The sequence below is a fragment of the Arthrobacter sp. 05T420 genome (assembly GCF_056396305.1).
In genome coordinates this window covers 1-57,671 of the sequence record NZ_JBFTLG010000022.1, presented here as the reverse complement: position 1 = coordinate 57,671, position 57,671 = coordinate 1, and the positions used below count along the sequence as shown (strand labels likewise).

The 57,671-nt window shown below is 66.7% G+C and carries 43 protein-coding genes, 1 tRNA gene and 1 rRNA gene (1 of these 45 running past the window's edge); 21 read left to right on the top strand and 24 right to left on the bottom strand.

Features of this window, described 5'->3' with window-relative positions; genetic code table 11:
* Together AC1DEM_RS19260 and AC1DEM_RS19255 are read right to left on the bottom strand one after the other, a co-directional pair.
* Positions 1-497, bottom strand: the beginning of a protein-coding gene (locus AC1DEM_RS19260; RefSeq protein ID WP_476885891.1) for a glycosyltransferase family 4 protein. The gene continues 658 nt to the left of window position 1, outside the view; the window shows 497 of its 1,155 coding nt (coding positions 1-497); its start codon is at positions 495-497; its stop codon lies off the left edge, out of view.
* Positions 490-1,338: a glycosyltransferase family 2 protein gene (locus AC1DEM_RS19255; protein ID WP_476885890.1), complete on the bottom strand. Its 849-nt coding sequence runs from the start codon at positions 1,336-1,338 to the stop codon at positions 490-492. Before AC1DEM_RS19255 ends, AC1DEM_RS19260 begins: the two co-directional genes overlap by 8 nt.
* A gap of 41 nt (positions 1,339-1,379) precedes the next feature.
* Between AC1DEM_RS19255 and AC1DEM_RS19250 the strand changes: the two genes are divergently transcribed.
* Positions 1,380-2,162, top strand: coding sequence for an SGNH/GDSL hydrolase family protein (locus tag AC1DEM_RS19250; protein WP_476885889.1), 783 nt, complete (start codon positions 1,380-1,382; stop codon positions 2,160-2,162).
* A gap of 14 nt (positions 2,163-2,176) precedes the next feature.
* On the opposite strand, the gene AC1DEM_RS19245 is transcribed toward AC1DEM_RS19250, so the two are convergent.
* The 4 genes from AC1DEM_RS19245 to AC1DEM_RS19230 are packed head-to-tail and all read right to left on the bottom strand — an operon-like array spanning position 2,177 to position 6,676.
* Positions 2,177-2,779, bottom strand: coding sequence for an LbetaH domain-containing protein (locus AC1DEM_RS19245; RefSeq protein ID WP_476885888.1), 603 nt, complete (start codon positions 2,777-2,779; stop codon positions 2,177-2,179).
* A complete protein-coding gene (locus AC1DEM_RS19240) occupies positions 2,779-4,038 on the bottom strand; it encodes a glycosyltransferase family 4 protein (RefSeq protein WP_476885887.1) in 1,260 nt (419 codons plus the stop codon). Before AC1DEM_RS19240 ends, AC1DEM_RS19245 begins: the two co-directional genes overlap by 1 nt.
* A 6-nt stretch (positions 4,039-4,044) precedes the next feature.
* Entirely contained in the window at positions 4,045-5,010 is a 966-nt protein-coding gene (locus AC1DEM_RS19235) for an NAD-dependent epimerase/dehydratase family protein (protein ID WP_476885886.1), read from the bottom strand.
* Between the two features lie 43 nt (positions 5,011-5,053).
* Positions 5,054-6,676: a sugar transferase gene (locus AC1DEM_RS19230; protein ID WP_476885885.1), complete on the bottom strand. Its 1,623-nt coding sequence runs from the start codon at positions 6,674-6,676 to the stop codon at positions 5,054-5,056.
* A gap of 587 nt (positions 6,677-7,263) precedes the next feature.
* Here AC1DEM_RS19230 and AC1DEM_RS19225 point away from each other — a divergent pair.
* From AC1DEM_RS19225 to AC1DEM_RS19215, 3 genes are all read left to right on the top strand, one after another.
* Positions 7,264-7,337, top strand: a tRNA-Gly gene (locus tag AC1DEM_RS19225).
* Positions 7,338-7,440: 103 nt separating this feature from the next.
* Positions 7,441-7,590, top strand: coding sequence for a hypothetical protein (locus AC1DEM_RS19220; protein ID WP_167467922.1), 150 nt, complete (start codon positions 7,441-7,443; stop codon positions 7,588-7,590).
* Positions 7,587-8,747, top strand: a complete 1,161-nt coding sequence (locus tag AC1DEM_RS19215; RefSeq protein ID WP_476885884.1) for a N(5)-(carboxyethyl)ornithine synthase — start codon at positions 7,587-7,589, stop codon at positions 8,745-8,747. The genes AC1DEM_RS19220 and AC1DEM_RS19215 overlap by 4 nt, the downstream gene beginning before the upstream one ends.
* An 85-nt stretch (positions 8,748-8,832) precedes the next feature.
* Here the strand turns inward: AC1DEM_RS19215 and AC1DEM_RS19210 are convergent, their stop codons facing one another.
* The gene (locus AC1DEM_RS19210; protein WP_476885883.1) at positions 8,833-10,206 is read right to left on the bottom strand and encodes an MFS transporter; all 1,374 of its coding nucleotides are present in this window, start codon (positions 10,204-10,206) and stop codon (positions 8,833-8,835) included.
* 139 nt (positions 10,207-10,345) lie between these two features.
* On the opposite strand from AC1DEM_RS19210, the gene AC1DEM_RS19205 reads away from it, so the two are divergent.
* Together AC1DEM_RS19205 and AC1DEM_RS19200 are read left to right on the top strand one after the other, a co-directional pair.
* Positions 10,346-11,200, top strand: a complete 855-nt coding sequence (locus tag AC1DEM_RS19205) for a LysR substrate-binding domain-containing protein (RefSeq protein WP_476885882.1) — start codon at positions 10,346-10,348, stop codon at positions 11,198-11,200.
* A 322-nt stretch (positions 11,201-11,522) separates the two neighbouring features.
* The gene (locus AC1DEM_RS19200; protein ID WP_476885881.1) at positions 11,523-11,888 is read left to right on the top strand and encodes a hypothetical protein; all 366 of its coding nucleotides are present in this window, start codon (positions 11,523-11,525) and stop codon (positions 11,886-11,888) included.
* Positions 11,889-11,987: 99 nt separating this feature from the next.
* On the opposite strand, the gene AC1DEM_RS19195 is transcribed toward AC1DEM_RS19200, so the two are convergent.
* Both AC1DEM_RS19195 and AC1DEM_RS19190 read right to left on the bottom strand, forming a co-directional pair.
* On the bottom strand, positions 11,988-15,542 hold the full coding sequence (locus AC1DEM_RS19195; protein WP_476885880.1) for a proline dehydrogenase family protein: 3,555 nt from the start codon (positions 15,540-15,542) through the stop codon (positions 11,988-11,990).
* A gap of 240 nt (positions 15,543-15,782) precedes the next feature.
* The gene (locus tag AC1DEM_RS19190) at positions 15,783-17,246 is read right to left on the bottom strand and encodes an amino acid permease (protein ID WP_476885879.1); all 1,464 of its coding nucleotides are present in this window, start codon (positions 17,244-17,246) and stop codon (positions 15,783-15,785) included.
* A 142-nt stretch (positions 17,247-17,388) separates the two neighbouring features.
* On the opposite strand from AC1DEM_RS19190, the gene AC1DEM_RS19185 reads away from it, so the two are divergent.
* The 5 genes from AC1DEM_RS19185 (at position 17,389) to AC1DEM_RS19165 (ending at position 22,450) form a co-directional block, all read left to right on the top strand.
* Positions 17,389-18,339 carry a LysR family transcriptional regulator gene (locus tag AC1DEM_RS19185; protein WP_476885878.1) on the top strand — a complete coding sequence of 317 codons (951 nt, stop codon included), beginning with the start codon at positions 17,389-17,391 and terminating at the stop codon, positions 18,337-18,339.
* 94 nt (positions 18,340-18,433) lie between these two features.
* On the top strand, positions 18,434-18,862 hold the full coding sequence (gene panD / locus AC1DEM_RS19180; protein WP_476885877.1) for an aspartate 1-decarboxylase: 429 nt from the start codon (positions 18,434-18,436) through the stop codon (positions 18,860-18,862).
* Positions 18,863-19,024: 162 nt separating this feature from the next.
* Complete coding sequence (locus tag AC1DEM_RS19175) at positions 19,025-19,951, top strand: AEC family transporter (RefSeq protein ID WP_476885876.1); 927 nt, start codon at positions 19,025-19,027, stop codon at positions 19,949-19,951.
* Between the two features lie 56 nt (positions 19,952-20,007).
* Positions 20,008-21,138, top strand: a complete 1,131-nt coding sequence (locus AC1DEM_RS19170; RefSeq protein WP_476885875.1) for an FAD-dependent oxidoreductase — start codon at positions 20,008-20,010, stop codon at positions 21,136-21,138.
* A gap of 148 nt (positions 21,139-21,286) precedes the next feature.
* Positions 21,287-22,450: a GmrSD restriction endonuclease domain-containing protein gene (locus AC1DEM_RS19165; RefSeq protein ID WP_476885874.1), complete on the top strand. Its 1,164-nt coding sequence runs from the start codon at positions 21,287-21,289 to the stop codon at positions 22,448-22,450.
* Between the two features lie 41 nt (positions 22,451-22,491).
* Here AC1DEM_RS19165 and AC1DEM_RS19160 read toward each other — a convergent pair whose 3' ends face one another.
* The 9 genes from AC1DEM_RS19160 to AC1DEM_RS19120 form a co-directional block, all read right to left on the bottom strand.
* A complete protein-coding gene (locus AC1DEM_RS19160; RefSeq protein ID WP_476885873.1) occupies positions 22,492-25,119 on the bottom strand; it encodes a trehalase-like domain-containing protein in 2,628 nt (875 codons plus the stop codon).
* Positions 25,120-25,278: 159 nt separating this feature from the next.
* Positions 25,279-26,343 (bottom strand): glycoside hydrolase family 130 protein, encoded by a 1,065-nt coding sequence (locus tag AC1DEM_RS19155; RefSeq protein WP_476885872.1) that lies wholly within the window; start codon positions 26,341-26,343, stop codon positions 25,279-25,281.
* A gap of 78 nt (positions 26,344-26,421) precedes the next feature.
* A complete protein-coding gene (locus AC1DEM_RS19150) occupies positions 26,422-28,560 on the bottom strand; it encodes a hypothetical protein (RefSeq protein WP_476885871.1) in 2,139 nt (712 codons plus the stop codon).
* 59 nt (positions 28,561-28,619) lie between these two features.
* Positions 28,620-29,711, bottom strand: coding sequence for a glycoside hydrolase family 130 protein (locus AC1DEM_RS19145; protein WP_476885870.1), 1,092 nt, complete (start codon positions 29,709-29,711; stop codon positions 28,620-28,622).
* A 3-nt stretch (positions 29,712-29,714) separates the two neighbouring features.
* Complete coding sequence (locus AC1DEM_RS19140; protein ID WP_476885869.1) at positions 29,715-30,692, bottom strand: carbohydrate ABC transporter permease; 978 nt, start codon at positions 30,690-30,692, stop codon at positions 29,715-29,717.
* Position 30,693: 1 nt separating this feature from the next.
* A complete protein-coding gene (locus AC1DEM_RS19135) occupies positions 30,694-31,659 on the bottom strand; it encodes a carbohydrate ABC transporter permease (RefSeq protein WP_476885868.1) in 966 nt (321 codons plus the stop codon).
* Positions 31,660-31,672: 13 nt separating this feature from the next.
* Positions 31,673-32,974, bottom strand: a complete 1,302-nt coding sequence (locus AC1DEM_RS19130; protein ID WP_476885867.1) for an ABC transporter substrate-binding protein — start codon at positions 32,972-32,974, stop codon at positions 31,673-31,675.
* A 108-nt stretch (positions 32,975-33,082) separates the two neighbouring features.
* Entirely contained in the window at positions 33,083-34,099 is a 1,017-nt protein-coding gene (locus tag AC1DEM_RS19125; RefSeq protein WP_476885866.1) for a LacI family DNA-binding transcriptional regulator, read from the bottom strand.
* Positions 34,100-34,256: 157 nt separating this feature from the next.
* Positions 34,257-35,582: a hypothetical protein gene (locus tag AC1DEM_RS19120; RefSeq protein WP_476885865.1), complete on the bottom strand. Its 1,326-nt coding sequence runs from the start codon at positions 35,580-35,582 to the stop codon at positions 34,257-34,259.
* Between the two features lie 245 nt (positions 35,583-35,827).
* On the opposite strand from AC1DEM_RS19120, the gene AC1DEM_RS19115 reads away from it, so the two are divergent.
* The 8 genes from AC1DEM_RS19115 to galK all read left to right on the top strand — a co-directional run bounded on the left by AC1DEM_RS19115 (position 35,828) and on the right by galK (position 46,730).
* Complete coding sequence (locus tag AC1DEM_RS19115; RefSeq protein ID WP_476885864.1) at positions 35,828-37,144, top strand: ABC transporter substrate-binding protein; 1,317 nt, start codon at positions 35,828-35,830, stop codon at positions 37,142-37,144.
* Between the two features lie 27 nt (positions 37,145-37,171).
* On the top strand, positions 37,172-38,122 hold the full coding sequence (locus AC1DEM_RS19110) for a carbohydrate ABC transporter permease (protein ID WP_476885863.1): 951 nt from the start codon (positions 37,172-37,174) through the stop codon (positions 38,120-38,122).
* On the top strand, positions 38,119-39,087 hold the full coding sequence (locus AC1DEM_RS19105) for a carbohydrate ABC transporter permease (protein ID WP_476885862.1): 969 nt from the start codon (positions 38,119-38,121) through the stop codon (positions 39,085-39,087). Before AC1DEM_RS19110 ends, AC1DEM_RS19105 begins: the two co-directional genes overlap by 4 nt.
* Positions 39,088-39,089: 2 nt before the next feature.
* Positions 39,090-41,195, top strand: coding sequence for a beta-galactosidase (locus tag AC1DEM_RS19100; RefSeq protein WP_476885861.1), 2,106 nt, complete (start codon positions 39,090-39,092; stop codon positions 41,193-41,195).
* A gap of 9 nt (positions 41,196-41,204) precedes the next feature.
* Positions 41,205-42,014, top strand: coding sequence for a DeoR/GlpR family DNA-binding transcription regulator (locus AC1DEM_RS19095; RefSeq protein ID WP_476885860.1), 810 nt, complete (start codon positions 41,205-41,207; stop codon positions 42,012-42,014).
* Between the two features lie 116 nt (positions 42,015-42,130).
* The gene (locus AC1DEM_RS19090; RefSeq protein ID WP_476885920.1) at positions 42,131-44,374 is read left to right on the top strand and encodes an alpha-galactosidase; all 2,244 of its coding nucleotides are present in this window, start codon (positions 42,131-42,133) and stop codon (positions 44,372-44,374) included.
* 2 nt (positions 44,375-44,376) lie between these two features.
* A complete protein-coding gene (galT, locus tag AC1DEM_RS19085) occupies positions 44,377-45,567 on the top strand; it encodes a galactose-1-phosphate uridylyltransferase (protein ID WP_476885859.1) in 1,191 nt (396 codons plus the stop codon).
* Complete coding sequence (gene galK, locus AC1DEM_RS19080) at positions 45,564-46,730, top strand: galactokinase (RefSeq protein ID WP_476885858.1); 1,167 nt, start codon at positions 45,564-45,566, stop codon at positions 46,728-46,730. Before galT ends, galK begins: the two co-directional genes overlap by 4 nt.
* 28 nt (positions 46,731-46,758) lie before the next feature.
* On the opposite strand, the gene AC1DEM_RS19075 is transcribed toward galK, so the two are convergent.
* A complete protein-coding gene (locus AC1DEM_RS19075; protein WP_476885857.1) occupies positions 46,759-47,748 on the bottom strand; it encodes an LLM class flavin-dependent oxidoreductase in 990 nt (329 codons plus the stop codon).
* Positions 47,749-48,058: 310 nt separating this feature from the next.
* Positions 48,059-48,859, bottom strand: a complete 801-nt coding sequence (locus tag AC1DEM_RS19070) for a glycoside hydrolase family 25 domain-containing protein (RefSeq protein ID WP_476885856.1) — start codon at positions 48,857-48,859, stop codon at positions 48,059-48,061.
* A gap of 262 nt (positions 48,860-49,121) precedes the next feature.
* Here AC1DEM_RS19070 and AC1DEM_RS19065 point away from each other — a divergent pair, with 262 nt between their 5' ends.
* Positions 49,122-50,849 (top strand): helicase HerA-like domain-containing protein, encoded by a 1,728-nt coding sequence (locus AC1DEM_RS19065; protein WP_476885855.1) that lies wholly within the window; start codon positions 49,122-49,124, stop codon positions 50,847-50,849.
* Positions 50,850-50,984: 135 nt separating this feature from the next.
* Positions 50,985-51,977, top strand: a complete 993-nt coding sequence (locus AC1DEM_RS19060; protein ID WP_476885854.1) for a hypothetical protein — start codon at positions 50,985-50,987, stop codon at positions 51,975-51,977.
* Positions 51,978-52,229: 252 nt separating this feature from the next.
* Here the strand turns inward: AC1DEM_RS19060 and AC1DEM_RS19055 are convergent, their stop codons facing one another.
* The 4 genes from AC1DEM_RS19055 to rrf form a co-directional block, all read right to left on the bottom strand.
* Positions 52,230-54,188, bottom strand: a complete 1,959-nt coding sequence (locus AC1DEM_RS19055; protein ID WP_476885853.1) for an NHL domain-containing thioredoxin family protein — start codon at positions 54,186-54,188, stop codon at positions 52,230-52,232.
* On the bottom strand, positions 54,185-56,359 hold the full coding sequence (locus tag AC1DEM_RS19050; RefSeq protein ID WP_476885852.1) for a bifunctional copper resistance protein CopD/cytochrome c oxidase assembly protein: 2,175 nt from the start codon (positions 56,357-56,359) through the stop codon (positions 54,185-54,187). The genes AC1DEM_RS19055 and AC1DEM_RS19050 overlap by 4 nt, the downstream gene beginning before the upstream one ends.
* 188 nt (positions 56,360-56,547) lie before the next feature.
* Entirely contained in the window at positions 56,548-56,835 is a 288-nt protein-coding gene (locus tag AC1DEM_RS19045; protein WP_011776355.1) for an HU family DNA-binding protein, read from the bottom strand.
* A gap of 743 nt (positions 56,836-57,578) precedes the next feature.
* Positions 57,579-57,671 (bottom strand): 5S ribosomal RNA (gene rrf / locus AC1DEM_RS19040); the annotation flags it as partial.

The following is a 57,671-nucleotide window of genomic DNA, read 5'->3' as shown; positions in this document are numbered from 1 at the left end:
TCCGTCAAAGTCAGCCACAATTTCGGCGTCTGCATGGCGCGCCGGAAGATCAGTGAATCGAACAGACGCAGCCCGCGGGAGCTCGGAGCTGCGAGCATGCCGTGGGCCTGCGCGATGACCGGAATCGCAGCACTGCGAAGTATGAGGGCGCTGGAGGTCGTGATGAAGTCGCGGCAAAGGTGAAGCTGGACGACGTCTACCCGGCGGCTGCGGTCCCAGACGTGTTTGACAAGACCGACCCCTATCAGGCCCCTGAGGCGGGCGCCCCGAAAGGGCCGGCGGACAGGAAAGATTCTTTCGTGTGGTTCCGGTCGGGTAGCCGGCAGAGTCCCGAGCCAGCCCCCAACCAGTTCAACAGCGGCGCCGCGGCGCACCAACGCGGCACTCTGCATGCGCGCGACGGCCCAAACCCCGCCCGCGACGGCTCCCGGGCCGGCGAGGCCTCCGATCTGCAGGACTCGTAGGGGCGCCCTGACCGATGCGTGTTTTTCAGGCATGGTCTGCCAGCCGCCAGCCGTTTCGCCTAAGTTCGCGAGTCTTCAGGCCTATCTGCCAGTAGTACGTGGCCAGGGCGACGGAGTAGTCCAGGCCGGCTCGTCCGTCCAGGAAGCCGCGCCGGACGACGTAGCTGTAGACCCAGAAGGCGAGTGGCTTGAACGGCACGACGTCAAAACGCTGCCCTTGCAGGCTTTTCGACGAGCGCACCGTGCGCCTCATGGCCGGGTCAGCATGGATATAGGCTTCCCAGTCCGAGTATCTGTTGTGCCTGTCGAACCAGGTGCGCACCGGGTCAAGATCGTGGTGTGCCAGGAGCCCCTCTGTGCGGCCCACACCGCCCCTCGCCTCCGGCTGGTAGTGCACCTCCAGCTCGGTCATCACCGGGAGTTTCAACAAACCAGTGTCCTCGTAGTGGTTAAAGCCCCGCTTCAACAGCGAACGTTTGACCACCCGGTGCCCGTGTTTGAGGACCTTGCCGGCGAAGTGATACGAGATGGGTATATCGAAGGCCACCCGGCGTTCCAGCGGATCTGAGACGATCGCGGCGATTTCCTCGACCAGCTCCCGGCTCGGATATTCGTCTGCGTCAAGGAACAGGATCCACGGGTTACGGGTCGGCACATGCTCGAGCTGCCACTGCTTCTTCTGCGGATATTCCCCGTTCCAGGTGAAGTTGATGACGGTCGCGCCGCTTGCCGTGGCGAGTTCCGCGGTCCGATCGGTGCTGTTTGAATCGACCACGATGATTTCGTCAAAGTCTCCCAACGCCGCCACGCACTTCTGGATGCTCGCCTCTTCATTCTTCGTTTGAATCAGAATCGTGGCTGGTATTTTCTGCATTCACTTCCCCCTCAGGAGTGGTTTGCCGATAGTCTTTGCGAATGGATTTTCTGAAGCGAACGAGCCGGACCAGATCATCCTTCCCGTTCCGTCATGCGACGGAACTGGGGTTTGGCCTTCTTCTTGTGGTGGCGGTCCTCATTGCCGTCCTGGCGCTGACCACGCGTGAGAGTGGGATCGGACCGTCTCCGGGCCTTGCTGCCAGCACGCCGCAACCGAGCCGGGCAGCGGTTCCCAACGTCGACATCATCGGCGACTCCTACGTTGTTGGCTCCGACCAAGGCGGCTACGGGGCAGCCAATTGGACAAAGATTGTCGGGACGCGCTTTTACGACGAGTCTCATCCGATCGATATGAACGTGATCGGCCATCCGGGCGCCGGATACATCGTCAGGGGCACTGAGAAAGTCACGTTCGCCGAAGCCGCCACCGCTAGTTTGCGCTCGACGGCAGACCTGGTTCTCGTCTTCGGGAGCAGAAATGACGGTAAGCAGAACCCTGCCACCATGGCGGCAGCGGCCACGGATCTCTACACAAAGATCCACGAGCGGGCGCCCCGGGCAAAGGTGATCGTGGTCGGGCCGGCCTGGGTCGACGAAAAGGTGCCCGACTTCATCAGCAGCGACAGCAAGGCGATCGCCGGCGCAGCGTCCGCCGCCGGCATTCAGTTCGTCAACCCGTTGAGCGACCGCTGGTTTTTCGGCGCCGATGCCAAGCTCATAGGAGCCGACGGCGTCCACCCGACCGACGCCGGCCATCAGTACCTCGCAGGCAAGATGTATGGATTGATTTCTAAGACCCTGGCCACCATGGCTACCCCCTAGGCTGCATTGTGCCATCACGGGACATCGTTGTCCCGGAACCGCTCCCGGATCACTGCGGGGCCAGGCGACCGGCCAAAGACAGCGTTCGGCGGAATTTCCCCGCGGACTACGGTGAGCGGCTCCACCATAGCTGACCGGCCGATGTGAGCTCCGCCTAGCACCATGCACCGCGTCGTTACCCAGGCGCCGTCGTCTATATGGACCGGGCTGGTGATCAGACCCATGTCGCTGCGGGCCCGGTGGCTTCCCGTGGTGATGAAGCACTCCTGCGAAATCACCACGTTGGAGCCAACGTAGACATCGTCCTGGTTGTGAAACCAAACTCCTTCGCCAATCCAGCAGCCGGCCCCGATGTGGAGCTTCCACGGAAACTTGACGCGGGTCCGGGGCCGGAATGTGACACCCGGACCGATCTCGGCGCCAAAAGCCCGGAGCGCGGCGACCCTGAGCCGTGAACTTATCTGCCAGGGGTTGCTCACGAACAGCAGTTCGCATACCCCCCACAAGTAGACAGTCGTCCGGGGTTTGTCCCACGCTTCACCGGCGCCGGGCGCCATGGCCAGATCAATGACCGGTGTTTGCCGCTCTGTTCCGGAGCCAGGAGTTGGAGCAAGCATCAAAATACCGCCTCTGCCGTCTGCGCGGCCTCATGTGGTGCTGGAACTCCGCCGGCAACCGCCATGGCCAGCACTTCTTCGAATCGGGTAGCGATCGGACCGATCCCAAACCGCTCCACGGCGAGCTGACGGCTGCGCCCTCCGGCCAACACCAACGACGCCGGGGACTGTGCCATCTTGTGCAGCCATTCGGCGGCGCCCTTCACACCCTGTGCGTCCGGTTGGCCCACGTACCCTCCCACCGCTTGGATGTCCAGAGCGGCAGGATTGTCCCGTGGCATGAGTCCCAGGACGGGTCGGCCGGCTGCCAGGGACGAGAGCACTTTGCTGGGTATCGAAAACCTTGATGCCCCCGGTTCAAGGAGAGTAAGGAGCACATCTGCCGAGCCGAGCATGTCAGGCAGTTCAGCGGCAGGCTGGAACGGCAGCAGAGTGATTGGCAGTTCTGGTTGCCGCTCCGCGATCTCCCGCACGGCCTCAATCCCCTCTCCCTCCGAGGCGACCACGAGACGTGCCTCGATGCCCTTGTCGAGAGTGGCGCGCAGCAGGTCAATCAACAGCACCGGGTTGTGCTTCCGGCCAAGCGTTCCGGCATAAAGCAGACGTATCCCCCGGTCCTGCGGGAGGTGGGCGAGTGCCCACGCGTTTTCCCTTGGGCGGGGGACAATCTCGCCGATCGGCGCCCAATTCGGGATGACAGACACGTGGCGCACATCGATGCCCCAGCGCCGGTAGGCCCGGCGGAATTCTTCACCGATCGCGACGACCTGGCTGGCGCTGCGGACCAGTTTCTTCTCCATCCTCGTGACCCATCGCTGCGCCGACGGACCGACGGCTGCGGGCAACCGCTTGCTGATCTCTTCTCCGATCGCGCTGCTAAAGAGGTCTTGGTGCCACAACACCCACGGCTGCCCCGACTTCGCCATGGTCGAACTGAATTTGTTCAACACGAACAACGGAACGTTGCACGCCACGACGCAGTCGGGGCGTGCCTGTTCGAGGTGGCCGACCCACGCCTTGGCAAATGACCTCTCGAACCGCACCCGTCCCAACGGCGAGTACTTTTCGAAGGTCCTGGCCGCGGTGATTCCGCGAAAGGTCAATGAGTCAGGGTCACCGTCCAGACGCTCCAGCTTTCCCTTGCCACTCGCATACTGGGTCGCGTAGGCGTGCTCGACGTCGTGTCCCCGGGCCGCGAGTTCCCGGGACAACTCTGCCTGGAAAGGGTGTCCGGCAAAGTCGTGAATGTGGATGCGCACTCAGGTTCACCCCTGTGCCTTGATCTGGTCGAAAATCCACCCGTAGGTCTTTTCAAGTCCCTCCCGGAGCGTGATGGACGGCTCCCAGCCGTAGGTGGCGCGGTAGAGGGTGTTGTCGCTGTTCCGTCCGCGCACTCCCTGGGGTGCATCCAGCTTGTAACGCCTGGTTACCACGGTGCCGGAGATCTGCTCTAGGAGATCCACCATCTGGTTGATCGAGACCAATTCGGACGAGCCCAGGTTCACCGGCTCGGCCAAATCGCCGTGCAGGATATCTATGGTGCCCCGGACGCAGTCATCGATATACATGAAGCTGCGAGTCTGCTCCCCGTCGCCCCAGATCTCCAGGTTGGTGTCTCCCGTCAGCGTCGCCCGGGCGAACTTGCGCGCGAGGGCTGCCGGCGCCTTCTCGCGCCCGCCGTCCCACGTGCCGTGTGGGCCGTAGACGTTGTGATAGCGGGCGATCCTCGTCTGCAAACCGAAGTCCTCCCGGTAGTGCCGGGCCATGCGTTCGGTAAACAGCTTCTCCCAGCCGTAGCCGTCTTCCGGCTGCGCAGGGTAGGCATCTTCCTCGCGCAATGCGATGACGTTAGCGGAGGTCTGATGTCCCGCAGCGTAGACGCAGGCTGAGCTGCTGTAGAAGAACCGCTCAACACCAGCTTCCTGCGCCGCCATAAGCATGTGCGTGCTGGTAAGCACTGTCAGCATGCAGGCGGCCTTGTTGTTCTCAATAAACCCCATGCCGCCCATGTCAGCGGCCAGGTTGTACACGTGCTGCACCCCCCGGTTGACCTCACGGGCCGTCTCCAGCAGCGAGCAGTCGCCTTGCACGTTCTCCGCCGCCGAGTGAACCTGGTACCACTCTGCAAACGGCTTGCTATCTACTGCCCGGACAGATTGTCCGTCTTTGAGGAGTTGCGCCACCAAATGGCCGCCGATGAATCCACCAGCCCCCGAAACAAGTGTGGTCATAGCCTTGCCTTTCTAGTTTTGTAGATCAGAAACCTTGGGTTTGTCAGTAAGCCCCGACCGGTTTGATGAGCATCTTGGCTGTGCGCCACAGGATGATCAGGTCGCCGGCCAGTGACCAGTTTTCGACGTAGTACAAATCCAGGCGGACGCTGTCCTGCCAGTTCAGCTCCGACCTGCCGTTGATCTGCCACATGCCGGTCAGGCCCGGCTTGATGTACAGCCGCCTGAGAACCTTGTGCTGGTAGTTATCGACCTCGCGCTGCAGAGGGGGCCGTGGACCGACCAAGCTCATGTCACCCTTCAAGACGTTCCAGAACTGCGGCAACTCGTCCAGGGAGTGCTTTCGCATCCACCGCCCGACCTGCGTGACCCTGGGATCGTTCTGCATCTTGAAGAGCACTCCCGCGCCCTCGTTGTGTTCTAGAAGCCCGGCGAGGTCGTCCTCTGCGGTTTCGACCATCGACCGGAATTTCAACATGTTGAACTTGTCCCCGCCGCGGCCCACCCGCTCCTGCTTGAAGAGCACCGGACCCGGGCTGTCCCGTTTGATGAGTACGCCGAGGACAAGAAACACCGGCATGAGCGCCACCAAAGCGGCTGCGGCCAGCGTGATATCGAAGAACCTCTTCAAGGCGTGCTTGGCGCCGGAGTACTGGGGCAGCTCCACGTGCATGAGGGGAAGTCCCTCAACGGGACGGGAATGGATCCGGGGACCGGCCACATTGGTCAGTCCGGTGGTGAGGATCAGCTGGGTGGAGGACTGTTCCAGCTTCCATCCCAGCCTTTGTATGTAGCGGCTGCCGCCCTTCATGGGTCCGGCCACCACGACGGCATCGGCGTCCACGGAAGCCACTGCTTCCACGACGCTCCGCTCGTCTCCAACCACCGTAAAGATCTGGTTGCCCTGCGTGAAAGCGCCTGGGCCGTGGGACCCAGCAAGCGCAACGCCTACGACCTTGTACGCCGCTCCGGATTTCTTTGCTATTTGGCTGACGACGTATCGGACGTCGTTTGGCCGGCCCAGTACGATCACGCGCGAAAGGTAGTGGCCGTGAACCCGCTGCCTGGACAACCACTGACGCAGGCCCCAGCGCGCCATCAGGAGGCCTGCCAGCCCGGCGGGAAGGGCGAGTGCGAAGAATCCCCGGGCAACGTCGATATTCAGAACAAAGCAAACCAAGGCGATGAGGCCCAACAGCATTGCGCTTGCACTGACAACGCGCCTGTATTCGTCGATCCCGATTCCGACAATCCGCGTATCCCTGCTCTTGTACAGTCCCAGCGACAGCATCCAGGCGGCCGCGATGACCACGGAGATTTGAAGATAGTCAATGTGGAGTCCGCCCACGCCCACCGAGCTCGCGGCGCTCAAGCCGAATCGGGTGATGTGGGCGGCTGCGGTGACCGCGGCGATGACCAGGGCGTCCGCGGCAATCAGCAGCCGGCGGTAACGGTTTGCCCAGCGAATTCCCTCGCGCCGCGAGCTGCTCGCCAGGCGGAGTTTCGCGGACCTGAAGTCTGGGAATGCGATTGATGGCGGGGCCAGCGCTACCCCGCCGCCGCCGCCAACGGCGCCCGGTAAATCCTGCGGCCATGCGGGGACCCGCACATGATCCGGCGAACGAAACCCCGGGTGGACCGGGACGCGTTGTTTGAGCTCACTCATTCTCCCCTCCCGTTACGCCCAGGAGAAGACTCACTCGAAGCGCGCCAGGTGCCTGATGTTGCCCGATCCGTATCGCCGCACGGCGCCGATTTTCCTGGCACGCGAGGCTGGCTGAGCCCACCCGTTGGCAACAAAGGATGGACCACCATCAACATGTGGTCGTACATAGTGAGACCCTCTAGCGACTTGGTTGGTTGTGGTCTCCCCTAGTAAATTCGATGCCCTTCCCCCGCACACGAGTGGGCTCTACCCTTCTTGGATTTGGGAACCACTCGTGATGGTCGGGGCCGCGGCCTGACTACTCGCATCGACTACCCGGATCTGAGATAGGACTACCCATTCGACAGCGGCATCGGGCCGGTTCTTCGGCGCAAACTGACGGGCACCCCATGCCGTCTCGAGCAAAGGGGTCCTTGGGGCTGCCTTACAACTTGGAGATGGCGCCGAAGCCCAGAGTCTCAGCCGCAGCCCAGGCAGGTAAGTCTTCGTGGAATCCCGTGCCGCTGTTCAATGACGCCGCCAGACTGGGGTAATGTAAATCTCGTTGTTTCACCGGGGCAAAGTCCAGCACTCTGACTGGCCCCACTGCGGCTGTAGCTCAATGGTAGAGCGCTAGCTTCCCAAGCTTGATACGCGGGTTCGATTCCCGTCAGCCGCTCCAATTCCACTCCCGCGCTTCCGCGCCGCTCCCCGGGCCTGCCATTAGGTTGCTACCTGTATGGTCAGAAGTCAGGAACCTCTTCGGTTCCGCTACAGGAGCAATCATGGCTGACAAGTCCCCCCGTCAAGCAGCATCCAAAAAAGCCGGCAAATCCATCAAGGAAAAGCGCGCTGACAAGAGGGCCGCTTCTGCGCCGGCCAGCTCACTGGACAAGGTGACCGCCGCAAAGACGGCGAGCCCGAAAAAGAAGTGATCGGTTCCTCGAACCACCTCACCCTCGGTGTCCTCGCCAGCACCCGCAAACCGGACGAGCGACGCCTCCCCATCCACCCCCTGCACCTGGACCGCATCGCGCCGGAAATCCGGGAACGCCTGATCCTCGAGGAAGGCTACGGCGAGCGCTTCGGCCTCTCCGACGCCGAGCTCGCGCCCCTCGTGGGGCGGATCGCGCCGCGAAAGCAGCTGCTGGCCGACGCCGACGTCGTCCTCCTGCCCAAGCCGCAGCCCGAAGACCTGGCCGAACTCCGGGACGGGCAGGTCCTCTGGGGCTGGCCGCACTGCGTCCAGGACCGGGCCATCACCCAGCTGGCGATCGACAAGAAGCTCACGCTCATCGCCTTCGAGGCCATGAACCACTGGGCCAGCGACGGCGGCTTCGGCCTGCATGTCTTCCACAAGAACAACGAGCTCGCCGGCTACTGCTCCGTGCTGCATGCCCTGGCGCTGACCGGTTCCACCGGAGACTACGGCCGCCGGCTGAGCGCGGTCGTGATCGGTTTCGGGGCCACCGCCCGCGGCGCCGTCACGGCACTGAATGCCCACGGCGTCCATGACGTGCAGGTGCTGACCAACCGTGGGGTTGCCGCCGTAGGCTCGCCCATCCATTCGGTCCGGATCGCACAGTTCGACCACGACAACGAGGCACCGTTCCTGAGCGAGGTCATCACCGAGCGCGGGCGCGTGCCGCTGGCGCCGTTCCTCGCCGGCAGCGACATCGTGGTCAACTGCACGTTGCAGGACCCCAACGCGCCGCTGACCTACCTGCGCACCGAGGACCTCGACGCCTTCCGGCCCGGCAGCCTGATTGTGGACGTGTCCTGCGACGAGGGCATGGGCTTTAGCTGGGCGAAAACCACCACCTTCGCCGAGCCGATGTTCCAGGTGGGCCACCACATCGACTACTACGCCGTGGACCACAGCCCGTCCTATCTCTGGAACTCCTCCAGCTGGGAAATCAGCGAGGCGCTGCTGCCGTTCCTCGAGACGGTGGTCTCAGGTCCCGGAGCCTGGGCGGGGAACGAGACCATCCGCCGCGCGATAGAAATCCGCGACGGCGTGGTCCTCAACCCGGATGTGCTGCAGTTCCAGCAGCGGGAGCCGGAGTTCCCGCACCGCCCCCTGGCGCCCTAGCAGCGCCCGTCTCCGGGTTTCGACGACGAAATGGGCAGCCGCTGCGTGGATCCACGCAGCGGCTGCCCTATTTTCGGCAGGAAAGCTAAGGTGTGGCGGCCGCCTTCCGCCCGCCCTGGTTCCGGACGATCCGCAGCAGCCGGCGCCGGTCCTTCAGGTCCACCTTGAGCATGAGCTGCCCGCGCCGGGCAAGGACAACGCCGACAGTCGCGGCGGCCAGCATCGGCACACTCCCGGAAACCAGGACAGCGGTGTGCGGGTTGGTGTGCTCGGCCAGCCAGCCCATGATCGGCCCGCCGATGGCCTGGCCGCCGATCAGCACCATGATGTACAGGCTCATGACCCGTCCGCGGATGGCCAGGTTGGAGCTGACCTGGACCCGCTGGTTGGCGGCGGTCAGGAACATCAGGCACCAGAAACCGGCCAGCACCATGGCCGCGCCGAACCACTCCATCGACGGCGCCAGGGAAGCCAGGCACAGCATGAGCCCGTACATCCCGGCGCCCAGGACCACCGAGCGAAGCCGCAATGCGCGACGCCGGGCCGAGGTGATGGCTCCAGCCAGCGCGCCCAGGGCCACGAGGGTGTTGAGCAGCCCGTAGCCGCCGGCACCGGCGTCGTACACGTGGTCGGCGAACGCCGCCAGCAGCACAGGCAGGCTCATCGCGAATACCGCGACGAAACCGGCCATCAGCCAAGGCCAGTAGATGGTGGGTTTGCTGAGCGCATAGTCCAGCCCTTCCCGGAGCATGCCCCGGCGCTTGGGGACCGGCGTGCTGACATGCAGCTGGTCTTTGCGCAGGCTCAGGAGCATGGCCACGGTGAAGCAGCAGGCCACCGCGTTGCCGGCAAAGGCCCAGCCGGCGCCCACGGCGGTCAGCAGGATCCCGGCGATCGCCGGACCGATCAGGCCGCCGAGCTGGAAGATCGTGGAGTTCACGCTGATTGCGTTCCGCAGGTAGCGGGGGCCCACGAGCTCGTTGACGAACACCTGACGTGCCGGCTGGTCCAGCACGGTCACGAAGCCCAGGACCAGCGCGATCGCGTAGACGTGCCCCACCTCGATCCGCTGGCTGAGCGCCAGGACGGCAAGGAGCGCGGCCAGTGCAGCGGCCACCGATTGGCACAGCATGAGGATCTTCCGCTTCGGGAAGCGGTCCGCCATCATGCCGGCCCACGGGCCAAGGAACAGGGACGGCAGGAACTGCAAGGCCACGGTGACGCCGACGGCGGTGACGGAGCCGGAGAGCTGGAGCACCAGCCAATCCTGGGCGATCCGCTGCATCCAGAGCGCGATCACGGCGATGAAGTGCCCGATCGCGAAGATACGGAAGTTGCGGACCTTCAGCGAAATGAAGGTGTGGCGCCAGGGCAGGCGCTCGTTGACGACGGCGAGTGGTTGGGTGATGGTGTCCGGCAGGGAAGCGGTGTTCGCGTCTAGCGGCGGAGGCGGTGCCACGGAAAAGTCCTCAAAAGAGCGGGTGAGCGGGATGGACTTAACGCTAGGCTGGCCCCAAGAGATTATGGAAGCCTATTCCACGCATAACTCGCATTACAAAACGCAATGCTGCGGTTGCGGCAACTGATCCGGGGGCCCCATGTTCGAACCCGCCCAGCTCCGCTCGTTCCTTGCCGTGGCCGAAACCCTGAGTTTCACCAAGGCCGCCGAACGCCTCGGCGTGGCCCAGCCCACCGTCAGCCAGCACGTCCGCAAGCTGGAGTCCGCCGCCAAGCGGGTGCTGATTGCCCGGGACACCCGGGATGTGCGGTTGACCGACAACGGCGATGCCATGGCCGGGTTCGCCCGGAGCATCCTCGCCGCGCACGATTCCGCCGCCCGGTATTTCTCCGGATCCGCCATGCGCGGGCGCCTGCGCTTCGGCACGGCCGACGACCTTGCCATCACCGGCCTGCCCCGTATCCTCCGGGAGTTCCGGCAGATCTATCCGCAGATCAACCTCGAGCTGACGGTGGGCCAGAGCGACCAGCTCTACAAGCGCCTCAACGCCGGTCAGCTGGACCTTGTTTTTGTGAAATGGGTGGCGGGGGCCAAAGACGGGACCGTGGTCCAGCAGGACGCCTTCGCCTGGGTCGGCCTGGAGCAGACCGTGCTGGATCCGGCCGATCATGTCCCGCTGATCGCCTACCCCTCCCCCAGCCTGAGCCGGAAGCTGGCGATCGATGCGCTCGAGGCCACGGGCCGCACTTGGCGGATCACCTGTACCACGCGGCAGATCAGCGGCGTGCTGGCCGCCGTCCGGGCCGGCATTGGGGTGGCGGTCATGCCATCCTCCCTGGTGCCGGTGGACCTGAAAATTATCACCCGCCGGTTCGATCTGCCACCCGTGGGCGACGTCGACTTCACGCTCATCCGCAACCCGCTGGCCAATACCGAGGTGATCGATGCCCTCACGCAGGCGATCGTGGGCCGGACCCTGAAGCGCCCGGCGTGACTCCGGCCTGACGCCGCACTGATACCCCGGCTGATACCCGGGGGCCCAGCCTGAGGCCGCGGCCGGACCCCGGCCGGGCGCGGATCCGTCCGCGGTACTTACGCGGCGCGCTACCCGGACGCGTGCAGTACTTACTTGACCATTGAACGGTGCAGGTACTTCATCTATCCTGACACTACTCAAGCTATACCGTTCGAGGTCAAGCAGTGGCCCGCGACAATGATTCGAAATAACGAGCGCTGTCCGTCGCTGATGCCGTATGGCTGACGCCGGAGCGTTCGGGATAGGCCCGCCAATGATGCCAGCCGTTAACCACCCCCGATTGTCCACCCCCCACGCGCCCAAGGCCGCCCGTCCGGCAACCGCGCCGGCGCACCCTGCAGCGGCCATGCACCACCAGGGCGCAACGATGCAGCACCCCAGCGCCGCCCAGCACGCAACCACCGCGGGCCACCGGGGCATTCGTCCTGCCACCCTCGCGGAGTCCGAGTATGTGGCCAGCCCGTACTGCGAACGCTGCGGCACGGACGAGTTCATTTACCTTGAGACCTTCGTCCCTGCGACGCACCGGCGGGACGGCTCGGTCAGCAAGCTCGGCGAGGTCACGTACTTCTGCTCGGGCTGCGACGACTTTTCGGCCCACGCGGTCCCCGCCTCCTGGGTGCCGCCGGGCTGGTACTTCGGCTAAGAGTCCCGGGGCTTAACGCCGTCGCCGCCGTGCCGCACCTTTCGGTGCCCGCACGGCGGCGACGGCGTTTTAGCACGCCTGGGTTAGGGTCTGAGCAGCCTAGATCAGGGCGTCGGAGATGTGGTTGGGCGTGCCGAAACGGTGCGCCGTGATGCTGATGGCCTGCTCGTGCAGGAACGGCAGCAGCTCCACGCGTCCCGCTTCCGTGACGGGGTGGACGTACACCGCCAGGTCGGGGCGGCCGCCCGTCGCCTCGAACAGTGACTTGGCGTCCCCGCCGATCAGCCGGATCCGGGCGCCGGAGAGCTTGCCCGCCGCGGAGAGCTTGCCGGCTGAAGCGAGCCATTCGGCGTCGTTCTCAACAGTGGCGGCGATGCCGAGCCCGGAGAGGACGGCGCGCAGCTGGGCGGGCAGTTCGACGCCGGTGGAAACCGTCAGGTCGGACCCGGCCAGGACGCCGGCGGCAACGGTCCGCACCAGGGCGGCCAGCGGCTCGCCTTCGGCGAGGCGGACGGTGACGGGCAGCGCACGGTAGCGGAACACGTTGCGCTCCGCGCTCAGGCCCGAGACGTCCTTCGCGGCGCCGAACTCTTCGGCCCAGGCGCGGGCGTCGGAGGCGAGGGCGCGCTGCAGCGGTGCGAGTTCGTCGGCCGTCAGGAAGCCCTTGGCCGCGTCCTCGATCCGGCGGACGCCGGGGTGGGCGGGAGCTGCGCCCGGCGTGCCCGCGGCGGTGCTGGGCTTGCTGACCCATTCGCCGAGGCCGACGAGGTAGTTCGGCCCGCCGGCCTTGGTGCCGGCGCCGACGGCGGATTTCTTCCAGCCACCGAACGGCTGGCGCTGGACGATCGCGCCGGTGATGCCGCGGTTGATGTAGAGGTTGCCGGCCTGGATGGTGTCCAGCCAGGTCCCCAGCTCTTCGCTGTTCAGCGAGTGCAGGCCCGCGGTGAGGCCGTATTCGATCTGGTTCTGGATCGCGATGGCCTCCTCGAGGGTCTCCGCGGTCATCACGCCGAGGACGGGGCCGAAGAACTCGGTGAGGTGGAAGTAGGATCCGCGGCGGACGCCTGAACGTACGCCCGGGCTCCAGAGCTTGCCCGTGTCATCGAGCTTCCGCGGTTCCACGGCCCAGGTCTCGCCCTCGCCGAGGGTGGTGAGGGCGTTCAGGAGCTTGCCCTTGGCGGGCTCGATGATCGGGCCCATCTGGCTCGCCGGGTCCTCCGGGTAGCCCACCTTCAGCGAGGTGACGGCGTCGATCAGCTGGTTGTGGAAGCGCTTCGATTTCGCAACGGAGCCGACGAGGATCACCAGGGAGGCGGCGGAGCACTTCTGGCCGGCGTGGCCGAAGGCGGAGTACGCGACGTCCTTGGCCGCGAGGTCCAGATCCGCGCTCGGGGTGACGATGATGGCGTTCTTGCCGCTGGTCTCGGCCAGCAGGGGCAGGTCCTTACGGAACGAGCGGAAGAGCTCGGCGGTCTCGTAACCGCCGGTCAGGATGACGCGGTCCACGGCCGGGTGGGAAATCAGCTGCTGGCCCAGTTCCCGCTCGCCCAGCTGGACCATGGTGAGGACGTCGCGGGGAACGCCGGCCTCCCAGAGGGCCTCGATCATGACCGCGCCGCTGCGGCGGGCCTGCTTGGCGGGCTTGATCACGACGGCGGAGCCGGCGGCGAGGGCCGCGAGGGTGGAGCCAGCCGGGATGGCGACCGGGAAGTTCCACGGCGGCGTCACGACGGTGAGCTTGGCCGGGACGAACGTGGCGCCGTCGACGTCGTCGAGCTTGCGGGCGGATTCGGCGTAGTAGTGCGCGAAGTCCACGGCCTCGCTGACCTCGGGATCGCCCTGGTCGATCGTCTTGCCGGTCTCGCTGGCCATGACCTCGAGGAGATCGGCGCGGCGGGCCTCGAGGACGTCGCCGGCGCGGTGCAGGATTTCGGCGCGCTCGGCGCCGGAGAGTGCACCCCAGGCCTTGCCCTTCTCGACTGCGGTGTCGATGACCGTGTTCAGGGTCGCGGCATCGTTGATCGTGGCGGCCTCGACGGCGGCGTTGCCCAGTGTCGACGTCGCCACACGGCCCAGGATGGCCCGGCCCCAGTCGCGGTTGGCGGGCAGCGACGGATCGGTGTCCGGGGTGTTCTCGAACGAGTCGTGCGGCAGCGGCGCCGCCGGGAGGGCGCGGTTCTGCCGGCGGTTCGGGGCCGGGACCTCGTCGTCGAGCTTGGCGAGCGAGGCGAGGAAGCGCTGCTTCTCACGCCCGAAGAGGGATTCGTTCTCGCTGAGTTCGAAGACGGCGGACATGAAGTTGTCCTGGCTGGCGCCCTCTTCGAGGCGGCGGATCAGGTAGGCGATCGCGACGTCGAACTCGGCGGGGTGGACCACCGGGGTGTAGAGCAGGAGGGAGCCGACGTCTTTCTTGACGGCTTCGGCCTGGCCCTGGGCCATGCCGAGCAGCATCTCGAATTCGATGCTCTCCTCTGCGGTATCCGCGATGCCACGCTGCTTGGCCAGGAGCCAGGCGAAGGCGATGTCGAAGAGGTTGTGCCCGGCCACGCCGATCCGGATGTTGCGGATCCGGTCCGGGTGCAGCGAGTAGTTGATGACGCGCTTGTAGTTGGTGTCCGAGTCCTGCTTGGTGCCCCAAGTGGCGAGCGGCCAGTCATGCAGGGAGGCTTCGACCTGCTCCATGGGCAGGTTGGCGCCCTTGACCACACGGACCTTGATGGCGGCGCCACCGTCGGCGCGGCGGGCGGCGGCCCAGTCCTGCAGGCGGATCATCGCGGACAGGGCATCCGGGAGGTAGGCCTGGAGCACGATGCCGGCCTCGAGGTTCTTGAACTCGGGCTTGTCCAGGATCCGGGTGAAGACCGCGATGGTCATGTCCAAGTCCTTGTATTCCTCCATGTCCAGGTTGATGAACTTGGCTTTGGAGAAGGAGGCGGCGCGGGCGAAGAGCGGGGTGAGCTTCTCCACGACGTGCTCCACGGCCTCATCGAAGGCCCACGCGGAGTGCGGGGCCACGGTGGAGGAGACCTTGATCGAGACGTAGTCGACGTCCGGCCGGGACAGCAGGGTGTGCGTGCCCTCAAGCCGGCGGGAGGCCTCGTGCTCGCCGAGCACGGCCTCGCCGAGGAGGTTGACGTTGAGCTTGATGCCGTCCTTGCGGATCTTGGCGATGGCCGGGCCCAGCTTGGCGTCGGTGGCGTCGACAATGAGGTGGCCGACCATTTCCCGCAGCACCCGGCGGGCAACCGGGATGACCACCTGTGGCAGGACCGGGGCCATGGTGCCGCCGAGGCGGACGGCGCTGCGCATGTACCAGGGCAGGAAGGCGGGGACCTTCGGGGCCAGGGCGGCGAGGTTGCGGGCGGCGACCTGCAGGTCTTCGGGACGGACGACGCCGTCGACGAACCCGACCGTGAAGTCCAGGCCGTTGGGGTCCTTCAGGACCCCGGCAAGCTGCTCGGCCGAGGCGTCGACGGGCACCTTTGCGGCTTCGGTGAGCCAGTGGCGCACCAGCGCGATGGTGTCCTCGGCGAGGGCTGCGGCCTCAAGGACCGTGGAGCCTTCCGAAACGGCGGCGTGCGTGGCTTCGTTGCCTGCGGCGCTCTCTGCTGCGTTTCCGGTGGTTGCGCCGGGCTCCGTGGAGATGTTGGTCATGGCTGGAACTCGCTCATTTCTCAAGATGTGGACCTCTTATGAATCAGTATGCGACCGGATTTTCATAAGATAAAGCGAAGTTTTCTGAGCAATACCGGTTAGAAAATCCGAAGGATCGTTTTCCCGCCCGAACGTTCGGAAACCACCCCGAACCCTTAAAAACCCGTTGCGCTATCACTTCTGGCCCTTAAAAGCTCTGAATGGGAACCAGGAGCGATAGCGCAACGGGGGTTGGGGTGGTTACGTCAGGGGGCGGTGCATTTCCACGATCTCTTCGTGCCGCGGGCTGTTCGGGTTCATCAGCGAGTTCTTGCGGCCGTAGGTGAAGTAGATGATCAGGCCGACCACAAGCCAGACGACGAACCGCAGCCAGGTCTCCCAGTGGAGCTGGAACATCAGGAACAGCGAGGAAAACACACCGAACGCCGGCACCAGCGGCATCAGCGGCAGGCGGAAGGTCCGCGGGGCGTCGGGCTTCTTGTAGCGGAACACGATCACCGACACGCAGACGACGACGAACGCGGCCAGGATGCCGATGTTGGTCAGGTCTGCCACGGCCTTGATCGGGAGGATGCCAGCCAGGATTGCGGCCCCGGCGCCGGCGATCCAGGTCACGCGCTGCGGCGTGCCGTTCTGGTCCGTCTTCGAGAACCAGCCGGGCAGCAGGCCGTCGCGGCTCATCGAGAACCAGACGCGGGTGACGCCGAGGAGGAAGGTCAGCATCACCGTGAGGATGGACAGGACGGCGAACACAGAGATGATGGTCGCGATCACCGGCAGCCCGACGCTGTTGAAGGCGGAGGCGAAACCGGCTTTGGGGTCGATCTCGGTGAAGTTCTGCATGCCGGTGAGCACCAGGGTGGCGGCGACATAGAGCAGCATGGCGATGATTAGCGAGAGGATAATCGCCTTCGGCATGTGCTTCTTGCCGTCGGTGGCCTCCTCCGCCGCGGTACTCATGGCGTCGTAGCCGAACACCGCGAAGAACACCGTCGCGGAGCCGGCCACCACGGGACCGAAGCCGCTGGGGAAGAACGGGTTGTAGTTGTTGGTGTTGATGTAGAAGATGCCCAGGCCGATGATGAACAGGATCAGCACCACCTTGATGCCGACGGCAATCAGCTCAAAGCGTCCAAAGGTCTTGGTGCCCCGGGAGAGTATCCAGGTCACCAGCAGGCAGACGAGGATCGCGGGAAGGTTGATGATACCGCCCGTGCCCTCATCCGGTGTCGAAGTCATCCAGGCGGGCATATGGATACCGACGCCGGCGAGGGCAGCGTCGAAGTAGCCCGAGATGCCGATGGCCACCACGGCCACGATGGCGATGTACTCGAGCAGCAGGTCCCAGCCGATAAACCAGCCGATGATCTCGCCAAGGGCAACGTAGCCGTAGGTATAGGCCGAGCCTGCCCGCGGGATCATGCCGGCGAACTCGGCGTAGGACAGCGCCGCGGCGGCGGATGCCAGGCCGGCGATCAGGAACGACACGAGCACGGCGGGACCGACTCCGGGTTCGGTCTCGCTGCCGTGGGCCACAAGGCCCGCCAAGGAAAAGATGCCGACGCCGATAATGCCGCCAACGCCGATGGCCGTCAGCTGCCAAAGCCCCAGGCTCTTGTGCAGTCCGCTGTGTTTGTTTTCTTCTTCGATGTCGTCGATGGGCTTGCGCCGCATGATCGACTGTGACGAATCCTGTGTAGCCATCAGGGCCTCCTGCTTAGGTGTGATGCCCATCAATCCACCCTGTGATGGGCGTTACCGAGTGACAACAGTATGCAAGCCCGATTGCATTAGATAAAGTGAATTCTCTTAATGAATAACCATCAGAATTCACAAAGGAAAAGCGATGCTCGACGTCCGGCGTTTGCGACTGTTGCGCGAACTGAAGATCCGGGGCACCTTGGCCGAAGTGGCCGAGGCACTCCAGTACAGCCCGTCGTCAGTCTCGCAGCAGTTGGCCCTCCTTGAGAAGGAGGCCGGAGTGGAGCTCCTGCGCAAGACCGGGCGCCGCGTGCAGCTGACCCCGCAGGCCGAAGTCCTGGTGGCCCACACCTCCCAGCTCCTGGAGACACTGGAGCAGGCGGAGGCGGACCTGGCCGCGTCGCTGACCACTGTCACCGGTACCGTGCGGATTGCGGTCTTCCAGTCCGCCGCGCTGGCACTGATGCCGGACGCCCTGACCAGGATGTCCGCCAGCTACCCGGAAGTCCGGGTGGAAATGACGCAGCGGGAACCGGAAACGGCCCTTCACGAGACCTGGGCCCGCGACTTCGACCTCGTGATCGCCGAGCAGTACCCTGGCCATGCCGCCCCGCACTACGCCGAACTGGACCGCGTGGCCCTGACCAGCGACGCCATCCGGCTCGCCGTTCCACCCGCTTCGCCCGGCCGCGACGCCATCCGGACGCTGGCCGATACCGCGGGGCTGCCTTGGGTGATGGAACCACGCGGAGCGGCCTCGCGGCACTGGGCCGAGCAGGCCTGCCGGAGCGCAGGCTTTGAGCCCGACGTCCGCTTTGAAACCGCCGACCTTCAGGCCCAGATCCGGCTGATCGAATCGGGAAATGCGGTGGCCCTGATGCCCGACCTCGTGTGGACCGGCCGCAGCACCAGCGCGCAGCTCCTGGACCTGCCCGGGGATCCGCACCGGACGGTGTTCACCTCGGTGCGGCGGTCCAGTGCCAGGCGGCCGGCCCTGCTGGCAGCCCGCGAAATCCTGGCGTTGACGGCGGCATCGATCGTGCCCGCGGCGGCGGCCGGCGCCCTTGATCCGGCCCCCATGGACCGGCCCGCGTGACTGCGGCCCCAGCGGACCGGCCTGCGCGGCAGGCCTGCTGCGTGTGCGGTGGGCCACAGCGCGCGCGGTGGCCCCGCGCTAGACTGGTGGCGTTATGAATCGCACAATATTCAAATCCAAGATCCACCGCGCGACGGTCACGCACGCGGACCTTCACTATGTCGGTTCCGTCACTGTGGACCTGGATCTGCTGGAGGCGGCCGACATCCTTCCCGGCGAACTGGTGGCGATTGTCGACGTCACGAACGGCGCCCGGCTCGAGACCTACACGATTGCCGGCGAACGCGGTTCCGGCGTGATCGGTATCAACGGCGCCGCCGCCCACCTGATGCACGAGAACGACATCGTCATCCTCATTACGTACGCCCAGATGACCACGGAAGAGGCGAACGCGTACAACCCCAAGGTGGTCCACGTTGATCAGGACAACAAGATTGTCCAGATCGGCAACGACCCCGCGGAGGGCATGGCGCCGGGCCTCATGCGCCCGCCTCACTCGCTGAATAACGCCGCGCTGAACTAGCGGCACCAGCCCCAGCCCCGCCTGCCGAGTCCAGCAGCCGGCATGCGCAGGGGACGCGGCCCCACGCCGTCGGGCGTAATAGGACGGTCTGCGGAATAAAGCTGATTACTCTGGAACGGTGTCCTTTACCCGCCGAACTCCCGCCCCGCTGCAGAGAACCGCGTGTTAGGGGTACTGGCAGGCTTCTTCGTCGTCTGGGTCATCATCCTGGTCGGCATGTTCGTGGGCCGGCGCAACGTTCTGGGCGAGAACGCCCGCTCCGTCCTCAGCGCCCTGACGTTCTTCGTCGCGAGCCCCGCCTTGCTCTTCGAAACGCTCAGCAAGGCCAATCTGCATAGCGTCTTTGCCGCGCCGTTGCTCGTGACGGCGGTGGGGGCCGTCATAACGGCGGTCCTGTTCTTTGGCATTGTGCGGTTCGCGCTCAAGCGGCCCGTACCCGAGGCCCTCATTTCCTCCATGAGCGCGTCCCTGGCCAACTCGGCCAACCTCGGCATCCCCATCGCCGTCTTCGTGCTCGGCGATGCCAGCTATGTTGCACCCCTGCTCATCTTCCAGCTGGCCTTCTTCACTCCCCTGTTCCTCATGGCCTTGGACGCCACCACCAGCTCGCACCGCACCACGCCGCTGAGGTTCGTGCTCATGATCCTGCGGAACCCGATGATCGTCGGCACCGGGCTGGGTCTGGTGGTGGCCGGAACCGGCTGGAAGGTACCGCCGCTGATCATGGAGCCCATCCACCTGATCGGCGGGGCGGCCATCCCGGCCATGCTGATCGCCTTCGGCATGAGCCTGAACAACTCCGCGCCGCTGCAGGCGGCCGCCGGACGCCGGTTGGACACCGTGCTGGCGAGCTTCTTCAAACTGATCGTCCATCCGCTGGTGGCGTACCTGTTTGCCCGTTTTGTCCTCGGCATGCAGGAGCAAGCGCTGTTCGCCGCGGTCGTCACAGCGGCCCTGCCCACCGCCCAAAACGTGTTTGTCGCGGCCAGCCGCTACCGCACGGGCGTCACAGTAGCCAAGGACACCGTGCTGATCACTACGGTGGTAGCTGTCCCTGCCATGATCGGTGTAGCCCTGCTGCTGGCCTGACCGTATCTGGTCTTGCCCGGGCGGTCGGGGCGGTACCAAACCCCGGAGGAGGACCCTTGAAATCAACCCTGGACACAGTGGTCATCGGCGGCGGTGCGATGGGCTCCGCAACCGCCTGGGCGCTGGCCCGGCGCGGTGCGGACGTGACCCTGCTGGAGCAGTTCGGGCCCGGCCACCGCAACGGCGCCTCCCATGGCACAACCCGGAACTTCAACCCTGGCTACGCGGATCCGGACTACGTTGCCATGCTGGCCGAAGCGGCGCGGCTGTGGAGCGAGCTCGAAGCGGACTCCGGCGAACGGCTGCTGGCGCGCACCGGCGTCGTGAACCACGGTGCCGACCCGCGGCTGCCCGAGGTCCGGAACGCGCTGCTTGCCGCGGGGCTCCGGGCCGAGTTCCTCTCCGCCGGGGAAGCCGGCGAACGCTGGCGGGGCATCCGGTTCGAGTCGCGTGTGCTGCACATGCCGGACGGCGGGCAGTTGAATCCGGACGCCGCATTGCCGGCGCTGCAGCGCCTCGCCGCCGGCTTCGGTGCCGAGATCCGCCATCATGTGCAGGTTCTTGAGCTGAAAGTGCACGACGACGGCGTCCGGCTCACGCTTGAGTCCGGCGGCCGCACCGAGATGCTCTCCGCCAGGCGGGCCGTGGTTACCGCCGGCGGCTGGACCACGAAGTTGCTGGCCGGCGTGGCGCCGCTGCCCCGCTTGACGGTCACCCAGGAACAGCCCGCACACTTCGCCATCACGGACCACGGCGCCCAATGGCCGGGGTTCAACCACATGCCCGGGCACGGGGAGGCGTACGCGTACTGGCGTTCGCCCGTCTACGGCATGCACACGCCGGGCGAGGGGATTAAGGCCGGATGGCACGGGGTGGGTCCTGTAGTGGATCCGGACCGGCGGACCTTCGCTGCGGAGCCCGAACAGCGGGCGGCCCTGCAGCGGTACGCGCGGGACTGGCTGCCCGGGGTGGACGCCGACTCCCTCGCCGACATCAGCTGCACCTACACCAGCACGGTGGATGAGAACTTTATCCTGGACCGGATCGGCCCGGTGGTCATCGGCGCCGGCTTCTCCGGGCACGGATTCAAGTTCACGCCGGTGGTGGGCCGGATCCTGGCCGACCTCGCAACCGGCGACGGCGGGGCGCCGGCCATCTTCTCGGCATCCCGGCCGCGGGTCCGCTGACTCCAAAGCAACGCGGGGTCACTTAGCGCCCATCCTGGGGCCCGGCATGGGCGCGATGTGACCCCGCGTTGCTGGGTGCGCCGGTAGGCTGGGACCGGTCTTAAGCCGCCCTCGAATACGACGGGCGCCAGCACGAATTGGGGAAGAATTGCACAGCGTTACATCAGGCAGGGTCACATCAGGCAGCATCCACTTAGTTGACGCCCATCCGAAGGGCGTACGCAGCCGGAACATCGGCGCGGTCGACTGGATCGCGGCCGGACTGGCAGGGCTGCTGCTGGTATCTGCCACGGCCTGCGCCAGCCCCGGGACGGCCCCGGCTGCCGCTCCGACCGCCGTCGCGAGCTCCCACGCCACCGCGTCGGCCGGCGCGGACAGCACCCCGCTGGATCCGGACAGCACACCTGGCGTCGATGTTCCAAGCGTCGACGTTCCCAGCGTCGATGTTACCGGCGTCGCCGCCCCGCACCAGCACCCAGCGTTTGCGAGCAAAGCCCGCGAGGTGCTGGCGACGCTGCCCGTCAAGGGCCGCGCACCAAAGACGGGCTATTCGCGCGAGCAGTTCGGCCCGGCCTGGTCCGACGTTGACCACAACGGCTGCGATACCCGCAATGACATGCTCCGCCGCGACCTCACGGCCCTCGCGCTCAAGCCCGGGACGCGGGACTGCGTGGTGCTCTCCGGCGTCCTGGCCGACCCCTACACGGCCACCGCCATCAACTTCCGGCGCGGCAACGCCACCAGCACCGCGGTCCAGATCGACCACGTCGTGGCCCTCAGCGACGCCTGGCAGAAGGGCGCGCAGAAGCTCAGCCCGGCGCAGCGGCTGGCCTTCGCCAACGATCCCCTGAACCTGCTGGCGGTGGACGGCCCCGCCAACCAAAGCAAGAGCGACGGCGACGCCGCGACGTGGCTGCCGCCGAACAAGTCCTACCGCTGCACCTACGTCGCCCGCCAAATTTCAGTGAAGTCCAGCTACGGGCTCTGGGTGACCCAGGCCGAGCACGATGCCATGGCCCGGGTTCTCTCGGACTGCCCGGACGCCCTGGCCCCGACCAACCGGCCGGCCTCCGCTCCAGCGAAGGCCGCGCAGGCACCACCAGCACGGCAACCCACCGCGGCGCCTGCGGCCGTACCCGCGCCAGCCCCGGCGAAGGTCCAGATGGCGCCCGCGCCTGCCGCCCCCGCAGCCGCGGTGTCCTACGCGAACTGCACCGCGGTCCGCGCAGCCGGCGCGGCACCCATCCATGTCGGCCAGCCGGGGTACAGCCGGAAGCTGGACCGCGACGGGGACGGCGTGGGCTGCGAGTAGCGGTCGGCCCTGCTTCCGGTCCCTGTGTGGACCGGTGGTGGTCAGTTCCTCTGGTGGTCGTGCAGGAGCCGGGCGCAGCGGATGAAGCCCAGGTGCGAATACGCCTGGGGATGGTTGCCCAGGTGGGTTTCCGTACCGGGATCGTATTCCTCCGGCAACAACCCCGTGGGGCCGAACAGGTTCACCAGCTGGTCGAAGAGGTCCCAGGCCTCCTCAATCCGGCCGACGGCGATGTAGGCCTCGATCAGCCACGTGGTGCAGATGTGGAAGCCGCCCTCCAGGCCGGGCAGGCCGTCGTCGTACCGGTAGCGGAAAACGGTGGGCCCCACCCGCAGTTCCCGTTCCACCGCCGTGACGGTGGCCAGGAAGCGGGGGTCGTTGACCTCCAGCAGGCCGGAGAGGCCGATGTGCAGCACAGCTGCATCCAGGTCAGGGCTGTCGTACGCCACGGTGTAGGAGTTGGCCGAGTCGTCCCAGCCTTCGCGCAGGACTTCCTGCCGGATTTTCGCCGCTGTGGGCTCCCAGGCCGGCAGCGGTTCCCGGCCATGCCGGGCGGCCGTGCGCAGCGCCCGGTCCAGCGCCACCCAGCACATCACCTTCGTGTAGACATGGTGCCGCGGCGCCCGCCTGGCCTCCCAGATGCCGTGGTCCGCTTCATGCCAGCGGGCCAGCACGGCCGCGGCCATCTGGACCAGCAGCTCCCAGTGGTCGTCGGAGAGCACGCCCTGGCGGGCGCTGAGGGCGTGAATCAGCTCGGCAATCGGGCCAAATACGTCCAGCTGCACCTGGTGGTCGGCAGCGTTCCCGATCCGGACCGGGCGCGATCCCGCGTAGCCGGGCAGGCTCTCGATGATCGCCTCGGTGGACAGCGGCGCCCCGGTCACCGAGTACAGCGGGTGTAGCCACTCCGGGCCCGGGGCGCTGGCCAGGATCCGGCCCAGCCAGGCCAGGAAGCCCTCGGCCTCGGCGGTGGAGCCCAGGTCCACGAGGGCGTTGACAGTCATGGACCCGTCCCGCAGCCAGCAGTACCGGTAGTCCCAGTTCCGGGTGCCGCCGATTCCCTCCGGCAGTGAGGTGGTGGGCGCGGCCAGCACTGCGCCGGTGGGTTCGTGGACCAGGGCCCGGAGCACCAGCGCGGACCGGCGGACCAGCGAGGGCTTCACGCCAGGCAGTTGCAGCTCGTGGACCCAGCGCCGGGAATGATGGACGACGGCGGCGCGGCGCCCGGTCTCGTCCTCCGGCACCGCCGGCTGCGGTTCCGTGTCACCGCAGCGCAGGTTGAGGACCACGGGGCCATCCCGCAGGTCGACGTCGCCCGTGGCGGTGGCGTGCCGCCCGTCCGAGGTGATGGAAAAGGCCACTCCGGGCGCCCGAAGGGTGATGGGATCCGCGGTTCCCACGACGTGCAGTTCCGTGCCGCGCACCTCCATGCTGAACGGCGCATTCGCGTAGTCCGGCCGCGGCGCGAAAATGATCCGGGCTGTGCCGGTGCCGGAGAGCACGCGGACCAGGCTGGTGATGCCTGTGGGGGCCGGCTCCAGGTAATCCGTCACCGTGACGTCGGCCCAGCGGGTTTCGACGATCATGGTGCTGTCCACGTAGCGCTGGCCAAGGACCTGAGAGGACTTCACCGGTTCCACGGAGAAGTGGCCGGCCGCATCGCCGCCGAGGAGATGGGCAAACAGCGACCCCGAGTCCGGCCGCGGATGGCTCATCCAGCAGATCTTCGCGTCCGGCGTGATCAGGGCGGTGGAGGAGCCGTTGCCGATCATGGAGTGCCGTTCCAGCCCCACGGCATCCTCGCCGAAAAGCCACGCCCGCCGCAGTTCGAACAGGATCGCCAGGACCCGGGCGAACGACTCCGTGTCCCGGAGCCTGTGGTTCGCCACGCTGGGCCCCTCCCCCACGCGCAGCGCCATGTCCGGCCCGCGCAACGTTGCCATGGCCAGCTCATCGCTGGACGCGTCGCCGGCGTAGAGTGCGGCACTGGCGCCGAGCACGGAGCGCAGGTGCTCCAGTGCGGAGGCCTTGGAAGGTTTCACCGCGGAGAGGTCCAGCACCGAGCCGTCCACAATAAAGGTGAGCCCGTGCGCCTGCGCGATCTTCTCTGCCTGCTCGGCGGCTAGTGCAACGACGTCGGGTGCGGCCGCGTGGGTGTGCACCGACACGGCAACCGGCTTCCGCTCGATGGTGATGCCACGGTAGGCGCCCACGGTTTCCGCAAGTGCCAGGCTGGCCTGTTGCACCACAGATTCGGTGGCAAGCGACAGCCCATGCGCGTAGCTCATGTCGAACTCAGCACCGTGCGAGCCCACCAGATGCACCTCGGCGGGCAGGCGTGAGACGGCGGCGAGGTCGCGGAGGGACCGGCCGGAAATGACGGCAGCGTGCGTATTGGGCAGGGCGGCGAGCGCGCGGAGGGCGATCGCGGCACTGGCCAGCGGCAGGGTCTCGGTCGAGATCCCTTCCGCCGCGCAGAGCGTTCCGCCGTAGTTGCACGCCACCAGCAGCCCGGGGGTGCGGGCCAGGACCTTGAGCTCAGCCAGCAGTTGGGGTGTCAGCCCGTCATCGGCGGCGTCAGTCTGCACGAAGGCCCGGAGCAGGCCCAGCGGGAGGGATTTGGTCAGGAGGGCAGAGTCAGCCAAGGACTGGTTGAGCGGAGTGGGCATGTGCGGAGTCCTTCGAATAGTCCCCAATGCCTGCATGAGAAGCGTCCTCGGAAGGGCGCACTTCCAGTATCCTCCTGACGCAGTTTCGCCCGGGTGTCCCGGCGGTTGCAGGTATGTAACGTCTGCAGGCCGCCGGGAACATAACCGGGCGTTTGGGCGCTAGCTGCGGTCGGCGCGGTAGAAGTACATCTCCCTGGATCCCTTGGGAGCATCCCATCCCTGGGCAAACACCCAGCTTCCACCGCACTTCAGCAGCCCTCCCCACGCCAGCGATCCACCCTTGTGGAGCGCCTTCTGTGTGAAGGGCTGGTTGGTGTCATACAGTGCCTGAGCTGCGGAGAACTGCCCGTTGGCGTCGCCATAGAAGAAGTCCAGGACCAGCTCGGTCCGTTCGCCTTCGCCGACGATTGCGCAGGCCACTTCGTGCAATGAGCCGCCCAGCGGTTCAAGGTCCAGGTAGTCCTGCGGCTCAAACGTCCAGTTCACCATGTCGGAGGACCGTCCAACGTGGGTGGTTCCACCGCAGCCCTCGGAGAGATACATCAGGTAGTCGCCACCGATCTTGACGGCTTCGCCGCGGGCGTTTCGCGGGATGACGGCCCCCTTGGCCCAGTAACGCGAAATCTCGTGGGGGACCGCCAAACCGAGCTTTTCCCAGTGGATCAGGTCATCTGACACGGCAACATTGATGTCGCAGCCAACATCGCCCAGGGGATACGCCTCGGAATTCTGGCCGGGCTGTTCATCGCTGTGGTCGATCGTCCAGATCCCGTTGTAGAACATGTAGTACCGGCCATTGGCCTGGTACACCTTGGGATCCTCGCAGCCGAGGATCTCATTGTCCATGGTGGGGTAGATGACCGGGTTGGACGGGTTGTCCTGCCACCCGGTTTGGGGATCGAGGACGGCAACACCGATGCGGCTGGAGACTGATTCCTTGCGCGGGGAGGCCCGGTAAAAAAGGTAGAGCTTGCCATCCCGCTCCATGAGGGACGGATTGAAGATCGAATCCGCCGTCCAGCCGATGCCGGTGGGGTCGTCCCAGTCCTGGACCTGCCGGAAAGTCAGGGAGTCGTCCTTGCGGAACGGGCCCACAGCCCATTCCGGGCGTTCAGGGTACTCGGCGGAGAATTGATCGGTGGAGATGGTATCGGTCAGCGGGTTGCTGAACGTGAGCGCTCCCTCGTAAGTCTTGAGCAGTGCCTGGGTAGTGATTTTTTGCATGGGGTCTTCCTGTTCATCAAAGCATGCCAAGCCGCCGGGACCACGGGCCGTGGTGATCGGTGTTAGCGGTGATAGGTGTTAGTTACGGACTGTCGTCACCCAGGTGAATCCGCCCGGGGCCACAGCGACACGGCCGGACCCGTCCGCCTGCCGCGGGCCCGGGGCTACGGGCCGGCCTGACGCATCGAATGCCTGCTGGGTCAGGCGGAAGCCTGCGGGCAGGTTCACCGTCCGTTCAATGCGTTCCGGGGCCGCGCTGACGTACAGCGTGGATTCGCCGCCGGCTCCGGAGACCGAGACTGTGGAAAGCTGCGGCTGGATGAGCAGGGCATCCAGGGCGACGTCACCGTCGGTGGTGCCGACGACGGCGGCCGCCGCGGCGGGCAGCGCGCGTTTCAGCGCGAACGGGAAGAGGACGCCCGGCGCATCGGTGATGCCCTGGGCGCCGGCGCCGCCGTTCCGGGTGCTGCCAAGCGGGCCCTTGCCCGCGGTCCAGCTGGTCGAGCCGGAGGGGGCGATTCCCTGGTTGACGATCGGGTAGATATTGCGGGGTTCCCCGGCGGCCGGCAGTGGCAGGCTCAGGGACGCACCTGTCTTCAGAGCGACGTAGGCGCCGCCGGAGAGGTTGGCTTCCCCGGTCCAGGCTGAGGCGGGCCTGACCACGGTGCCGTTGCCTGCGATGGCACCGGATTCGGCCTCGACGACGCTCAGCCCGTGGGTCGAGACGGTGCGGGTGATGCCGAGCGCCTTGGCCTTCAGCTCCGGGTTGGCGTCCAGCGCCAGCATGGTCAACAGGGCATGGATGGTGGATTCGGCGCCGGAGTTCGGGTTCACCCGGCCGTCGGGCTCGATTCCGTCGATCGCGGTGCCGGCGGCGGGGTTGTAGGCGGGGGCGCCGCTGGGGTTGGCGCCGAAGAACCAGCCTGCCGCAATGGCTGCGAGCTCCAGCAGGCCGGGGGCTTTGGCGGCCTTCGCGGTCGCCACGAGGCTCTGGACACGGGAGTCCACGCCGTAGGCGATTTGTGCCTCGCCGGGCGTGGGGCTCCAGGCGTTGTCCGGCCCGCCCGCGGCGAGCAGCTGCGGGGTGAACTGGGCGGAATCCTTCACGGCGGCTTCGAGCAGCCGGGGCTTGTTCAGCACGGTTGAGGCGGTGGCGGCTGCGGCCGGAGCCATCCCGCCCCAGGCGTGCCAGAGCGTCCGGGACTTGTTCCACGGCAGGATCGCGCCGAAGGGCCATTGAGTGCTGGAGCCCGAGGACATCGCGGCGACGCCCTCGCTCAGCCGGGTGAGCGCCTGGGTGGCGACGCGGTCGCCGGGGGCCGCCTTGTTGTAGGCGGCGAGCCCGAGCACGGCCTCGGCGGAGGCGTCGGCGCCGCCGGAGATCAGCCAGGCGGGGACCTTGACGCCGTCGGCCGTGTCATACGTGCCGTATTTGGCGAGGGACTGTTTGTCGAGCGAGCCAAGGGCCAACTGCAGGCGTTCGCGCAGGAAGGACGCGAAGGCCGGGTCGGCGCCGGCGAAGGCGGCGTAGCCTTCCCCGAGGGCCCAGACGGTGCGAGCCAGCCAGTAGGATTCGGCCGAATCGGAGGGGTCCGGCAGTTCCACCGGCTTGGCGCTCGGCGTGAGCGTGCCGTCGGCCTGCTGCCAGAGGACCACGTTGCCGGCGTTGGGCCCGGCCGTGGTCTGCAGGTACGTCAGGGAGCGCAGGGTCTGGAAGGCGCGTTCCTTGCTGGCGGGGTCGCCGGTCTGCTTCCAGTGCCGCAGGTAAACGACGGCGGTGCGGGCGATGTCGTCGGCATTATAGGCGCCCTGGCTCCAGTGGCCGGTGGCAGGGTCCAGGTCCCCGCCGCCGATCCGGGCGTAGCTGCCGTCCGCTTTCTTGTCCGCGTACGTCCACGGCGCCTGGGCCGAGGGGATCCGGTCCAGCTGATAGGTGGTGTGCCCCTCCACCGGGGTGAGCGGCACGGTGTCCATCAGGAAGTTCAGATGGCTGAGGTTGGTCAGGGGTGCTGCGGCGGGCGCGGCCGGAACGGCAGCCCGCTTCCCTGTCCCCCCGCCCGGGACAGGCGCCCCACCCGGGACAGCTGCCGTCCCCGGGGCGGGTGCCGCGCCGGCGGCACCCGCCCCAAGCGGGAACACGAGCAGGAGCATCGATGCGGACACGGCCACGGCCGTGAATCGATTTCTTCGTTTCGGGCGGACATCGTTGTTCGTCATCGGTGGCTCCTGGCTGGCTGGGCTGGCTGTCTGGTCGTCGGGCGGGGGCGGCGGAGGTCCTAGTTGGCGGGAATCCGGTCCAGCTTGGCGACACCGATCTTCGAATCCGCCATGCCGTAGAACACAAACAGCTGCTCGCCGATTTTCTCGATCGCTGTCGGGAACACGACGTTGGGCACGATTCCGGACATCTCGTCCTCGGTTTCGGGCGCCAGGAGCGGCTTGTCGCTGCGGGCGATCACCTTGGAGGGGTCATCGGCGTCGAGGATCATCGCGGCAGCGGTGTAGTTGACGTTCTGCTGGTGGTCGAACGCCGACTTCGCGAGCTCACCGGAGACGCCGTGGTGGATCAGCAGCCAGCCTTCGTCCACGCGGATCGGGGCGGGGCCGCCGCCGATCTTCAGTTCCTCGAACGGGAACTCGCTCAGCGCGACGAGCCGGTGCTTGGCCATGTGCACGAGGTTGCTGATGTCCTTTTCGACGTCCGCGACCGGAACGTAGGAGATCCAGATGCCGGGGCGGTTGTCGGTGACGCCGGCCGGCAGGTGCTCACCTTCGCCCTCGCGGATCCAGCCGAGGTCCCACATCGGGCGGTGCAGCATCGCGTAGGAGGGCACGCCGTCGGGGTCGTTGACCGGCTCCGGGAAGAACACGGCGTCCTTGTTCGGGAACAGGTTCAGGTCCATCGACAGGTCGGCCTGGTAGCCGAAGAGGCACGGGCCCAGCCGGTGCCAGTTGCGCAGGTCCTCGGAGTAGGCGAAGGCCAGGCGGGGGCCCAGCGGGCCGTAGGCGACGTAGGTCATCAGGTGCTTGCCGAGGCTCGGCACCCAGGTGGTGCGGGGGTCCTCGGTGCCGGCGTTGTTCAGGCCGCGTTCCCAGCCCTCGTCGGGGGCCAGGACGATGCCCTGGCGTTCGACGCCGGTGGGGACGCCGTCTTCGATGACCACCTTGGCCAGTCCCACGCGGGAGACGTTGCCCTTGGCGACCAGGCGCGGCAGCAGGTAGAGCTCGCCGTCGAGACCGCGGCCGCTGGCCGGGTTGAGCACACCCTCCGCCTCAAATTCGTTGCCCGGTTCCGGGGTCATGATGACGCCGGCACGGGTGAGGGCGAAGGGGACTGTGGGGAGTGCGGAAGTCTGGGGGGAGGTCATAGATTAACCCTTTACGCTGGATCCGATATTGGTGGAAATGAACTGACGCTGGAAGAAGATGAAGAGTGCGACGGCGGGTGCTGCGAGGACGCAAGCGCCCGCCAGGATGGCGCCGAACGGGTTGGATGCCGTTGCGGAGATGTTGGAGATGTAGTTCGCCAGCGAGACGGCGAGCGGCTGGATGGACTGGTCCTTGGTCACCAGGAACGGCCAGAGGAACTCGTTCCACGGCCCGATGAAGGTCAGCAGGACCGCCGTGACAATCGCGGGTTTCACCAGCGGGATGGCGATCTGCCACAGGATCCGCAGCTCGGAGGCGCCGTCGATCCTGGCCGCCTCAAAGAGCGTGGAGGGCAGCTGCATGAAGTACTGACGGAAGACGAACACGGCTGTGGAGTTGATCGCGAAGGGCAGGATCATGCCCAGGTACGTGTCCGCCAGGCCATAGTCCCGCACGATCATCACGTAGAGCGGGATGAGCAGCAGCTGGAACGGGACCATCTGCACCAGCAGCATCATGCCAAACACCAGCCCCTTGCCGCGGAAGTGCATCTGCGCCAAGGCGTAGCCCACGAGCAGGCCGAAGACCACGGTGAAGAAGATGACGCCGCCGGTGAAGATGCCCGAATTGACCAGGCCCTTGAGCAGGTTGATGGAGTTGTTGATGTTGGCGTAGTTCTCGCCGGTGAGGTTCGCCGGGTTGGGGAACGCCCCGGCCACCGAAGTGTCCGGTGAGGTCTGCAACGAGCCGATGAACATGTAGTAGAACGGGAAGAGGAAGACGAACGCGCCCACGGCCAGCAGCAGAAAGCTGCCGAGGCCGAGGCTCCTGCGTTTCTCGACGCCGGAGGCGCCTGCCCTCTGTTTGCTGGCGGGTTTGCCGGCGGGGGTGCCGGGGCGGCGTGCGCCGTCGCGTCCGTTACTGTCGTTGCTCCCGCTGTTCTCGTCGTTGGGCGCAGCTGCCTTGTTGAGAATTGACATGTCAGTCCTCCTTCCCGCCCACGAGGCGTTTCTGGATCAGGGCAATCAGCAGCACGCCGATCACCAGCACCACACCCAGTGCGGCCGCCAGATCGGGATTCCCCTGCAGGATGCCCATCTGGTACATCAGGAACACCGGTGAGGTGGAGGCCCCGTCCGGGCCGCCGCCGCCGGTGAGCAGGTACGGTTCCGTGAACAGGTTGGCGCCGGTGATGGTGGCCAGCAGGGTCACCAGCACGCTCGCCGAGCGGACGCCGGGAACGGTAATGTTCCAGAACTGCACCCACTTATTGCCGCCGTCCACCGAGGCGGACTCGTACAGCTCCTCCGGGATGTTCTGCAGCGCGGCCAGGTACAGCAGGATGAAGAACCCTAGCTGCTTCCACGTCACGAACAGTGCCACGGTGGGCATCGCGAGCCAGGAGTTCACAAGCCACGAGGGGTTCGGCGCCAGCGGCCCGAGGACCGAGTTGACCAGTCCGTTCTGCTGGAACAGGAACAGCCAGACGCCGACGACGGCGACGCTCGCCGTGACGTAAGGGACGTAGTAGCTGACCCGGAAGAACGTCTTGAGCTTGGTCACACGGTTCAGGGCGTTGGCCAGGACCAGGGACAGGCCCACGGTCAGCGGGACGTTGATGAGCAGGAAGATCCCGATGTTGGCGAAGGAACGCTGCACGGCGGGGTCCGTGAGGACCGTGATGTAGTTCTCCAGGCCCACGAACGGGCGGTCCACCTTGACCTTCGGCGCGGTGAAGAAGAAGTCGTGGAAGGACATGTAGACGGCGTAGCCAAGCGGAAACGCCAGCACGCCCAGGACGTAGATGACGTAGGGGGCACTGAACAGCAGGCCCAAGGGCTGGCGGCCCAGGAAGTTCTTGCGTTTCCTGGCCGCCGGCCGCTTGTCCCCAGCCCGCCCGGCGGCGTCCCCTGTGGCGGGGGCGCCTTCAGCTGAGCGAAGTGACATGGAGATTCACCCGCTACTTCTGGGCTGCGAGTTGGTCGATCTTCTCGGCAGAGGCCTTGAACGCGGCGTCGACGCTTTCGTTGCCGAAGATCACGGACTTGGCGTAGGCGGTGCGGAAGGTCTGCCAGACCTCGACCGAGTTGGACACGTTGGGCACCTCGACAGTGTGGCTGGCCTGCTCCGCGAACTGCTTGTAGAGGGGGTTCTTGGCAAAGTAATCCGCGTAGGTGGCCGGGAGGTCCTTGCGCATCGGCATCTGGCCGGTGTCCGCCAGGAGCTTGCCGTCCTGTTCCTTGCTGGTGGCAAACTTCATGACTTCCCATGCCGTGCCCTGGTTCTCGCAGGCGGAGTACATCGCGACGTTCTTCGCGTCCGAGAACGTGGAACCTTCAGTCTGGGCCTGCGCGGCCGGTACCGGCACGGCGCCCCAGTTGACCTTGTTCTTGTAGGCGGCGATGGCCCACGGCCCGGCCAGCGACATGGCCGCCTTGCCCTCGGCGAAGGAGTCACCCTGGTAGACCTCCTTGGAGGCCAGGTTTTCCTTGTACAGGGTCTGGAACATGGTGGCTACCTGCTTGCCCTGGTCGCTGTCGAAGGTGGCCTTGCCATCCTTGACCAGCGGAGCGCCCCCGGAGTTCGCGGCGTAGAACGGGTAGAAGTCGAACCAGGACTGAAAGAAGTCGCTGGCAGGGGACGGCCAGACCGCGTTCGCGGCGGCCCCGGACTTCACCAGGGTGCGGGCGGTGTCCAGGAATTCGGCCTGTGTGCCGAGCTTGGGGTGCGCGGCGTCCAGTCCGGCCTTGGTGAAGAGGTCCTTGTTGTAGAACAGGACCACGGGGTTGGACTTCCAGGGCAGCTGGTACATTTTGCCGTCGCCGGACTTGTACTGGTCGGCGAGGTCGCCGGTGCGGTCCTTGATGTACTGGGCGCCGTCGGGGAAGGAATCCAGCGGCACGAGTCCGCCCTGCTTCTGGAACTGCGGAACGGCGACCGGAGCGGTGTTGAAGACCAGGCACGGGGCATTGCCGGCAGTGATGGCCGCGCCGATGACTTCCTCGGAGCTCTTGCCGGCCGGGATCTGCTGGGCATCGATCTTCTGGTCCGGGTGGGCGGAGTTCCACGACTCCACCATGGCCTTGCCCCACTTGACCTCGAACTCGTTGTTTGAGTACCAGATCTTGATGGGACCCTTGGCCGTCGTGGCCGAATCGGCGGTGCCGCCGCTGGCGCCGCCGCCGCAGCCGGCCAGGCCCGCTCCCATGATGGTCAGTGCGGCCACGGACAAAACTCGCGTGGCAATTGAAAAGCGCTTCATTGCGTCTCCTTGGGAGGGGTTTTCCTGACGGTGCAAGCCAGGGGTAGGTGTGTTCAAGCAGGAAAAAAATGAGGGTCGGCGGTTGTGGTTTCGGTCGACGGATACCGGTCAGTCAGGGGCCGGTCCGGTGGAGGCCCTGACCACCAGGCGGGGCGCCGGGAGGGCTGTATCCCCACCCTGGTGGGTCCCGGCCAGCTGGTTCAGGAGGACTTGGGCTGAAACCCGCCCCCACAGCATGGGGTCGGTGGCCAGGGTGGTGAGCGGCGGGTTGAGGTACTGAGTGAACTCCGCGTTGTCATAGCCGGTGACGGAAAGGTCGCCCGGGACGCTGAGCCCGAGGGACTGCGCGTAGGACTGCCCGGCGGTTGCCATGAGGTCGTTGGCATACACGATCGCTGTGGGCCGGTCCGCCCGGCGGAGCAGTTCCGCGGTGGCGGCCACTCCCCCCGGAGCGGTAAAGTCGGCGGCGGCAAAGTGGTCCGAGGGAAGACCGGCCGCGGCCAGCGCATCCTCCCAGGCCTGGCGGCGGCTCCGCCCGTGGATATACTCCTGGCCGCCGCCCACATGGGCGATCCGGCGGTGTCCGAGGGTCACGAGATGTTCCACCGCCGCGAAGATCCCGGCCGACTCGTCCACAGACACAGCCGGGAACGGGGAGCTGGCGTCGGGCCGGTTCAGCGTTACCGCAGGCAACTTCAGGTCAAGCAGCAGCGGGATGCGGGAGTCGTTGCTCCGGACATCGGTGAGGATCACGCCGTCGACCCTGCCGTTGTCCACCAGCTTGCGGTAGCAGCGTTCCTCGGCGCCCGGCGCCGTGGCGACGCTCAGGACCAGGGTGTAGTCGTGCTCGGCGAGCGCGGTCTCGATCCCGGCGATGAAGGCCGGGAAGAACGGGTCCGTTCCCAACAGGGAAGGGTCCCGGGCCACCACCAGGCCCAGCGCGTAGGCCTTGGCTGAGGACAGCCCTTTCGCCCGGAGGCTCGGCTTCCACCCGAGGTCCTTGGCCACCCTGAGGATGCGGTCCCGGGTGTCCGGGCTGACCCCGGGCTGGCCGTTGAGGGCGTAGGACACGGCACCCTTGCTGACGCCGGCCGCTTGGGCGACGTCGCTGATGGTGACTGCCATGGAGCCATACCTTTCGGAGGTGGTCCTGAGGCAGCTTCCTGCACTGAACCGGTTAAGTGATGTCTACTACTAAACCGGTTCAGTTGCCGCTTGTCAAGGATGGATCCTGTCCAGCACCGGCCCGGCGGCATCGGAGCCGACGCCCCGCCACGGCGTTTCAGCAGTTAGCTGGCCTATATTCGTAGGCTCCGGCGTCGGCCGCGCCATCGCTGCGGCAGCCGGCCTCCTGGTTGGCCGGCCGCCCGTCCAGGTCCACGGGGAACGGGCTGACCCCGGCCCGATCAATGGCCGGGCTTCCGGCGGAGAGGTGGAGATCGGCGGGTGCATTCACAAAGTCGGCGGGTTCGGTGGTGGAGGTGGCACTCGGAGCGATGTTGATGGGCCCGTTGAGGACATTCCCCTGTTCCGTCCAGCCTGCGCTGTCCATCCACAGGGCATTGCGGACCGCTACCAGGATGTTGCCCCGGATGATGGTGGAGGCCGGGCATGAGGCGTGGCAGACGAGGGCCTGGGAGTCCGGGCCGTCCAGCCATACGGTGTTGTATTCGAACGTGGTGCCGTTGGTCGGGCCGAAGGACGACGTCCTGCCGCGCGCGATCAGCCCCATGGCCTGGGAACAATTCGGGCCACAGGTGGACCGGACGAGGTTGTAGCTGTACGTGTTGCCGTCCGCTGTTCCGCCCCTTCCGCGGCCCAATTCGGAGAAGACGTTGTTGTCCACGGCCACATTGTGGTGGATCCGGTTCCGGTTGCCGTTGAAAATTTCGAACGCGCTGCCGTCGTGGCCAAAGTCGTAGGACACCGCGGTGGAACCGGTGATGGTGTTGCCGGCGAACTCGTTGTCGCTGCCGTTGATCAAGAAGCCGAAGGCGCCCGAATCATCGGTGCACTGCACCGCAGTCGCAGTGCCGCACCGCTCCCCCGGGGTATTGACGTTCATGATGTTGTTGTCAGCGAGCGTGTTGTTGGAATAGCTGCCAAAGTCGGAGCCGTCGCTCACCTTGATGCCCGCGGCATTGTTTGCCGCGGCGGAGTGCCGCACGGAGCTGTGGTCACCGTAGATGCTGAAGCCTGCATAGCCGCACGATTCCGCCCGCAGGCCGTCCACGGCGACGTAGTCGCCGTCGAGCCTGACGCAGGTGCCCGCCAGTCCCCCCGTAATGACGGGCAGATTGCCGCTGCCGTAGGCATTCAGGGTGATCTTGAGCCGGCTGGTGCCGCCCCGGCCGACCACCAGGCCTCCGGAGAAGATGTCTCCCCGCCGAAAGCTGACGGAGTCTCCGGGCCGCAACGCCGTGGCGTTGACCTTATCGAGGGTCGCCCAGGCCGATTGTGGCGATGTTCCGTCACTGGAGTCACTGCCGTCCCCGCTCACGTAATACGTGGCGCCCTCGGTCGAGGCCGGTGCGGATGCACCGCCGAGCAATCCGCCCAGGAACAGCAGGACGAGCAGCGTGGCGGCGGCTGTGGACTTGATCTTCATGGGTGCACCTGGGTTTTCGCCATGTATCCGCGGATCCGGGCGCCACCGCCGGCCGGCGGACCACATCGGCACCCTGAGGGGCTTAACGCTATGAGCGGGCGGGTACTAAGTCAACGGACGAGGAGGTCAACGGGACAAGGAGCTGTAATGTTCGTTTTTGCTACTTGACGTTCTTTATTGTGCGATTATGATAGCTAATTATGTGAGCTGCTTCACGCCACCCGCGTTATTTCAAAGGAGAAATTATGACCATGCATGAAGACGCACTGCTCCGGGCCTCCAGCCAAGGCGGGTGGGACCGGAGGACGCTGCTGAAGACATTCGGCGCCGGAGCAGTCGCGATGGCCGGCATTCCCCTGCTCACGGCATGTACGGGCGGCAGCGCACCTGCCGGCAGCGGCGCGAACACGGCCACCTTCGGTTCCGGCTCCTCGGACGAGGTCCCCAAGGCCGCCTACAAGGCGGTGACCGACGCGTTCCAGAAGAAGTCCGGCGTCGCGGTCACCACCAACGTGGTGGCTCACAATGACTTCCAGAACAAGATCAACACCTACCTGCAGGGCAGCCCGGACGATTCCTTCACCTGGTTCGCCGGTTACCGCATGCAGTACTACGCCGGCAAGGGACTGCTCGCCCCGATTGACGATGTCTGGGAGAAGGTCGGTGCAAACTACTCCGACGCCCTGAAGAAGGCCTCGACGGGCGCCGACGGCAAGATGTACCTGATCCCGAACTACAACTACCCCTGGGGCTTCTTTTACCGCAAGAGCCTCTGGACGCAAAAGGGCTACACCGTCCCCACCACGTTCGATGAGCTGAAAACCCTCGCCGCCAAGATGAAGGCCGACGGCCTGATCCCGATCGAATTCGCGGACAAGGACGGCTGGCCCGCCATGGGCACCTTCGACTACCTGAACATGCGTCTGAACGGCTACCAGTTCCACATGGACCTCACCGCGCACAGGGAAAGCTGGGACCAGAAGAAGGTCAGCGACGTCTTCGACACCTGGAAGGCCCTGCTGCCCTACCAGAACCCGAACGCCCTCGGCATGACCTGGCAGGACTCGGCGAAGTCCCTCGCGGACAAGAAATCCGGCATGTACCTGCTCGGCTCCTTCCTCACCCAGCAGTACACGGACAAGGCAATCGCCGACGACATCGATTTCTTCCCGTTCCCCGAGGTCGCGGTGGAGGGCCGGGACGCCATCGAGGCACCCATCGACGGCCTCCTGCTCTCCAAGAAGGGCGGCCAGAACCAGGCCGCCCGGGACTTCCTGGCATACGTCGGCACACCGGAGGGACAGGATGTGTACGCCTCGGTCGACTCGTCCAACATCGCCACGGCCAAGGGCGCTGATACGTCCAAATTCACTCCGTTGAACAAGAAACTGGCCGAGGCCATCAGCGGCGCCAAGAACATCAGCCAGTTCTTCGACCGCGATGCCCTGCCCGCCATGGCCAACAACGTGATGATCCCAGCCCTGCAGTCCTTCATCAAGGACGGCAACGTCGATGTGAAGAACCTGGAAGCCCAGGCCAAGTCCCTCTACGCCGCCCAGTAACGGCGTGTCTCAAGGCAAGGAATCTCCATGAGTGTCTCTACCAGTCCGTCCGCGCGGGGGCGCAAGGCAGCCGCTGCCCCCGCACGGCGGGTTCGGCGGCTGTCCGGCCGCGACAAAGTGGTGCTCGGCATGATGGTGGGCGTCCCCACGCTGATCCAGCTCGTATTGGTCTGGATCCCAACGCTCATGTCCGTCGGGTTGTCCTTCACCCGCTGGAACGGGCTGGAACTGACCGACATCAAGGCCGCCGGCGTCGAGAACTACCAGTTCATCGCCCAGGATTACCCGCCGTTTTGGCCGGCCATGCAGCACAACGTGCTGTGGCTGGCATTCCTGGCATTCGTCGCCACCCCGTTGGGGCTGCTGCTGGCTGTGCTCCTGGACCAAAACATCCGCGGCACGCGGATCTACCAGAGCATCTTCTTCGCCCCGGTGATGCTGTCCCTGGCCCTGATCGGGATCATCTGGCAGCTGTTCTACAACCGTGACAGCGGCCTCTTGAACTTCCTCCTCGGCACGGCGGGCACGCCCCAGGCCGTCGACTGGTTTGGCGATTCCAGTGTCAACATCTGGGCTGCCCTCTTCGCGGCCACCTGGCGGCACGCCGGCTACGTCATGATCCTGTACTTGGCCGGGCTCAAGGGAGTGGATCCGACCCTGCGCGAGGCGGCCCAGATTGACGGTGCCAACGCGGTCCAGACCTTCTTCCGGGTGATCTTCCCGGCCATGCGCCCGGTCAACGTCGTTATCATCGTCATCACTGTCATCGAATCCCTCCGTGCGTTCGACATCGTCTACGTGATCAACCGCGGCACCAACGGCCTGGAACTCATCAGCGCCCTGGTCATCCAGAACCTGGTGGGCGAGGGGCAGGTGATCGGCATCGGCTCGGCGCTGGCAGTCATCCTGCTCGTCATCTCGCTGATCCCCATCACGTTCTACCTGTCCCGCGCGTTCGGAAAGGACAAAGAGGCATGAGCATCGCCCATCCAACCGACGCCGCGGCTGCTGGCACCCCTCCGGATGCCCGGGAGCGCAGCTACGGGCCGGGCAGGACCGGCCCCCGGCCGGGCCGGCCGACCAACAACAAGCAGGGCAAGCGGCACTACGGCACCCACGTGTTCCTCATCGTCATGGCGGCGATCTGGCTGGTACCGCTGGGCTGGGCCATTTTCACTGCCCTGCGGCCCAAGGCGGACACAGACAAGTACGGCTACTTCAGCACCGGCGGGGCCTTCAACTTCGACAACTTCATCCAGGCCTGGACGCAGGGCGGCTTTGCCCAGCTGTTCTGGAACTCGGTGCTCATCACGGTCCCGTCCGTGTTCCTGATCCTGTTCTTCGCCTCCATGATGGCGTTCGCCGTGAGCCGGGTGAGCTGGAAGTTCAACATCACCCTGCTGATCATGTTCACCGCCGGAAACCTGCTCCCCCCGCAGGTGCTCGCGGCGCCGCTCTTTGAAATGTTCAAGCACTTCGAGCTGCCCTATGCCATCAGCGATTCCGGGAACCTGCTCAACACGTACATCAGCGTGATTGCCGTGGACACCGCCTTCCAGATCGGCTTCGTGACGTTCGTCCTCTCGAACTACATGAAGGCCCTGTCCCCCGAATTGACCGAGGCAGCCCTGGTCGACGGCGCCGGCGTCTGGCGCCAGTACTGGGACATCATCCTGCCGTTGTGCCGCCCGGCGCTGGCCGCCATGGGCACGCTCGAGGTGATCTTTATTTACAACGACTTCTTCTGGCCCCTGCTCTTCATCCAAAGCGGCGACCGCCTTCCGGTGACCACCGCGATCAACAACCTCCAGGGCCAGTTCCTCTCCAACTACAACCTGATCGCCGCCGGCGCCATGATCACCGCCATTCCGGCCCTGATCATCTACCTGCTCCTGCAGCGCCACTTCGTGGCGGGCCTGACCCTCGGCTCCAGCAAAGGATAAACGTGGACAACAGCACCAACCACTCCATGGACTACATCACCGCCCGCCTCGGCTCCGAGGGCTCCCCGATGCTCGCATTCGGCGGAGACTACAACCCGGAGCAGTGGCCAGAGGAGACCTGGGACGAGGACGTCCGGCTGATGCGCGAGGCCGGCGTCAACCTGGTCAGCGTGGGCATCTTCAGCTGGTCTCTGCTTGAGCCATCCGAGGGCACTTACGAGTTCGGCTGGCTGGACCGGGTCCTGGACCTGCTGCACACGAACGGCATCCGGGTGGACCTGGCGAACGCCACAGCATCGCCGCCGCCGTGGTTCAGCCATAAGTACCCCGAGTCGCTGCCGGTCACGGCCGACGGCGTGCGGCACAGTTACGGTTCGCGGCAGGCCTTCGCGGCCTCGAGCGCCGAATACCGCCGCGCCGCCGCGGCCTTGACCGAGCAGATCGCCGTCCGGTACAAGGACCACCCCGCCGTCGTGATGTGGCACGTCCACAACGAGTACGGCTGCCACAACCAGCCGGATTTCTCCGACGGCGCGGCCGCAGGCTTCCGACGCTGGCTCGAACTCCGGTACGGCAGCCTCGAGGCCCTCAACGCCGCCTGGGGCACCGCCTTCTGGTCCCAGCGCTACTCGGCCTGGGAGCAGATCCTGCCCCCGCGCACCTCCGGGACCTGGGTCAACCCGACCCAGCAGCTGGACTTCGCCCGCTACTCCTCCGATGAACTGCTCGAGTGCTACAAGGCCGAGGCCGCGATCATCCGCTCGCACTCAGGGCACCCGGTGACCACCAACTTCATGGGGTTCAACATGGGCCTGCACCAGCCCGTGGACTACTGGCGCTGGTCCGAGGAGATGGACGTGGTCTCCAACGACCACTACCTGATCGCCGAGGACCCGCGGAACTTCCAGGAACTGGCGGCAACCGCGGACCTCACCCGCGGCTGGGCCAAAGGCAAGCCGTGGCTGCTCATGGAGCATTCCACCTCCGCCGTGAACTGGCAGCCCCGCAACATCGCCAAAGCTCCCGGCGAGATGCTGCGCAATTCCCTGCAGCACGTTGCCCGCGGCGCCGACGGCGCGCTCTTCTTCCAGTGGAGGGCCTCGCGCGCGGGCGCCGAAAAGTTCCACTCCGGGCTGCTGCCGCATGCCGGCACGGACACCAAGGTTTGGCGCGAAGTGGTCCAGCTGGGCCAGACGCTGCGCAGCCTCGCCGAGGTCAGCGGCTCGGAGGTCACGGGGGCGTCCGGCCGGGTGGACGTCGCGATCCTCCACGATACCGACGCCCGCTGGGCCTCGGAACTGGACTCACACCCGAGCGTGGATGCCTCCAACATCGCCGAAACCCGGCGCTGGCACGATGCCTTCTACCGCGCCGGAATCCCCACCGACTTCCGCCAGAGCACCGATGACCTCTCTGGCTACCGGCTCGTGGTCGCGCCAATGCAGTACCTTGTGGGCGATGCCGGGGCAGCGAACCTGGACACTTACGTACGCGCCGGCGGTCACCTCGTGGTGACCTACTTCTCCGGTATCGTGGACGAAAATGACCACATCAGGCTCGGCAGCTACCCCGGCGCGTTCAGCGGGCTGCTGGGCGTCCGGATGGAAGAATTCTTTCCGCTGCGCGGCGGCGAAAGCGTCCGGCTCAGCGGCTTCGGGGCGGGCACTTGCTGGAACGAACTGGGGCGGGCTACCACCGCCGAGGTCCTCGCGGCCGTCGAAGAGGGACCGGCGGCCGGCTCTCCCGCCGTGACCCGCAACCGCGCCGGAAGCGGCCGCTCCTACTATGTCGCCACGACACTCGCCCCGGAGGGCCTGGGCGAACTGCTCGGCGTCGTCTGCGCCGATGCCGGGGTGCAGCCCCTCGTTCCGGAACTGCCGGACAATGTGGAAGTTGCCCGGCGCAGCAAGGACGGGACCGACTGGACGTTCTGCATCAACCACGGGAGCCACGACGTCCGGCTGCCGCTGGAAGGCGTCGACCTGCTCACCGGCGCCGAACTCGACGGCGGGCTCGGCCTTCCGGCCGGAGGGGTCGCCGTCGTCCGTTCCCGCGCCGCCCAACTGGTCGGAACCTCCGCCAGCCACTCAAGCCAGTCAAGCCAGTAAGGACTCCACATGCTAGCCGCAGCCCGCCATTCCGCCATCCTCGCAGAGGTCCAGCGTGAGCGGATCGTCCGTGTCGCGGACCTCGCCAAGATGCTCGGCGTCTCGCTGATGACGGTGCGGCGGGATATCGAGGCCCTCGACGCGGCGGGCGCCCTGGAGAAGATCCATGGCGGGGCCAAGCTGCCCGGCGGAGCCGGCACCCACGAGCCAGGCTTCGAGCTGAAGGTGACCCAGCTCAAGGACGAGAAAATGGCGATAGCGCAGGAGGCGGCCGCACAGGTACGCGAGGGCATGGCGGTGGGGCTCAGCGCCGGCACCACCACCTGGGCGCTGGCTCAACTGCTGTCCACGGGCCCGCGGATCACTGTGGTCACCAACTCGGTGCGGATCGCCGATGTCTTCCACCAAAGCTCGTCCCCGTCCACCGTGATCCTGACCGGCGGCGAGCGCACCCCCTCCGATGCCCTCGTCGGGCCGCTGGCCACGGCCGCCCTCAAACAGCTGCACCTGGACGTGCTGTTCCTCGGCGTCCACGGGGTCGACGCCGACGCCGGGTTCACCACTCCCAACGTCCTGGAAGCCGAAACCGACCGGGCCTTCGTCACCGCGGCCCGCCGGGTGGTGGTGCTGGCCGACCACACGAAGTGGGGCACCCTCGGCATTAGCACCATCGCCAGCCTGGAGGACGCTGACGAACTGATCAGCGACGACCTCCTGGGCGGTGAGGCCCGGCGCATTCTCGGCGAGCGCGTCGGCCGGCTCCGTCTGGCCAGTACCGGCGACGCCCGCGCGGCGAACCCCACAGCAGCCGCAGGCTGACCGGCACGGCCCCGCCCACCCCAACCACTACGCCTGGAGCTACCGTGAACAACCCGGACCTCACCTTTGCCGCCGAGACCCGCTCCCACGGCGTCCCGGACCTGTTGCCGCTAGATCTGGAGCCGTTGTACCTTCGACGGTCCGGAACGTCCCTGCTCATCGACTTCAGCACGGGCGAGGCCGCCATGGTGCACTTCGGCGCCGACCTCGGCCCGGACCTGCCGGACCTTTCGCTGCTCACCGACCCCGTCCCGCGGTCGGCCCTCGACATCCCGGTCACGCTGGGGCTGATCCCGCAGGCGTCCTCCGGCTGGCGCGGGCGGCCCGGCCTCCGCGGCCACCGGAACGGCCAGGCGTTCTCGGCCCGGCTGCGCGTTATCAGCGTCGAGCGTTCCGGCGGGGTGCGTTCCGGCCGGGACGCTTCCGGCGAGGACGGTTCCGGCGAGGCAGACTGCTCTGCGGTCATCATCCAGGCCGACCCAGACGCTGGTGTCAGCGTCCGCACGGAGATCAGGATCAACGACGGCGGCCTGCTCCAGATCCGGCACCGGCTCCACAACGACGGCGCCGGCCCGTACAGCCTTGATGAACTCGCGGCCGTGCTGCCGGTGGGCCGCGCCGGCACAGAGATCCTGGACTTGACCGGCCGCTGGTGCCGGGAGTCCCACCCCCAGCGCCTGCCGCTGCACCAAGGCACCTGGGTCCGCTCGGGCCGGCACGGCCGTACCGGCCATGACGCCTCACTCCTCCTGGCAGCCGGCACCCCCGGATTCGGCAACCGCCACGGGCAGGTGTGGGCCGTGCACCTGGGTTGGAGCGGCAACCACGAGAGCTTCGTAGACGCCGCCGCGGATGGCCGGACCGTCATTGGCGCTTCGGAACTGCTCGGCGCCGGCGAGATCAGCGTGCCCCCGGACGCCAGCTACGAGACCCCGTGGCTGTTCGCGGCGTACTCCGCCGCGGGCCTGGACGGCGTCAGCGATGCTTTCTACAAATGGTTCCGCGGCCGCCCCCACCACCCGGGCGTGCGGTCCGGCAAAGCCCGTCCCGTGGTTCTCAACGTCTGGGAAGCGGTGTATTTCGACCACCGGTTGCCGGTGCTGCTCGATCTCGCCGAATCCGCCGCCCGGCTGGGCGTGGAACGCTACGTCCTCGACGACGGCTGGTTCCGCGGCCGGCGCAACGACCAGGCCGGCCTCGGCGACTGGTACGTCGACGGGGACCTCTGGCCCGGCGGCCTGACCCCGCTGATCGACGCGGTTACCGGCCACGGCATGGAATTCGGCCTCTGGGTCGAACCCGAGATGGTCAACGAAGACTCCGATCTGGCCCGCGCCCACCCGAACTGGATCGCCGGTCCGGCTCCGCGCCCCGCCGGGGGCAGCCAGGCAGGCCGGCTGCCGGAACAGTGGCGGCACCAGCAGGTCCTCGATCTCGTCAACCCGGAGGCCTGGCAGTACATCTACGACAGGCTCGATGCCCTGCTGAGCGAGCACCGGATCAGCTATCTCAAATGGGACCAGAACCGGGACCTGACCGAAATGGGCCATGGCGGCCGCTGCTCGGTGCACGCCCAGACACGGGCCGTGTACCGGCTCCTCGACGAGCTCCGTCTGGCCCACCCGGACGTCGAGATTGAAAGTTGCTCCTCGGGGGGCGCCCGCGTGGATCTCGGAATCCTGGAACGCACCGACAGGGTCTGGGCCTCGGACTGCAACGATGCCCTGGAACGGCAGACCATCCAGCGCTGGACCGGCATGGTGGTGCCGCCGGAGCTGGTCGGATCGCACATCGGCCCCACCACGAGCCACACCACCACGCGAACGCACGATCTCTCCTTCCGCGCGATCACCGCGATGTTCGGCCACTTCGGCCTCGAATGGGATGTCCGGCACCTCACCGATTCAGAGCGCACCGAGCTTGCCGGGGCGATCGCGCTGTTCAAGAAGTACCGTCCCCTGCTGCACAGCGGGCGCATGGTACGGGCCGACGAGCCCGATCCGACCCTCCGGCTCCACGGCGTCGTGTCCCACGACGGCGGCGAGGCCCTCTACGCCCTGGTGTCCCTGGCGACGTCGTTCGCCGAAGTCCCGGGGCGGGTCTGCCTGCCGGGGCTGCTGGCGGACGCCACCTACCGGGTGGACGCGGTTTACCCCGCGGCGGATGACAGGCGGGCGTTCCTGCAGGCAGCGCCTCCGGCGTGGCTTGCCGGCGGCATCGAGGCAACCGGGCGGTTCCTGGCTGAGTCGGGTCTCCCCATGCCTGTTCTGAACCCGGAGCACGGGCTGCTCCTGGCCGTCCACCGCGTCACTGCTGCCGCCCCAGCTGCAGCCGGCAGCCACCCCGTGAGGAACTCCTGACCATGGGCCAGATTACGAAACGCTCCCATAAGCTCTCCGACGGCCGGGACATCATCTACTTCGATGATGCCGATACCCTCCTGCCCCCGGACCGGGGGGAGGACCTGCGCGCGCCGGCGCTCCGTCCGCCCACGGCCACCATGCGCCAAGACGTCCTGACCGGGGAGTGGATTTCGATCGCTGCCGCCCGGCAGAACCGGGTGGTCCTGCCGCCCTCGCACCTGGACCCGCTGGCCCCGGCGTCGCCGGAGAATCCCTCGGAAATCCCGAGCCTCTACGACGTCGCCGTCTTCGAAAACAAGTCCCCGTCCTTCGGACCGGAGCTGGCAGGGGCCGCCGCGCCGGAGGGCCTGGATGACCTCGCCCTGGTGGGGCTGGGGCGCAGCCGGCAGTCTGTGGGCCGGTGCGAAGTGGTGTGCTTCTCTCCCGAACACACGGGTTCCCTGGCGCGGCTGCCGCTGTCCCGGATGCGCACTGTGGTGGAAGCCTGGGCGGACCGGACGGCGGCGCTGTCCGCGCTGCCCGGCGTCGAACAGGTTTTCCCGTTCGAGAACCGCGGCGAAGCGATCGGCGTGACGCTGCACCACCCGCATGGACAGATCTACGCCTACCCGTACATCACACCGCGCACGGCCCAGCTGGTCCGCACGATCGAGAGCTACGGCGGCTCGCTGTTCGAGGACATCCTCAGCTTCGAGCAGAAATCCGAGCGGGTGCTGCTCCAGGGCGAGCACTGGACGGCGTTTGTCCCGTTTGCCGCGCGCTGGCCGCTGGAAGTGCACATCCTCCCGCACCGGCACGTCCCGGACCTCGCCGCCACGACGGACGAGGAACGCGATGAGTTCTCCCGTTTGTACAGCCGGCTCCTGCGCGGCGTCGATGCCCTCTACGACACGCCCACTCCGTACATTTCGGCGTGGCACCAGGCTCCCGTCCACGCCCACCGGGACGACATCCGGCTCATGCTGCAGCTGACCTCGCCCCGCCGGGAGGAGGACAAGCTCAAATACCTGGCAGGGTCGGAGGCCGCGATGGGCGCTTTCATCGGGGACATCCCGCCGGAAACGGCAGCCGCCCGGCTCCGCGAGGCCATGGAAAGGGCAGGGCTCGAGCCGTACCGCCCCGGGCCCTTCCTCCCGGACCCATTCCGCCCGGAACTGCCGGCAACAGAACAGGAAGCCGCCCAGCCATGAACGAGGTCCTTCAACTGGGAAGTGAGTACTTTTCCAGCCAGTTCGGCGGCGCGCCGGACGGTTTGTGGTCGGCGCCCGGACGGGTCAACCTGATCGGCGAGCACACGGATTACAACGGCGGCTTCGCGTTTCCGATCGCAATCGACAAACGCACCACGGTAGCGGCCCGCGCCCGCGCAGACCGTCTGCTCAGGGTCGCAAGCAGTTCCTTCCCCGGAGTGGTGGAGGTGAGCCTGGACCACCTGGACCCGGATGCCCTCACCGGCTGGGCCGCCTACCCGCTGGGCGTGGCCTGGGCGATCGCTGGCGGTGCGTCCGGCAGCGCCGCGGCCCGGATATCCGGCGTGGACCTGGCGCTGACCTCGGATGTCCCGGCCGGTGCCGGGCTGTCGTCCTCTGCCGCCGTCGAATGCGCCACGGCCCTGGCCTTGAACGATCTCTGGGAGTCCGGGCTGGAGCGGCAGGAACTGGCCCGGATCGGCCAGCTGGCCGAGAACCGGGTGGTCGGCGCCCCCACCGGCATCATGGACCAGTCGGCCTCGCTCCTGGGCGAAACGGATCATGGCATCCTGCTCGACTGCCAGAGCCTGTTGACCGAGACCGTCGCCCTTGGCTTCGCCGGCGCCGGTGTGGGGCTCCTGGTGATCGACACCCGCGCCAGCCATTCCCATGCCGACGGCGGCTATGCCAGCCGCCGCCGGTCCTGCGAGGACGGCGCCCGCCGCCTCGGCGTCGGCAGCCTGCGGGCACTGGGCCCGGACGATCTCCCCCGCGCCGCGGCACAGCTCGACGGACAGACCTACCGCCGGGTGCGCCACATCATCACGGAAAACCAGCGGGTGCTCGACACCGTCGCGGCCCTGCGGACCTCGGGACCCGGCGCCATCGGGCCGTTCCTGAATGAATCGCACCTGTCCATGCGGGACGACTTCGAGATCTCCACCCCCGAGCTCGACCTCGCCGTGGCCAGCGCGCAGGAACTGGGCGCCATCGGCGCGAGGATGACCGGTGGCGGCTTCGGCGGGGCCGCCCTGGCCCTGGTCCGGAACGACGACGCCGGCACGGTGGCCCGGGGCATTGCCCGCGAGTTCGCCCGCGCCGGGTACACGGCTCCGCACATCTTCCCCGTCACCGCGTCCGAGGGTGCGCGCCGGGAACTGTAGCCTGGGACGGCGTTAGGCTGGCGGGCTCTTAGGCCCGCACCAGCCGGGCGGCGTCGGCCAGAAGTTCCACGGAGCGCAGCCGGGCCTCAGTGCCTGTGCTCTGGTGCGCCACGATCAGTTCGTCGGCGTCGGCGTGCGCCGTGAATTCCTCGAGGTACGCCAGGACGGCATCGGGAGTGCCGACGGCGGAGTACTTCATCATCTGCGCCATGTGCTGGCCCTGCGGCGAGTCCAGGATCATGTCCGCCTCGTCGTCGCTGAACACGCGGCCGTTGCCGAAGAACAGGGAAACCCTGGCGCGCTTGGTGGCCTGGAACATCGCCTGGGCGTCTGCGGCCGTATCCGCGGCGATGACGTTGACGCCGGCGATCACGTGCGGGGCTTCGAGCTGGGCGGAGGGCCGGAATTCGCGGCGATAGACGGCCACGGCGTCCTGCAGCGCGTTGGGAGCGAAGTGCGAGGCGAAGGCGTAGGGCAGGCCGAGCTGGGCGGCCAGCCTGGCGCCGAACAGGGACGAACCCAGGATGTACAGCGGCACATTCGTGCCCTTGCCCGGGGTGGCCTCCACGCCCTGGATCCGGGTGGGCCCGGTCAGGTAGCCCTGGAGCTCCAGGACGTCCTGGGGGAAGCTGTCTGCCGACATCGGATCGCGGCGCAGGGCGCGCATGGTGTTCTGGTCACTGCCCGGCGCCCGGCCCAATCCCAGGTCGATCCTTCCGGGGTGCAGGGTTTCGAGCGTGCCGAACTGTTCCGCGATGGTCAGCGGCGAGTGGTTGGGCAGCATCACGCCACCGGCACCAAGCCGAATGCTGGAGGTGTGGGCAGCGACGTGGGCGATCAGCACGCTCGTGGCGGACGAGGCGATCGAGGACATGTTGTGGTGCTCGGCGTACCAGATCCGACTGTATCCCCTGTCCTCGGCGAGCTGGGCCATGGCCACGCTTCCGGCGAAGCTCTCCGCCGCCGTCTGGCCCGGGCCGATGGTTGCGAGATCAAGAATGGAAAGCGGAACAGTCACGGAAAAGCCGGCCTTTCGTAGCGGGGCAGTGTGCGGGCCGGAGTTTGGGACTGCGGTCCTGGTCGACGCCGGGTTTCCGGCGCGGGCACACTGGCTTCAACGACGGCGGAGCCCGGGATATTTCTGCCCATATTTCAGGACCGCTATATCTGCGCTGCTACGTCTGCACAGCCATGGCTGCACTGCTGCAGCTACACGGCTGTAGCTACACGGCGCGGACGGTTCACGCCGGTCCGGCCTGATGCCGACTGCTGCTTGCGGGCGTCTGTTGCTCTTCTACTTCTGCTTCGACCTCAGCGGTTCAGCGGGATCAGCTGCACGAGTGGTTGTAGTCGAGGCCACCGGAGATGTATTGCGTCATCGAGACACGGCCGCGCGCGGTGAGCGCGGGGAGGGCACAGTTCGCCTTGGCGCCGGCCGCCGATCGCGCTCCAGCGAGCCAGGTCGGCAATCCTGCCAGCGGGCTGGTGAACTTCACGGCTCCGACGACCTCCCCCCACTGGGAGGCATTGGAGTAGAGGCCCACGCGGGCGCCGATCTTCTTGAAAGAGGCGGTCATTCCTTCCAGGACGGCGACGTTGGCGGCCTTGTCCGCCTGCCAGGTGTTTTCCGTTTCCACATCCAGCCACCAGAGGTAGGACTGCGGGTTCCTGACCCCGCGGCGCTTGGCGTCGTCGGACGCCTTGGCCCACCCGTACATGTAGGAACAGGCTTTGAACGACCCCAAGGCGCAGTTGCCGTAGGGGTTCGTGACCTTCACGCCGTCGTAGATGTTCGATGTGGGCCACCAGGACCCCTGCCGCCCGGGGTTCGCGGTGTTGACGTACAGGGCTACCTTCGGCTGCGCCGTCCCTGCGAGGGACTCTGCGGTCTTCGCCCAGGCCAGCTGGCTTGCCAGGCACGGGTTGGTGGTGTTGGCCAGTCCGTAATTGACGCCGACGATTGCAAAGGCAGGCTGCTTTGCCGGGGTCTTACCGCACTGCGGCCAGGACACATCGATTCCGGGTCCCGAGGAGCCGGCCGTAAGGGCCGACGCAGTGCTTCCGCCCAGAAGGACAAGGCCGAGGGTCACCACAAAGGCCAGTACGATGCGCGGGAACGAGTTGGGCATGCCACAGTCTAAGGGCAGAGTCGCTAATCGGTGGCGTAATTCAGCAACGGTGCCGAATTTCCTCAGAGGCGCCCACAGGACCGCGCGGACAGCTTCCGGAATCGGCGCGGCCTGGACATGGGATGTGGTGCGGGACGGGAACCTCATCACGGGACAGAACCCGCAGTCCTTCGAGGCCCGGCCAAGGAAGTCCTCAGGGGCCTCGCCAAATGGGCGGGTCTTTGCCGGGTCAGGGAGCACCGGACCCGGCTAAGCTAACCGCATGGCCATCAAATCCACCGCAGATAAAGTCGCCACGATCCAGAAGGGCTACACCCTGGACGGACCCACGATCGAGCTCGGGGCGGCGATCGTCGATGGCGAACTCCACAAGGATGCCCCCGTCCGGCTGCCGCTCGCGATGATGAACCGGCACGGCCTCGTGGCCGGGGCGACAGGCACCGGCAAGACCGTCACGCTGCACATGATGGCCGAACAGCTCTCCACGGCGGGGGTGCCCGTGTTCCTTGCCGACATCAAAGGCGACCTCTCCGGGCTGGACACCGCGGGCACAGGCAGCGACAAGCTCCTGGCCCGCACGGAGAGCATCGGCCAGGCCTGGTCCGGAAAGACCTTTCCGGTGGAGTTCCTGGCCCTCGGCGGCGACGGCAACGGCATCCCGGTCCGCGCCACCATTACGTCTTTCGGCCCCATCCTGCTCTCCCGGGTCATGGACCTGAATGAGACCCAGGAATCCAGCCTCCAGCTCGTCTTCCATTTCGCGGACAAGAACAACCTGGAGCTGATCGACCTCAAGGACCTGCGGGCCGTGATCCAGTTCCTGACCTCGGCCGAGGGCAAGGACGAACTCGAGGAACTCGGCGGCCTCTCCAAGGCAACCGCGGGCGTGATCCTGCGCGAACTGATCACGCTCGAGGCGCAGGGCATGGAGAAGTTCTTCGGCGAACCCGAGTTCGACACCGCTGAACTGCTGCGTACGGCGCCGGACGGCCGCGGCGTGGTCAGCTGCCTGGAGCTGCCGACGCTGCAGACCAAACCCATGCTCTTCTCAACGTTCCTCATGTGGCTGCTGGCCGATCTTTTTGAGGACCTGCCAGAGGCGGGGGACCTCGACAAGCCCAAGCTCGTGTTCTTCCTGGATGAGGCGCACTTGCTGTTCAACGGCGCTTCAAAGGCCTTCCTCGACGCCATCACCACCACCGTCCGGCTCATCCGGTCCAAGGGCGTCGGCATCTTCTTCGTGACGCAGACCCCCAAGGATGTCCCCGCCGATGTCCTCGGCCAGCTGGCCAACCGGGTGCAGCACGCCCTCCGCGCCTACACCCCGGAGGACGCCAAGGCCCTCAAGGCCACCGTGTCCACGTTCCCGACCAGCGACTACGATCTCGAGGAGACCCTCACCACCGCCGGCATCGGCGAGGCCGTCATCACCGTCCTGAATGAGAAGGGCGCTCCGACGCCTGTGGCGCTCACCCGGCTCCGCGCCCCGGAATCCGTAATGGGTCCCAGCACCGACGCCCTGATCTCCAGCACAGTTGCCGCCTCCGCGCTCCTGCCCAAATACGGCACCGCCGTCGACAACATCTCGGCCTACGAGAAGATCACCGGCAAGGGCGCTGCCCCCACCGGGCCGGCCGCCGGGACCGCACACCAGGGCGGTTCCTCCGGCAGTGCGGGCCAGGGCGGCGGCTTGGACCCCAACGCCGTCGACGCCGAAGCCCGACGGATTGAGGAAGAAATCCTTGGCCGCCCTAGCAGCCGGCCGGCGCCGGGGACACCCGAGCACGCGAAATCGCCCCAGCCGCGGGCCCCCCGCCCGGCGCAGCCGACGGACGCCGGCGGTGGCCTCGGCGGCGGGATCGGCGGTGACCTCGCTGGAGCCCTCGGCGGAGGCCTGAAGAGCATGGCCCGATCGCTGGGGACCCAACTTGGCAGGGAGCTGCTCCGCGGCGTCTTCGGCACTTCCTCCTCGAAGCGCCGCCGGCGCTAGGGATAAGCGCGGCGGAGTCCAACGGAATGGTCCTGGCTCCGCTAGCCGGACGGCGGTCAGCCATGCTCCGCGTCACAGATGGAGACGGCGACGCGGAGATTCCTGTGGGGTGCAGGTAACGTAAGAATCGTGCAGATGAGTCAGTCGTTGGTCAAAATCGCAGCAGTGTGGCTGCTCGGACTGATGCTTGCCGTGGCCGGGGCCGTCGTGTCCATCAACCTGGTGAACAACTCCGTTGCTGGTCCCCAGCAGCCAGTCCGCGAATATCTCAGCGCCCTGCAAAAGGGCGAGGGCGAAAAGGCGTTGGGGCTCTTGCGCGCCTCCGTGCCACAAAGCAACCCGGCGATGCTCGACGGAACCGCCCTGCAAACCGCGGCCGCCCGCATTTCCGACGTCAAGCTTGGTGACCCTGAAGAGCGCGGCGCGAACCAGGTCATGGTGCCCATGGACTACACGATCGACGGCAGCCATCTGCGGACAGAGTTCCTGCTGGAACGCTCCGGGACCGAGTGGCTGTTCTTCCATAAATGGTCTTTCGTCCCGGCTGCGCTGCCCGTCCTGGACGTCACCGTGGTCAACTCCAGCGAAGCCACCGTCAACGGGGTACCGGTAAACATGCCCAACGGCCGCAACTCCTTTGCTGTCTTCTACCCCGGCGAGTACGAGGCCGCGCTGAACGGCCAGTACTTCTCCGCCCCGGCTACCCGGGCAACCGTGACGGGCGGGGAAGCGCGCCCGGCCTCGCTGAACCTGCTGACCGAGGCCACCGGCGCCTTGAAGGAGGCCGTGAGCGGCAAGGTCAAGGAATTCCTGGACTCCTGCGCCGCTGAGGCCGACAAGCAGCAGAAGCTGCAGCCCGACTGCCCGTTCTACCACGCCACCAACAACCGCGTGGTGGACGGGACCATTGACTGGAGCATCACGGACTACCCCACCGTCAGCATCGAGCCGTTCGGCGGCCGCTGGGTAGTCGCGCCCCTGGACGGCAAGGCCCGGATCAAGGCCCGCCAGGTGGACCTGTTTACGGGCGCCCCGTCCGACATCAACTCAGTCCACGATTTCAGCTTCACGACCCGCCTGGACATCGACGGCGACACCGTCAAGCTCACGCCGCAGCTGAACTACTAGACGCTGGGCACGACCGCCTTGTCAGGCCTGCCGCGGGCCCTTCTCGTCACGCGGCGCAGACGTTGAGCCATCCCGAAAGCACGGCACCTTGGGAATCCTTTCACTGCCCCCGGGAGTCGACGGCGGCGGGATTCCACGCCCACAGGGTCCGGGGAAAGCCAAAGGCTGCTGCCCGTGACGCGAGGTCACGGACAGCAGCCTTTTGATCAGCACTGGCTTGATCGGCGCCGGCGCAGCGGCCACGTTTTCGGCTCAGTCCATTCCGCGCAGGTCCAGGACCAGCTCGGCGTCGCCGTCGGCCTGCAGGAGCACGGGGATGCCCCAGTCCTGCTGGTAGAGGTGGCAGGCAGCGTGATCCGGGATCTCGCCGTCGGCGTCTTCGGGTCCGTCGCACGCCGCCGCGCGGGCGGTGATGTGCAGGACGCCTTCGGGAACGTCGGGGGACAGCTCCAGAGTGCGCAGGAGCCCCACGGATGTCCCGCCGCCGGACACCAGCAGTTCGGGCGGTGTGGACGAGACCTTCAACTGGGTGGGATCGCCCCAGCGGTCATCCAGCTTCTGCCCGGTGGGCGCCGTGAAGCGGACCGCCAGTTCCAGCGGCCCGGGCGCCACGGGGCTCTTGGGCCGGTGGGTTTGCGCCGCGCCCTCGTCCACCTGCTGGGCTTCCTTCGGGATGGGCACGTACACCAGCTGGTGCTTGTTCGCCTCGACCACCACCAGCAGCGGCTCGGCTCCGGCGACCTGGGTGTGGTCCACAATGACGTCCGAGGGCTCGGACAGCCCGCGCGCCAGCGTGGAGACCGTGCCCGTTGCCGGGTCGTAGCGGCGGACCGCGCCGTTGTACGTGTCCGCGATGGCCACGGAGCCGTCCGGAAGCACTGTCACGCCGAGCGGGTGCTGCAGCCGGGCCTCTGCGGCGGCGCCGTCGCGGAAGCCGAAGTCGAACAGGCCCTTGCCCACGGCCGACTCGACGGTGATGATGCCGGCGTCGTCAATGACGAGTTTGCGCAGGGCGGAGGTCTCGGAGTCAGCCACCCAGATGTTGCCGTCGGCGTCCTCGGCGAGGCCGGAGGACTGGGCGAACCAGGCTTCGGCGGCCGGGCCGTCCAGGAGCCCCTCGAGGCCGTTGCCCGCGATGATCTTCACGGCGCCGGAGGTCGGCTCGAAACTGAAGATCTGGTGCACTCCAGCCATCGCCACCACCACGGCGTTGAGTTTGGTGGACCAGACGACATCCCACGGCGAACTCAGTGACACCGCAAGAGGGTCCGCCTCGAGCCGGGTACCGTAGGCGGCGCCCTCCTCATCCACACGGGCCGGGCCGGTTTCCAGCAGCCGCTGCACGCCATTGCCAGCCAGCGTCCGGACCGTTCCGTCCGCGAGGGAGAGCCCACGGAGCCGGTGGTTCACGGTGTCGGCAATGACGACGTCGTAGCCGGTCTCGGCGGCGACGTCCTCGGGCAGGAGTACCAGACCCTGCGGCTCATTGAACCGCGCGGCGGCGGCGTTGCCGTCGGCGTGGCCTTTTTCACCGGAGCCGTACGTGGCCAACACCGTCTCAAAATCGGTGGAGAGTTCCACAAGCCGGTGATGGCCGGTGTCGGTCACCAGCCACGAGCCGTCTCCGGCGCTTCCGACGCCGCGCCCGTCCGGCAAGAACAGGGCCTTGCCCGGGAAGCGCAGCGTGCCCGACGTCGGTTCCGGCGCCACATAGGGACCGTCGCCGCGGTGCAGGGTGCCCCTGGCCTCATGCTCGGCGATCAGTTCGGGGATGAGGACGGCGAGGCCGTCCGCGTGGCCTTCACCGGAGAGGTGCGCCACGATGTAGCCCTCGGGATCGATGACCACCAGGGTGGGCCACGCCCGGGCCGTGTAGGCCTTCCAGGTGTCCAGCTCGGGGTCGTCGAGGACCGGGTGGCGGATCTCGTAGCGTTCGACGGCGGCCGCCAGTGCCACGGGATCGGCCTCGTGCTCGAACTTGGGCGAATGCACGCCGACCGTCACGAGGACATCCGAGTACTGCTGCTCGAGCGGACGAAGTTCGTCCAGGACGTGCAGGCAGTTGATGCAGCAGAAGGTCCAGAAGTCCAGCAGCACAATCTTGCCGCGCAGAGATTCGAGGTCCAAGGACTTGCCGCCGGTGTTCAGCCAGTTGCGGCCCACGAGTTCTGAGGCGCGGACCCGGAGGTGGGTGCGTACGGTTTCGGTCATGAGCGTCCTTCCAGCTTTGAATTGCGTTCGGCAAGCCTGGCGTCGCGATCGGCCAGCTTGGCAAACATATCGTTGTAAGCGGTGAGATCGGCGTCGTTATTCCTGTCCGCCGCCCGGTCCGTGCGTTTGGACTCGCGCGCGTCGGAGCGGGACCACATAACGGCGACGCCGATCGCCACCAGCAGGGTTGGCACTTCGCCGATGCCCCAGGCCACGGCACCGCCCATCTGCTGGTCCAGCAGGGCCGAGGGGCCCCACGTCCGCCCCAGGTTGCCGAAGTAGTCCGCGGCCAGCAGCCCCGTCCCGCCCATGATGGCGACGCCGAAGAACGCGTGGAAGCCCATGGTGGCCAGCAGCAGCAGCAGCCGCATGGGGTACGGTGCGCGGCGCGGCAGCGGATCGGTGCCGATCATAGTGAGCACGAAGATGTAGCCGGTGAGCGCGAAGTGCAGGTTCATGAGCTCGTGGCCCACGTGGTCCCGCATCGCGTAGCCGAACGCGTCGGAGTAGTAGAAAAGCACGATGGAGCCGGCGAAGTTGGCGGCCGCGAACAGCGGGTGGGTCACCAGTTGCGAGAACTTGGAGTGAATGAAGATCATCAGCCACTCACGCGGTCCACGCGAACTGTCCCGCCGCGGCGTGAGCGCCCGGAGCGCCAGCGTCACGGGGGCGCCGAGGACCAGGAAGATGGGGGCCACCATGGTCAGGGCCATGTGGTCCACCATGTGCGCGGAAAACAACACCCTGCCGTAGACCGACGGCGGCCCCGAGGTCACGTAGGTGAGGACCATGAGCCCGATCACCCAGTTGACGGTCCGGAACCAGGACCACGAGTCGCCGCGTTGCAGCACCTTCCGGACACCGAGGACGTAGGACACCAGGGCAAAGAGTGCGACGGCGACCCAGAGCCAGTCGAGCCGCCACTCAGTGAGCCATCGCTCCGGGGTCGGTTCCGGCGGCAGCTCGTAGCCGGAGAGGATGAAGGCCGGTGACGCGTCGGGGGCGAAGGTAGTGGGCTGCGGCGGGGCCGAGCGCCCCAAGGCCACGGCGATCCCGGACGTCGCTCCCATGATGAGCAGCTCCACGATCACCAGCTGCCACAGGACTTGGCGCGCTGACCTGCCCATGCCGCGGTTGCCCAGCTGCGGGATGACCCAGCGGCGGTGCATGAGTCCGATGCCGCCCAGCACAAGGACCGCCGCCGTCTTGGCGAGGATCAGTTGCCCGTAGGACGACCCGAAAAGGTCTGCCCAGGTGGTGAGGCGGATGCTGGCGTTGATCACGCCTGAGGCGAAGACCAGAGCGAAGGCAAAGCCCGCAAGGGATGAGAACCTCCGCAGGGTTGGCTCGATGATGTCGGCGGTCCGCGGGGATGCACCCGAGCTGCGCCCGCCGGCGCCGGTGCCGCCCAGGACGCCGGAAAGGACCGCCAGCATGATGATGCCGCCGACCCAGGCCGATACGCCCACCAGGTGCAGGCCGAGTGAGTTGATAGCGCCCTCGTGGTCGCTGGAGCTTGAGGAGTGCCCGATCAGGGCCGCGGGGACCAGCCCGATCAGCGACAGGACCAGCGTCAATGCCAGCCCGCCGCGGGAGCGCACCCCGAACAGGGCGGTGGTGACGACGGCTGCGATGATCACGACTGCCAGCCAGGCGCGTCCGGTTTCGAGGTCCGTCATGAAGTACACGAGGGAACGGGTGAATTCCGGATCCCCGGAGATGCCCTGCCCTGCAATGTCCGCGTAGCCCAGGACCAGCACAGAGATCGCGGAGAGCGTCCAGACGGCGCCCGCCGCCGCGGCCACGGCCAATGCCCGGGTGAAGGCCGGATGTTCCGGGGCGTCCTGATCCTTGGACCGGGAGCCGTTCCTGTTCCGCGGGAGGATCCCGACGGCGAAGATAAGGCCGCCGATCACGGTGGCCACGGCGATGTTGTGGACCGCTTTGCTCACCGGCAGCCCCCAACGCACCAGTGCACCGGGATCGGAAACTTCGCGGGCGGCCGCCGCACCGGAAAAGATCAGTGCCGCGATCAGGCCCACAAACAGCGCGCCGAGGCCGGCGAGCAGCCAAGCCCGGGAAATCCCGTCGGAACCCTGGCCAGGGCCGCGCGGGTCCCCTAGGGGAACGGGCGCTGCGGTTGTGGGCGTGGGATTTGCTGCGGAAGGCACACCTCCATTGTCCGCTACGCCGCCCTGCTCAGCGAATCGGTCCCTCACGGTTCGGCCGTGGGGGTCGGTCCGGGGGGACAGTCGGGGATGGGCGCCGATCGCGCGGTGGAGGTGCGGAGCACGTGCGGGGAACGCAAAAGGAGCGGCAACCCGAGGGTTGCCGCTCCTTTCAAGCCTGCGAAGAAGAACTACTTCTTCTTGGCGACTGCAGCCTTCAGCTTGGAGCCGGCGGTCAGCTTGACGCTGTGGCCAGCGGCAATCTGGATGGTCTCGCCGGTCTGCGGGTTGCGGCCGGTGCGAGCTGCACGGTCGGTGCGCTCGACTGCGAGCCAGCCCGGGATGGTGATCTTTTCGCCCGCGGCGACAGAGGTCTCGAAGACCTCGAACAGTGCGTCGAGCACGGAGTTGACTGCTGCCTGGCTGGTGCCGGCCTTGCCTGCGACCTCTGCAACAAGTTCACTACGGTTCTTAGCCATTTATGTCCTCCTGGACGGTCATGATTTTTGGAGCCTGCACACGGCATGCGTACAAGCCACTGTTCGAAAACTTACCAGCTTGGCGCCTCAGAGGTGGCAAATTCCGCGTGTTTTCGGCGTTTTTTGGGGAAAATCACTGGAATCGACGCCGATCGCGGCCAAATTGCGCCGAGAGCGGACGCCCCTTCGCCGGCGCCGATTCAACGAGATCCTCCACCGTCCTCGCCGGCGGACTTTGCACCGCCTGCGTAGCGGACCGGAGCGACCGCGTGGGAGGCCGGGACCAGGCTTCTGGTGGCATGTCTTGAGGTCTGAATACAGGAGGGCTTTGATGTGGCCCAAGGCCATGGCAGGCGGTCCTGGCGGGCGTTATGTTACGTGGGTTAAGTCCCAAAAGCCCCCGATGCGCGCAGGGGACCTGCGGGGGCTTCGGGGGGCTAAAACGCCGGGCCCCCGACGTGGTTGGATCCTCGACCGTGAATGGTGTTCGTCTGGTGACCTGCAGTGAGGCGCCCCTGCGGCGAGGCTCCCCCGCGTTCGGGGTGTTCGACGGCGGCGCCCGGTTTGGGTTGCCGTGTGTCAGAACTGCCCGTCTGACCCGTCGGCGGTTCTTGTCCCAACTGGCTGGCAGCAGGGGCCGTTCTGGGCCTCCAAAACGGCCCCTGCTGCGGGTCAGTTGTGTTGCGTCGGTTAAATGCGGGAGGACCCCCAACGTGGTTGGGGGTCCTCGACCGTTAATGGTGTTCCGGCGGTGACCTACTCTCCCACACCCTCCCGGGTGCAGTACCATCGGCGCTGTGGGTCTTAGCTTCCGGGTTCGGGATGGGACCGGGCGT

Excerpts from the sequence above, each read along its gene's own strand:
- AC1DEM_RS19235 (WP_476885886.1), bottom strand. The coding sequence starts at position 5,010 with ATGACCACACTTGTTTCGGGGGCTGGTGGATTCATCGGCGGCCATTTG.
- AC1DEM_RS19120 (WP_476885865.1), bottom strand. The coding sequence starts at position 35,582 with ATGAAGATCAAGTCCACAGCCGCCGCCACGCTGCTCGTCCTGCTGTTC.
- AC1DEM_RS19185 (WP_476885878.1), top strand. The coding sequence starts at position 17,389 with ATGCTCGACGTCCGGCGTTTGCGACTGTTGCGCGAACTGAAGATCCGG.
- AC1DEM_RS19145 (WP_476885870.1), bottom strand. The coding sequence starts at position 29,711 with ATGACCTCCCCCCAGACTTCCGCACTCCCCACAGTCCCCTTCGCCCTC.
- AC1DEM_RS19110 (WP_476885863.1), top strand. The coding sequence starts at position 37,172 with ATGAGTGTCTCTACCAGTCCGTCCGCGCGGGGGCGCAAGGCAGCCGCT.
- AC1DEM_RS19150 (WP_476885871.1), bottom strand. The coding sequence starts at position 28,560 with ATGACGAACAACGATGTCCGCCCGAAACGAAGAAATCGATTCACGGCC.
- AC1DEM_RS19190 (WP_476885879.1), bottom strand. The coding sequence starts at position 17,246 with ATGGCTACACAGGATTCGTCACAGTCGATCATGCGGCGCAAGCCCATC.
- AC1DEM_RS19125 (WP_476885866.1), bottom strand. The coding sequence starts at position 34,099 with ATGGCAGTCACCATCAGCGACGTCGCCCAAGCGGCCGGCGTCAGCAAG.
- AC1DEM_RS19140 (WP_476885869.1), bottom strand. The coding sequence starts at position 30,692 with ATGTCAATTCTCAACAAGGCAGCTGCGCCCAACGACGAGAACAGCGGG.
- AC1DEM_RS19065 (WP_476885855.1), top strand. The coding sequence starts at position 49,122 with ATGGCCATCAAATCCACCGCAGATAAAGTCGCCACGATCCAGAAGGGC.
- AC1DEM_RS19130 (WP_476885867.1), bottom strand. The coding sequence starts at position 32,974 with ATGAAGCGCTTTTCAATTGCCACGCGAGTTTTGTCCGTGGCCGCACTG.
- AC1DEM_RS19105 (WP_476885862.1), top strand. The coding sequence starts at position 38,119 with ATGAGCATCGCCCATCCAACCGACGCCGCGGCTGCTGGCACCCCTCCG.
- AC1DEM_RS19155 (WP_476885872.1), bottom strand. The coding sequence starts at position 26,343 with ATGCAAAAAATCACTACCCAGGCACTGCTCAAGACTTACGAGGGAGCG.
- AC1DEM_RS19060 (WP_476885854.1), top strand. The coding sequence starts at position 50,985 with ATGAGTCAGTCGTTGGTCAAAATCGCAGCAGTGTGGCTGCTCGGACTG.
- AC1DEM_RS19205 (WP_476885882.1), top strand. The coding sequence starts at position 10,346 with ATGTTCGAACCCGCCCAGCTCCGCTCGTTCCTTGCCGTGGCCGAAACC.
- AC1DEM_RS19160 (WP_476885873.1), bottom strand. The coding sequence starts at position 25,119 with ATGCCCACTCCGCTCAACCAGTCCTTGGCTGACTCTGCCCTCCTGACC.
- AC1DEM_RS19230 (WP_476885885.1), bottom strand. The coding sequence starts at position 6,676 with ATGAGTGAGCTCAAACAACGCGTCCCGGTCCACCCGGGGTTTCGTTCG.
- AC1DEM_RS19055 (WP_476885853.1), bottom strand. The coding sequence starts at position 54,188 with ATGACCGAAACCGTACGCACCCACCTCCGGGTCCGCGCCTCAGAACTC.
- galK (WP_476885858.1), top strand. The coding sequence starts at position 45,564 with ATGAACGAGGTCCTTCAACTGGGAAGTGAGTACTTTTCCAGCCAGTTC.
- AC1DEM_RS19070 (WP_476885856.1), bottom strand. The coding sequence starts at position 48,859 with ATGCCCAACTCGTTCCCGCGCATCGTACTGGCCTTTGTGGTGACCCTC.
- AC1DEM_RS19095 (WP_476885860.1), top strand. The coding sequence starts at position 41,205 with ATGCTAGCCGCAGCCCGCCATTCCGCCATCCTCGCAGAGGTCCAGCGT.
- AC1DEM_RS19195 (WP_476885880.1), bottom strand. The coding sequence starts at position 15,542 with ATGACCAACATCTCCACGGAGCCCGGCGCAACCACCGGAAACGCAGCA.
- AC1DEM_RS19245 (WP_476885888.1), bottom strand. The coding sequence starts at position 2,779 with ATGCTTGCTCCAACTCCTGGCTCCGGAACAGAGCGGCAAACACCGGTC.
- panD (WP_476885877.1), top strand. The coding sequence starts at position 18,434 with ATGAATCGCACAATATTCAAATCCAAGATCCACCGCGCGACGGTCACG.
- AC1DEM_RS19250 (WP_476885889.1), top strand. The coding sequence starts at position 1,380 with ATGGATTTTCTGAAGCGAACGAGCCGGACCAGATCATCCTTCCCGTTC.
- AC1DEM_RS19115 (WP_476885864.1), top strand. The coding sequence starts at position 35,828 with ATGACCATGCATGAAGACGCACTGCTCCGGGCCTCCAGCCAAGGCGGG.
- AC1DEM_RS19220 (WP_167467922.1), top strand. The coding sequence starts at position 7,441 with ATGGCTGACAAGTCCCCCCGTCAAGCAGCATCCAAAAAAGCCGGCAAA.
- AC1DEM_RS19135 (WP_476885868.1), bottom strand. The coding sequence starts at position 31,659 with ATGTCACTTCGCTCAGCTGAAGGCGCCCCCGCCACAGGGGACGCCGCC.
- AC1DEM_RS19255 (WP_476885890.1), bottom strand. The coding sequence starts at position 1,338 with ATGCAGAAAATACCAGCCACGATTCTGATTCAAACGAAGAATGAAGAG.
- AC1DEM_RS19045 (WP_011776355.1), bottom strand. The coding sequence starts at position 56,835 with ATGGCTAAGAACCGTAGTGAACTTGTTGCAGAGGTCGCAGGCAAGGCC.
- galT (WP_476885859.1), top strand. The coding sequence starts at position 44,377 with ATGGGCCAGATTACGAAACGCTCCCATAAGCTCTCCGACGGCCGGGAC.